This window comes from Pseudomonas sessilinigenes (genome assembly GCF_003850565.1).
Taxonomy (GTDB): domain Bacteria; phylum Pseudomonadota; class Gammaproteobacteria; order Pseudomonadales; family Pseudomonadaceae; genus Aquipseudomonas; species Aquipseudomonas sessilinigenes.
Genome location: NZ_CP027706.1, coordinates 2,153,157 through 2,209,869, shown reverse-complemented (window position 1 = coordinate 2,209,869; position 56,713 = coordinate 2,153,157). Strand labels below are relative to the sequence as shown.

Below are 56,713 nucleotides of genomic sequence, written 5' to 3'. Positions count from 1 at the left end.
GATGTGATCGAGCGCAGCGTCGCCCCCAAGCAAGCGCAACTGCTGGGGCAGATGGCGTTCGAGGGGGGCAAGATCATTCGCGAACGCATCGCCAAGCACAAGATCCAGTGCGACCTGAAAGACGGCGGCGTGTTCGCAGCCCTGACTGGCAAGCAGATGGCTCACCTGGAGTCACAGAAGCGCCTGTGGGAGCGTTACGGCCACACTCAACTGGAACTGCTGGATGAGCGCCGGATTCGCGAAGTCGTGGCCAGTGACCAGTACCAGGGCGGCATGCTCGATATGAGCGGCGGCCACATCCATCCGCTGAACCTGGCTTTGGGCGAAGCGGCCGCCGTCGAGTCCCTGGGCGGCATCATCCACGAACAATCCCCTGCCGTGCGCATCGAGCGTGGAGCCTCTCCCGTGGTGCACACCCCCCAGGGCAGGGTCCGCGCCAAGTTCGTGATCGTTGCTGGCAATGCCTACCTGGGCAACCTGATTCCGGAGCTCGCAGCCAAGTCCATGCCTTGCGGCACCCAGGTGGTCACCACCGAGCCCCTGGGCGACGAACTGGCAGCCAGCCTGCTGCCTCAGGACTATTGCGTCGAGGACTGCAATTACCTGCTCGATTACTATCGCCTCTCCGGCGACAAGCGCCTGATCTTCGGCGGCGGCGTGGTGTATGGCGCCCGGGACCCAGCGAACATCGAGGCGATCATCCGCCCGAAGATGCTCAAGGCCTTCCCGCAGCTCAAGGATGTGAAGATCGACTATGCCTGGACCGGCAACTTCCTGCTGACCCTCTCGCGCCTGCCGCAAGTTGGTCGCCTGGGAGACAACATCTACTACTCCCAGGGCTGCAGCGGCCATGGCGTGACCTATACCCACCTGGCCGGCAAGGTCCTGGCAGAGGCCCTGAGAGGCCAGGCAGAGCGCTTTGACGCCTTCGCCAACCTGCGTCACTACCCCTTCCCTGGCGGGCACGCACTACGCGTCCCATTCAGCGCCCTGGGAGCCTGGTACTACAGCCTGCGGGACAAGCTCGGTTTCTGACGAGGCTGTTCTTCACCCACAAAAAAACCGCCAGCCAGGCGGTTTTTTTTGTGGGCAAACCATAACGATAGAAACTACAGAGGCGAAAAACAAAAAAACCCGGTCTTGCGACCAGGGTCTTTGCTGTTTCGTTGCATCAAGGCGTTCAGTGGTCCTTGAGGCATATATGGCGCAGCGGACGGGACTCGAACCCGCGACCCCCGGCGTGACAGGCCGGTATTCTAACCGACTGAACTACCGCTGCGTATCGCTTGGACTTACATCCAGGTGAAACTTTTAAATCGTCTGACCAAGACCCTAAGGCTTTCGATCTCAAACCAGGCGAACCTGATCTGGAAAATATGGCGCAGCGGACGGGACTCGAACCCGCGACCCCCGGCGTGACAGGCCGGTATTCTAACCGACTGAACTACCGCTGCGCGTCGGTTGGAGGCTTCCTTGGAAGCTTCCGCCTTTCTTTCGAAAGGTACTCAGGAAGTGGTGGGTGATGACGGGATCGAACCGCCGACCCTCTGCTTGTAAGGCAGATGCTCTCCCGGCTGAGCTAATCACCCTTTGCTTCGCTGAGGCCGCGAAATTTACGCACGTATCGAAGCTAAGTCAATAGCAGGATTGAAGTTTTTTCAAAAAACAACTTCAAGCACCAAGCTGCATGCCCAAGGAAAAACGCGAACGGTGCGCCAAGGCATCACCGCTCCAACCTCCTTACCTGCAGAAAACTTCAGCCCTGGTAAATCATCTTCTTGGACATACCACCGTCCACCACGAATTCCTGGCCGGTGACGAACCCTGAATTACGCGACAACAGCCAAGCCACCATCGCCGCCACATCCTCCACGGTCCCGACCCTACCAGCCGGGTGCTGGGCATGATCGGCCTCCGACAATGGCTCCAGGCGCCGCACTGCTGGATCACGGGCATCGATCCAGCCCGGGCTCACCGCATTGACACGGATCTCAGGCCCCAGGCTGACAGCCAAGGCATGGGTCAAGGCCAGCAAGCCGCCCTTGCTCGCCGCGTAGGCCTCGCAATCCGACTCGGATTGACGGGCACGGGTGGAAGCTAGGTTGACGATCACACCACCATGGGCTCGAAGATAAGGCGCACAGTGCTTGGCCAGCAGCATCGGCCCGCCAAGATTCACCGCCAACACGCGATTCCAATGCCCCAGGTCCAGGCTTTCCAGGGTCATGTTGTGCGGATCAGCCATAGCGGCATTACACACCAGGGCATCCAGGCGCCCGAAACGCCCCAAAACCTCGGCAACCCCCTCGGCCACCTGCTCTTCGTCGGCGACATCCATGGCAATGAACAAGGCATTTTCGCCCAGTACCTGTGCCACTTTTGGACCGCGCTCTCGATCAAGATCGGCAAGGACCACCTGCCAGCCATCACACAGCAGCCAGGTCGCGATACCCAGGCCAATCCCACGGGCCGCACCGGTAACCAGTGCGACGCGACCGTTGCCGCCCCCCTGGGGTGCTGACAACTCGATCACAAGGCAGCCAGGCCGCGAGCCAGGTCGGCCTGCAGGTCGGCAACGTCTTCCAGGCCAACGGCAATACGGATCAAGCTATCGCGAATGCCCGCAGCCTCACGTTCCTGAGGCGCCAGGCGCCCATGGGAAGTAGTACTCGGATGGGTAATGGTGGTCTTGCTATCACCCAGGTTGGCGGTGATGGAGACCAAGCGAGTAGCATCGATGAAGCGCCACGCCCCCTCCTTGCCTCCCTTGACCTCGAAGCTCACCACGGCACCGAAACCGCGCTGCTGGCGCTTGGCCAATTCATGCTGCGGATGACTGGCAAGCCCTGCGTAATGCACTTTCTCCACGCCAGGCTGCTGCTCCAGCCACTGCGCCAGGGCCAAGGCATTGGCACAATGGGCACGCATACGCAAACTGAGAGTCTCCAACCCCTTGAGAAAGACCCAAGCATTGAAGGGACTCAGGGTCGGCCCTGCGGTACGCAGAAAACCCACCACCTCTTTCATCTGTTCGCTGCGACCAGCGACAACACCGCCCATGCAGCGGCCCTGGCCGTCGATGAACTTCGTAGCCGAATGCACCACCACATCAGCCCCAAGCATCAAGGGTTGCTGCAACGCAGGCGTGCAGAAACAGTTGTCCACCACCAGCATCGCCCCCTTGGCGTGGGCCACCTCGGCGAGCGCGGCGATATCCACCAGTTCAGCCAGCGGATTGGATGGCGACTCGACGAACAACAATTTGGTATTGCTCTTGATCGCCGCATCCCAGCCAGACAGGTCTGCCAAAGGCACGTAGTCGACCTGCACACCAAAGCGCTTGAAGTACTTTTCGAACAGACTGATGGTGGAGCCGAACACGCTGCGCGAGACCAGTACATGGTCACCAGCGCTGCACAGGCTCATGACCACGGAAAGAATGGCAGCCATGCCAGTGGCCGTAGCCACGGCCTGCTCGGCCCCCTCGAGGGCCGCGATGCGCTCCTCGAAAGAACGCACGGTGGGATTGGTATAGCGCGAATAGACGTTGCCTGGCACCTCGCCCGCGAAGCGCGCGGCCGCGTCGGCGGCCGTACGGAACACATAGCTGGAGGTGAAGAACATCGGGTCACCATGCTCGCTCTCCGGCGAGCGGTGCTGGCCGGCACGCACCGCCAGGGTATCGAACGCTACACCTTCAAGGTCGCTGTCGAGCCGACCCGCATCCCAATCCTGACTCATGCCACCTACTCCTAATCTCTTCGTGAATACTCTGGATCAGTTGTTGTACAGATCGATGATCGCACTGACCGCCTGGGTCTTGGCTTTCGAGGCATCGTTGCGGGCGTTCTCGATCTTGTTCAGATACGCCTCGTCGACATCGCCGGTGACGTATTTGCCATCGAAGACCGCGCAATCGAAGTTCTCGATCTTGATCTTGCCACCACCGACAGCCTCGATCAGGTCCGGCAGGTCCTGGTAGATCAGCCAGTCGGCACCGATCAGATCGGCCACGTCCTGGGTGGAACGATTGTGGGCGATCAGCTCGTGGGCGCTCGGCATGTCGATACCGTACACGTTCGGATAACGCACGGCTGGGGCCGCGGAGCAGAAGTAGACGTTCTTCGCGCCAGCCTCACGGGCCATCTGGATGATCTGCTTGCAGGTGGTGCCACGCACGATGGAGTCGTCCACCAGCATCACGTTCTTGCCGCGGAACTCCAGCTCGATGGCATTGAGCTTCTGGCGTACGGACTTCTTGCGCGCCGCCTGGCCCGGCATGATGAAGGTCCGGCCGATGTAGCGATTCTTCACAAAACCTTCGCGGAACTTGACCCCCAGGTGGTTGGCCAATTCCAGGGCCGCGGTACGGCTGGTATCCGGGATCGGGATCACCACATCGATGTCATGCTCGGGGCGCTCGCGCAGGATCTTCTCGGCCAGCTTCTCGCCCATGCGCAGGCGCGCCTTGTAGACCGAGACGCCGTCGATGATCGAATCAGGACGAGCCAGGTACACGTGCTCGAAGATGCACGGGGTGAGCTGCGGGTTGGTGGCGCATTGGCGAGTGTAGAGCTTGCCTTCCTCGGTGATGTAGACCGCCTCGCCCGGCGCCAGATCGCGGATCAGGGTGAAGCCCAGCACATCCAGGGACACGCTTTCGGAGGCGATCATGTACTCCACGCCTTCATCGGTATGGCGCTGGCCGAACACGATCGGACGGATGCCATGGGGGTCGCGAAAGCCAACGATGCCGTAGCCGGTGATCATTGCCACCACCGCATAACCACCCACGCAGCGGTTGTGTACATCGGTCACCGCGGCAAACACATCTTCCTCGGTGGGCTGCAGCTTGCCGCGCTGGGCCAGCTCGTGAGCGAACACGTTGAGCAGCACCTCAGAGTCGGAGCTGGTGTTGACATGGCGAAGATCGGACTCGTAGATCTCCTTGGCCAACTGCTCGACATTGGTCAGGTTGCCGTTGTGCGCCAAGGTGATGCCGTAGGGCGAGTTGACATAGAACGGCTGGGCCTCGGCAGAGGTAGAGCTGCCTGCGGTCGGGTAACGCACATGACCAATGCCCATGTGACCAACCAGGCGCTGCATATGCCGTTGCTGGAACACATCACGGACCAGGCCATTGTCCTTGCGCAGGAACAGCCGGCCATCATGACTGGTCACGATACCGGCAGCGTCCTGGCCGCGGTGCTGGAGGACGGTTAGCGCGTCATACAGCGCCTGATTGACGTTCGACTTACCGACGATACCGACGATGCCACACATGCGACGCAACCCCTACTTAATGAAACTGAACTGAACCCATCTTACTGAGGCGTTTTGGCCGGTAAGAGGTGCTCCTTGAACGGTATTTCAGCGGGTACGCTGATACCGCTGGCCAGCCACTGACTGCTCCAACCCAGGATCAGGTTCTTGGACCAGTCTGCAACCAATAGAAATTGTGGCACCAGCCGAGACTGTTGCCACCAGGAATCCTGTTGTACCGGCCCGAGACTCAGAAGCCCGACCGCAACAACCACCAGCAACGCGCCACGGGCCGCGCCGAAGGCCATGCCCAGGAATCGATCGGTACCGGAAAGACCAGTGACGCGAATCAATTCGCCGATGAGATAATTGACCATTGCGCCCACCAGCAAGGTGGCGACAAACATGATTGCGCAGCCCGCGATCACGCGAGCCGAAGGAGTTTCGATATAGGCGCCGAGGTACTCGGACAGTGAGCCACCGAACATCCAGGCGACGACTCCTGCGATGATCCAGGTAAGCAACGACAAGGCTTCTTTGACGAAACCGCGGCTCAAGCTGATCAAAGCGGAAATGGCGATTATCGCAACAATCGCCCAGTCGACCCAGGTAAATGGCACAGTGCAGCCTACAGACAGATAAGGCGGCGCATTTTAACAGAGCGCTTGGCTGTCGGTAAGCTGCGATTCACTATGCTTTCAAAATCAGGCAGATAGCCTCAACCACGCTCGGGCTGGAAACGCACCACGAACCCCTTGAGGTTCTGCTGACGTCCCAATAGGTCACGCAGGCGATCAGCCTCGGCCCGCTCGATCAATGGCCCGACGAATACCCGGTTCTTGCCCTCGGCAGAGCGGATATAAGCGTTATAACCCTGGCTACGCAGGGTTTTCTGCAGGTTTTCTGCACCCTCCCGGCTCGACAGGCTGGCCAACTGAATCGACCAACTGACGGACAAGCCATTGGCATCGACCCGGCTTTGAGTGGTGTCGGGCTTGGCTGCTACCACCGGCTGCGCAGGTGCAGGCGCGGGGGTCGGAGCAGGTTTCGGCGCTGGCGCTGGCTTGCTCGCCACCGGAGCTGGTGCAACTACCGGTGCACTCGGTGCGATTGGCGTAGAGGGCGCCGGCTGCTGTACCGCCACCTCATCGGCGGGGACCGAACCTTCAGGCAGCGGCTGCGGCTCCGGAACCACCACCGGCTCGACCTGGACTTGAGGCATGGCCGAAGGCTGTGGCGCGGCTGGCGCCTCGACCACGACATGACGCTGCTCGTCCTCTCGCGAGAACAGCATTGGCAGGAAGATCACTGCCAATGCCACCAGCACCAGGGCCCCAACCATGCGCTGCTTGTAGACGTTATCCAACATAGCCATGTGCAGCTTCCTCCGTGGAGCGCCGGGCAAGCCACTCGAGCGCCTCGGCAACACAATAAAAAGACCCGAACAACAAGATTTCGTCACCGGCATCGGCCTGCGCACATTGCGCCTCCAACGCTGCAGCCACGCTGGCATAAGACGCCACCGCGACCCCAAGGTTCTCTAGCGCAGCCTGCAGATCAGCCACCGGACGGGCTCGCGGCGAATCCAGAGGGGCCACGGCCCAGTGCTGGACCGACGACGCCAAGCACTCGATCACACCCGACAGGTCCTTGTCGGCCAGCAAGCCGAACACCGACAACCGCCTGCCAGCCACTGGCCGACGAGCCAGGCGCTCGGCCAAGTACTGCGCAGCGTGTGGGTTATGCCCAACATCCAGCAGCAAATCGACGGACTTCCCTTGCCACTGCACACGGCGGCGATCCAGGCGCCCGGTCACTCGGGTCTGCTGCAAAGCAACGCCAATCCGCTCCGGCGACCAAGGCAACCCCGTCAGCAGATAGGCCTGCAAAGCCAAGGCTGCGTTTTCCATGGGCAAGTCCAGCAACGGCAAGTCCTGCAACTCCACCTGGTTGCCCTGGGCGTCCAGGCCCCGCCATTGCCAATGGGTATCCGTCAGGCCCAGGTCGAAATCGCGCCCCCGGAGAAAGAACGGGCAACCCAGCTCCCGAGCCTTGTCCAACAACGGCTGCGGTGGATTCAAGTCACCACACAAGGCCGGCGCACCAGCACGGAAGATCCCCGCCTTCTCAAAAGCCACCGACTCCCGAGTGTCTCCAAGGTATTCCACATGGTCGACGCCAATGCTTGTTACCAGGGCGATGTCGGCATCCACCAGGTTCACCGCATCCAGGCGCCCACCCAGACCGACCTCCAGCACCACCGCATCCAGGGACGCATTCTGGAACAACCAGAACGCCGCCAGGGTCCCCATCTCGAAATAGGTCAGGGAGATATCGCCGCGCCCAGCTTCCACCGCAGCAAAGGCTTCGCACAGCTGCTCATCGCTAGCCTCGACGCCATTGATCTGCACCCGCTCGTTGTAACGCAGCAGGTGCGGCGAGCTGTAGACCCCCACCTGCAAGCCCTGGGCCCGCAACAAAGAGGCGATAAAAGCGCAGGTGGAGCCCTTGCCGTTGGTACCGGTGACAGTGATCACCCGGGGCGCCGGCTTGCCCAACCCCATGCGGGATACTACCTGCTGCGAGCGCCCAAGCCCCATGTCGATGGCCGAAGGGTGCAACTGCTCGAGGTAGGCGAGCCAATCGCCCAGGGTGCGCTGGGTCATAGGTTTGCAGGAGCCGGTGGAACCACGATCGGCTCAACAGGCACCGCCACGAACTCAGGCGTCGGCAACCCCATCAGCTGGGCCAGCAAACTGCCCAGACGCGGACGCAGGTCCTGGCGGGAAATGATCATGTCGATCGCGCCATGCTCCAGCAGGAACTCACTGCGTTGGAAGCCTTCAGGCAGCTTCTCGCGCACGGTCTGCTCGATCACTCGAGGACCGGCGAAACCCACCAGCGCCTTGGGCTCGGCGACGATCACATCGCCCAGCATCGCCAGGCTGGCAGACACACCGCCATAGACCGGATCGGTCAGCACGGAAATGAAGGGAATCCCCTCTTCACGCAGGCGAGCCAGCACGGCCGAAGTCTTGGCCATCTGCATCAAGGAGATCAGCGCCTCCTGCATCCGCGCGCCACCGGAGGCGGAGAAGCACACCATTGGGCAGCGATTTTCCAGGGCATAGTTGGCCGCTCGCACGAAGCGCTCACCGACGATAGCGCCCATGGAGCCACCCATGAAGGAGAACTCGAAAGCAGAAACCACCACCGGCATGCCCAGCAAGGTACCGCTCACGGAGACCAGGGCGTCTTTCTCGCCGGTCTGCTTTTGCGCCGCACTCAGGCGGTCCTTGTACTTCTTGCCGTCGCGAAACTTCAAGCGATCGACCGGCTCCAGGTCAGCGCCCAGCTCGGTACGCCCCTCGACATCAAGGAAGATATCGATGCGCGCACGCGCGCCAATCCGCATGTGGTGGTTGCACTTGGGGCAAACGTCCAGGGTCTTTTCCAGCTCTGGACGATAGAGCACAGCCTCGCAGGATGGGCACTTGTGCCAAAGGCCTTCGGGCACCGAGCTTTTCTTCACCTCGGAGCGCATGATCGAAGGGATCAGTTTGTCTACTAACCAGTTGCTCATGCTTTCTTTCTCCAGTACCGGCGGCCCGAACGCTCTGGTTCAAGGCCCCGCGTATGCCCTTGAGCTAAATTCATGTGTACGGCGACGATCGATTCGCTACCGCGGTCAGCACCTGGCTCGACCTGCCCGCAGCGAACTTTTCCTCAACCATCCCGGCAACCTGCAATAGAGCGGTTGCCACTCGATTCCGACCCCGCCCGAAGGCAGGGCCTACCTGTTTTGTACAGTGGAGTTATGGACGGCGGCAGACTGCCAGCCGTCACATCGGCTCACTGTTGTGACGCACTGCCTGCAAGAACGCCTGGATCTTTGCGTGATCCTTGATCCCCTTGCTCCGCTCCACCCCTCCACTGACGTCCACCGCATAAGGACGGACCTGGGCGATCGCCGACGCGACATTCTGGGCCGACAGGCCGCCAGCAAGGATGATCGGCTTGCTCAACCCCTGAGGAACCAGAGACCAGTCGAAGGCCTCGCCGGTTCCACCCGGGACGCCCTCGACATAGGTATCCAGCAGAATGCCACTGGCACGCGGATAGGCCAGACAGGCCGCGGCGATGTCGTCTCCGGCCTTGACCCGCAGAGCCTTGATGTAAGGGCGGTGATAACCTTCGCAATCGGCTGCCGACTCATCGCCGTGGAACTGCAAGAGATCCAGCGGCACGGCATCGAGGATTTCCCCCAGCTCACAACGACTGGCATTGACGAACAGCCCGACAGTGGTCACGAAAGGTGGCAAGGCGCCGATGATCGCCCGGGCCTGTTGCACGCTCACCGCTCTCGGGCTCTTGGCATAGAACACCAGCCCTATGGCGTCAGCCCCTGCCTCCACGGCTGCCAGCGCATCCTCTATGCGGGTAATCCCACAAATTTTGCTGCGAACGGCTGGCATATCGTTTGAACCCCTGGGCTAAACCGAGAAAGTTTCGGATGGTAGCAAATGCTTTTCCAAGCGTCAGCCGTCAAGTTCCGGGAACCCGCTGAGGAAGTGTGGCCCGATGTATCGCTCGGGCAACTGGAACTCCTCGTTGTATTCGACCTGCACCAGATACAGGCCAAATGGGTGGGCCGTAACGCCACCAGCGCGTCGAGCCCGGCTCTCCAGCACCTCCCTCGCCCACTCCACCGGGCGCTCCCCGGCCCCGATAGTCATCAAGACCCCAGCAATGTTGCGCACCATATGATGAAGAAACGCACTGGCACGAATATCCAGCACGATCATCTTGCCGTGCCGGATAACACGCAGGTGGTGAATCTCCTTGATCGGCGATTTCGCCTGGCACTGGCCAGCGCGAAACGCACTGAAATCATGGGTACCCACCAGGAATGCCGCTGCCTCGGCCATCCGCTCGATATCCAGCGGGCGATGATTCCAGGTGACTTCCTCATTCAGGTGAGCCGGGCGGATCTGGTCGTTGTAGATCACATAGCGGTAGCGCCGGGCAATCGCCTTGAATCGCGCATGAAAGTGCGCCGGCATTTCCTGGGCCCAGGCGACACTGATGTCATGGGGCAAGTTGATATTGGCCCCCATGACCCAGGCCTTCATTGGGCGAATGGCCTGGGTATCGAAATGCACCACCTGCCCACAGGCATGCACACCGGCATCGGTACGCCCCGCACAAGACAGAAGGATGGGGGAATCCGCCACCCGGGACAGGGCTTTCTCCAGGGTTTCCTGGACACTGGCCACACCCGAAGACTGGCGCTGCCAGCCGTGGTAGCGCGACCCCTTGTATTCAACACCCAGAGCGATTCGAGAAAAGCCTGCGGCGGCCATTTCGGCAGCCGCGTTATCAATATTTGCCAAGAATTTACAGCCTGCTGATGTACGCAAAGGCGCACATTATACGGGCAGCGGAAACAGACGCCATGCGCCACCGGGGTTTAGTTGGCGATCCTCCCCAAGACAGAAGATTGCGCCGGCCATCGAGCAGGCGTTATATATAAATGTATATAGCGATTAATAATAAACACACCCTGATCGAGACCCGAACAATGAACACGAGCAATAAAGAGGCCGTCGGCCTGGCCTACAGCCTGGAAGGCATGCTCCATGCCAAACGCATGACCTGGGAAGCGGTCGCACAGATGGCCAAGCGCATCCAGCCAGGCATGCTCGAGTCGGCTGCCAGGGAAATGGGCCTCGAAGTCCTGCAGGACCTGGGCATGGAGCGCATATGGCACCCGCTACTGATCCGCTTCGGTAGCAACACGCTGAAAACCTTCAAGCAACGTTCCGAAGGCGATCCACAACTGGGCGAAAACGATCTGTTCTTCATCGATCTAGGGGTCGTCTGGGATCGCCACGAAGGCGACTGTGGAGCCACCTTCGTCGTGGGTGACGATGCCGAGATGCACGCCTGCGCCGCTGGCGCCAAAAACCTGTTCGACCAGGTTTACGATCATTGGAAAACCCATCGGGTAGCCGGCCCAGAACTGTACCGCTATGCCGAGGAACAGGCCCGCGCCGCTGGCTGGGTGCTGAACCTGGAGATCAAGGGCCATCGGGTCAGCGATTTTCCCCATGCGATCTATCGCGCCGGAGACCTGGGTAATTTCGCCGACTGCCCGCAGGTGGGGCTGTGGATCCTGGAAATCCAGATCGCCCACCCTACCCGCCCCTTCGGCGCCTTCTACGAAGACCTGCTGGCCTGATGCCAGGCAGTCGCCACCAACAAAAACGGCAGCCTCATTGGCTGCCGTTCTGTTTTACCCCAGGCCTTATCAGGCCAGGCGAGCAAGCATTTCCTGCGCCTCGCTCTTCTGCCCCTCGCTCCCCTCGCTCAACACCTCACCCAGGATATCCCGGGCACCGTCGTTGTCGCCCATATCGATGTAGGCCTGGGCCAGATCGAGCTTGGTGGCCACCTCATCGCTCCCGGAAAGGAAGTCGAAATCGGCTTCATCAGGTACAGCAGCGGCATCTTCAGCGGTAAAGGTCGGCATTTGTGGCTGGTCGAGGCTCTGGGCCAGCCGATCCAGTTCAGCGTTGACGTCGTCCAGCTCGGAAGCGAAGGCATCCTTGGGCTCGGCGACATCCATCTCATCAGCCAGGGACAGATCGAAGTCCGCCGACAAATCCAGATCATCCAGCGCCGACTCGGTAACCGTCGGCACATCATCAGCCGGCAGGTCCTTGAGGTCATCCTCAAGACTCATCAGGAACTCGTCATCACTTTGACTGGCGGCAGGCAGGTCCGCCCCCAGATCCAGATCGAAGTCTCCCAGATCATCCAGGCTTTCCTCTGGTACAGCCGGCGCAATCTGCTGTTCGAGCACCGAACCGAAGCTCAGGTCATCATCCAGGGGGAAATCCTCCAGCTCCACGTCCGCCTCTGGCTCTGGCTCTGGCTCTGGCTCTGGCGTCAAGGCTGCCGGCGAAGCGGCTTCCAGATCATCCAGGCTCAAATCGAAATCCGCATCCAGCCCTTCCACCGGAGCAGCCGGTTCAGGAGCCGCTGGCTCGTCCTGCAGCAGCTCCTTGACATACTCGGCGTCCAGCTCGGCTGCGGCTGCCGCCGTAGCCAGCCCTACGGCCGCAGCTACAGCAACCATTGCCGGAAAGCGGCTCTTGAGCTGCTCGACCTGGGCATGATTATCACCATTGGCAACCAACTGCCGCTCCTGGGTGACGAAGGCGCTGCGGTCGCCCTGGCGAGCATAGACTTCCATGAGTTTCAGACGCAGTTCACTGCGCTGAGGCTCCAGCTTGACCGCCTCCTCAAGGATCGCCGCCGCCTGGTTCAGACGGCCGCCATCGATGTGATTTTGTGCCTGCCCCAACACATCGGTTGCCCGCTCCAGCGGCGCCGCCGGTACTGGCGCAACCACAGGCTCCGGTTTCGGCTCTGGAGCTGGAGCTGGAGCTGGAGCCAGCTTCACGCTAGGCGGCGGAACCTCAAGACCCTCGAAACTCCCCTCGGGCAAATCCATTTCTTGCGCAAAATCGCTTTCCTCGGACAACGCCCGCGCCATGCGCAAGTGCTTTTCTGCTTCCTGCTGAGCCTTGCGACGGCGGGCCAGCAACAGCAACAGCAGCAACAACGCAGCGACCGCTCCACCACCTACCAAACCCAAAAGGATCGGATTGCTCAGCAGATCAGCATATTTGTCTTCATCCGTCTTGACCGCCTGGGCATCGACCGCCGGGCTCGCAGCCGGCTCACTGACGGGTGCCACCGGAGCGACCGGAGCTGCTGGGACCTCGGGCTTGGCCACCAACTCCGCAGGCATTGGCGGGGCCACTGGCGCTGCAGGCGCGGCAGGTGCCGCACCTTCAGCCTGGAGCTTGGCCAATTGGCTGTTCTTCAGATCGATCAGGCGCTGCAACTTGTCCAACTGGCTTTGCAGATCAGCCATACGATCTTTCAGCTCGGCATTGTCGCGACGGGTCGCGTCCAGGCTTTCCTGGGTCACTGCCAGCTTGTTGTTCAATGCCTTGCTGTCACCTGCGGCACCTTTGCCGCGCGCCTTGCCGGACTCGGCAGAGACCAGGCTCAAGTTGTCCTTGGTGTTGACCTGCTTGGGCAACTTGTCGGTACCGCTACGGCGAGTCGCATCCACTTGCTGCTGGCCACGGGTACCCGCGCGCCGCCCCTGACGCCAGGCAGCATTCTGCGCAGCAACCTCGGCAATGGCCTTGGGCTGCGGCAATGCCGTGCTCTGGACAACGTCAGGCAAGCGCAATACTCGTCCGGTTTTCAGCCGGTTGATGTTGCCATCGATAAAGGCGTCCGGGTTCAAGGCCTGGATCGCCAGCATGGTTTGCTGGATGGAAGCACCGTTACGGTTCTTTGCAGCAATCTCCCACAGCGTGTCACGGGCCGAGGTGGTGTATTGCTCCGGCTTGCTGACCTTGTTGGCAGCGGTGACCGGGGCATTGACCGAAGCACCTGCGAGCGGCGCCTGGGCCGCTGCCGCCGCTTGTGGAGAAAACTTCGAAGGATCCAGCAATACGCTGTAGTCGCGCAGCAGGCGACCATTGGGCCACATGACCTGCACCAGGAACTTGACCATCGGCTCCGACAGCGGTTGGCTCGACGTGACGCGCAACACGCTCTTGCCACCGGGGTTGAGGATCGGAGTGAAACTCAGGTCATTGAGAAAGGCTTGGCGATCGACGCCCGCCTTGGCGAACTCTTCCGCCGGGGCCAGGCTCGGCACCACTTCGGCGGCAGTAAGATCCTTGATATCAAGCAGTTCGATTTCTGCTACCAGAGGCTGGTTCAGACTCGACTTCAGGGTCAGTTCCCCAAGCCCAAGCGCCTGCGCCATACCGGAGGACAGCGCCGAGGCGGCCGCTATTGCTAACACCAGTTTGCGAACTTGAACCATAGCCTCATCCTTTGTTTGAACGTTCCTCGGCCAGCGAGAAGGTTTTGTAGCGGCTGCCATCAGGCATTGCGCGGGACCGGGATGGTCACGACGCGCGATTAATTCTTGCATGCCCCGGGAGCACCTGACGGCCACTCACCTCCAGCAACTTGCCAAGCATAGCGCTCAGCTAGATTCATTCTGCAAATTGTTGCCAAGTATCTTTTACAGCAGGTCTTTTATCAACAATTCAGCCAGCTGTACCGCGTTCAAAGCCGCACCTTTGCGGACATTGTCCGAGGTCAACCACAGGTTCAATTGCGCAGGATCATCGACCCCGGTACGAACCCGCCCAACATAGACCACATCCTGGCCCACTGCGTCACCCACGGCCGTCGGATAATCCCCGGCGTCCACCAGCTCCAGGCCCGGGCCCGAATCCAGCGCAGCATTCACTGCGGCCAGATCGACGTCAGCTGCTGACTGCAAAGTCACGCTATAGCTATCGCCAAAAAATACCGGCGCTTGAATGCATGTGACAGAAATCTTCAATAAAGGTAGACCCAGGACCTCACGCAACTCCCTGACCAGGCGTTTTTCCAGCAATGCGTGCCCCTGCGCATCCACCGTGCCTACCTGGGCCAGCAGGTTGAAGGCCACCTGCCGATCGAAGAAGCGCGGCTCCATGGGACGCACGTTCAGCAGCTCGGCAGTCTGGCGAGCCAGTTCACTGACCGCCTCGCGACCCTGGCTGGAAATCGCCAGGCAAGCCGTCAGGTTGACCTGCTGGATATCCAGCAGCTCCTGCAATGGCGCCAACGCTACTGCCAGCGCCGTGGCCGAAGCACTCGGACTGCTCAATTGCACGGGCTTGCGCAAACCAGCCAGGACCTTGGCATTGGCCTCAGGCACTACGCTGGGCGCCTGGGTCGACGGCAAGGCTCCCGACAGATCGATCACCGCGCAGTTGGCGGCAGTGGCGCGAGGCGCAAAACTCAGGGTCACCGCCGGACCGGCGGCAAAGAACGCCAGCTGGGCCTTGGCAAAATCGAACTCGTCGACTTCACGCACACGGATGTTCTTGCCACGAAACGGCACCGAATGCCCCGCCGACTCGCTGCTGGCCAGCAGGTACAGGTTGGCGATGGGGAAATCGCGTTCTTCGAGAATCTGCACCAGGGTTTCACCGACTGTGCCGGTGGCGCCGATCACGGCGATATCAAAGGACGGAGTCATGGTGCTACCTCAGGCAAAACGGGGAGCGGCACTTTACCCGGCGGGCGATGACGAGGCAATTCGCCGGCCAGCCGCAGCCGATCAAGGCATAAAAAAACCCGCGCCCAGGATGGGCGCGGGTCGTTTCAAGCCAATCGCGCAATCAGCGCTCCAGCAAGATCCGCAGCATGCGGCGCAGCGGCTCGGCCGCGCCCCACAGCAATTGGTCACCCACGGTGAAGGCACCGAGGAACTGCGACCCCATGTTCAGCTTGCGCAGACGGCCCACCGGAATGTTCAGGGTACCGGTGACCTTGGTCGGGCTCAGCTCCTGCATGCTGATCTCACGCTGGTTCGGCACCAGCTTGACCCAGGGGTTGTGCTGGCTGATCAGCCCTTCGATGTCGGCGATCGGCACATCCTTGTTGAGCTTGATGGTCAGCGCCTGGCTGTGGCAGCGCATGGCGCCGATACGCACGCAGATACCATCCACCGGGATCGGGTTCTTGAAGCGGCCGAGAATCTTGTTGGTCTCGGCTTGGGCCTTCCACTCTTCGCGGCTCTGGCCGTTGGGCAGTTCCTTGTCGATCCACGGAATCAGGCTGCCGGCCAGCGGCACGCCGAAGTTCTCGGTTGGATAGGCATCGCTGCGCATGGCCTCGGCCACCTTGCGGTCGATGTCGAGGATGGCGCTGGCCGGGTTGGCCAGGTCATCGGCGACCGCGGCATGGGTGGCGCCCATCTGCTTGATCAGCTCGCGCATGTTCTGCGCGCCGGCGCCAGAGGCCGCCTGGTAGGTCATGGCGCTCATCCACTCCACCAGGCCGGCTTCGAACAGGCCACCCAGGCCCATCAGCATCAGGCTGACGGTGCAGTTGCCGCCGACGTAGTTCTTGGTCCCGGCGTCCAGTTGCTGGTCGATGACCCTGCGGTTCACCGGATCGAGGATGATCACTGCGTCGTCCTGCATGCGCAGGCTGGAAGCAGCGTCGATCCAGTAGCCCTGCCAGCCGGCTTCGCGCAATTTGGGGAAGACTTCGCTGGTGTAGTCGCCACCCTGGCAGGTCAGGATCACGTCGAGGGTTTTCAGCTCTTCAATGCTGTAGGCGTCCTTGAGCGGGGCAATATCCTTGCCTACCGACGGACCCTGGCCACCGACATTGGAAGTGGTGAAAAACACCGGTTCAATAAGATCGAAGTCCTGCTCTTCAAGCATCCGCTGCATGAGCACGGAACCGACCATACCGCGCCAACCGATCAGACCTACACGTTTCATCGCAACTACACCTATACAAAAGTGGGCCACTGTCTGTGCAGTGGGCCCGAAAGATTACAGATTCCGCAGCGCCGCGACTACTGCATCGCCCATTTCCTGCGTACCGACCCGAGTGCAGCCGGCCGACCAGATGTCACCGGTGCGCAAGCCCTGGTCCAATACCCGGCTCACAGCCTGCTCGATGGCGTCCGCCGCTGCGGTCAGGTTGAAGCTGTAGCGCAGCATCATCGACACCGAGAGGATGGTCGCCAGCGGGTTGGCGATGCCCTGCCCGGCAATGTCCGGCGCCGAACCGTGGCAAGGCTCGTACATGCCCTTGTTGTTGGCGTCCAGGGATGCCGAAGGCAGCATGCCGATGGAACCGGTGAGCATCGAGGCCTCGTCGGAGAGGATATCGCCAAACATGTTGTCGGTAACGATCACGTCGAACTGCTTGGGCGCGCGCACCAGCTGCATGGCCGCGTTGTCGACGTACATGTGGCTGAGCTCGACGTCCGGATAGTCCTTGGCCACCTGCTCGACCACTTCACGCCACAGCTGGCTGGACGCCAGGACGTTGGCCTTGTCCACCGAGCAGAGCTTCTTGCCGCGCACCCGCGCCATGTCGAAGCCGACCCGGGCGATCCGCCGGATCTCGCTCTCGCTGTAGGGCAAGGTGTCGTAGGACTGGCGCTCGCCGTTCTCCAGCTCGCGGGTGCCGCGGGGAGCACCGAAATAGATACCGCCGGTCAGCTCGCGGACGATGAGGATGTCCAGGCCCGAGACGATTTCCGGCTTCAGGCTGGAGGCATCGGCCAGTTGCGGATAGAGGATCGCCGGCCGCAGGTTGCCGAACAGCCCCAATTGCGCGCGGATCTTCAACAGCCCGCGTTCCGGACGAATGTCACGCTCGATCTTGTCCCACTTCGGGCCGCCCACCGCGCCCAGCAGCACCGCATCGGCAGCACGGGCCCGGTCCAGGGTCTCATCGGCCAGGGGCACGCCGTGCTTGTCGATGGCCGCGCCGCCGATCACATCGTGGCTCAGCTCGAAACCCAGGCCGTACTTGTCATTGGCCAACTCCAGGACCTTGACCGCTTCGGCCATGATTTCCGGGCCAATACCGTCACCAGGGAGAATCAGAATCTGCTTGCTCATGCATTCCTCGTTCGTTCTGTCGGCACGCCCTTGGGCGCACCCGGAAAAATTCTATCGTTCGGCCCACAGTACCAGTACATCTGTACTGAACGAACCATCGGCCTCAATCTGAAAATATTCGCGCACTTCATTGCCCATCGCCTGCTGCAACTGGCGAATAGCCACCCTCAGCGGCTCCGGGGTGCGCATGCGCTCGACCCAGGAACTGAACTCCAAGCGCAGGCGCTGCCGGGCGCTGCTGCGGGCCTGCAACCCGGCCTCGTTGAGCTGGTGCAGCCATTCCCCGGCCGAATAGTCGCGGACATGGCTGGTGTCGCGCAGCACTTCGACGCTCTGCAGGTAGGTATCCAGCAACGGACTGCCTGGCGACAAGACATCGATGAGCGCCGCCACGCCACCGGGCTTCAAGACCCGGCGCACCTCGCGCAGGGCCAGGCCCAGGTCGCTCCAGTGGTGGGCCGAGTAGCGACTGAAGACGAAGTCGAACTCACCATCGGCGAACGGCAAGCGCTCTGCTGCACCGGCTACCGTACGGACGTTACCCAGCTTACGCTCCTGGGCCGCCGCTGCCACCACGTCCAGCATCTGCTGGGAAAGGTCGTAGGCCACCACCTCCCTGACCAGCGGCGCGACATGGAAACTGACATGCCCGGCACCGCACCCAAGATCCAGCACCCGGGCCTCGCCCTTGCCCGCCACCTCGGCCTGCAACAGCGCGAACTCGGCGCCCTGGGCGTGCACGGCACTGCTCAGGTAGGCCGCAGCCTGCTCACCGAATTGCTTCTGTACCACCTGACTATGGGCATTGCTGGTCATGATTGGGTCCTTGTGATCAGGGAGAAACCGCACTCATTGGCCTGCTCCAGCAGGAGCCGGCCGGTCGGCGCTCAAGCGTCGCGGAACAACCAGGGTTGGCGCTGTTTGTAGCCGACTTCGAAACTACGGATGGCGTCGGCGTCCCGCAGGGTCAGGCCGATGTCGTCCAGGCCATTGAGCAAGCAGTGCTTGCGGAACGCGTCCACTTCGAAGCTGTACTGCTTGCCATCCGGGCGGGTCACGGTCTGCGCGGCGAGATCGACCGTCAGTTGGTAACCCTCGGTGGCTTCGCTCTGCTGGAACAGTTCGTCGACTTCTTCATCCTTGAGGATGATCGGCAACAAGCCGTTCTTGAAGCTGTTGTTGAAGAAGATGTCGGCGAAGCTCGGCGCGATCACCGTACGGAAACCGTACTCATCCAGCGCCCACGGCGCGTGCTCGCGGGAGGAGCCGCAGCCGAAGTTCTCGCGGGCCAGCAGCACGCTGGCACCCTGATAGCGCGGAAAGTTGAGCACGAAGTCCTGGTTCACCGGGCGCTTGGAATTGTCCTGGTTGGGCTGGCCCACATCGAGGTAACGCCACTCGTCGAACAGGTTCGGACCGAAGCCGGTGCGCTTGATCGACTTGAGGAATTGCTTGGGAATGATCTGGTCGGTGTCGACGTTGGCACGGTCGAGCGGTGCGACGAGGCCTGTGTGCTGGGTGAATGCTTTCATCTCTGGTCTCCTCAGGCCTGCATCAATTCACGTACATCGATGAAACGACCGGTCACCGCGGCAGCCGCGGCCATGGCCGGGCTCACCAGGTGGGTACGTCCGCCGGCGCCCTGGCGGCCTTCGAAGTTGCGGTTGGAAGTGGACGCGCAATGCTCGCCGCTCTCCAGGCGATCAGGGTTCATCGCCAGGCACATGGAGCAGCCCGGCTCACGCCACTCGAAGCCAGCCTCGAGGAAAATCTTGTCCAAACCTTCCTGCTCGGCCTGGGCCTTCACCAGGCCCGAGCCCGGCACCACCAGCGCCTGCTTCACGGTGGAGGCAACCTTGCGCCCCTTGGCCACGGCCGCGGCGGCGCGCAAGTCTTCGATGCGCGAGTTGGTGCAGGAGCCGATGAATACCCGGTCCAGCTGGATATCGGTGATCGCCTGGTTGGCGTTCAAGCCCATGTACTTCAACGCCCGGACGATGGAGTCGCGCTTGACCGCATCGGCCTCGACAGCCGGATCCGGTACGTTCTGGTCCACCGCGAGCACCATCTCCGGGGAAGTACCCCAGCTGACCTGCGGCTTGATGTCCTCGGCACGCAGCTCGATGACGGTGTCGAAATGCGCGTCGGCATCGGACACCAGGTCGCTCCAGGCCTCTACGGCCTTGTCCCAGTCGCTGCCTTGCGGCGAGAACGGGCGACCCTTCACGTAGTCGATGGTCTTGTCATCGCAAGCCACCATGCCGACGCGGGCACCCGCCTCGATGGACATGTTGCAGATGGTCATGCGGCCTTCCATGGACAGATCGCGAATGGCGCTGCCAGCGAACTCCAGGGCGTGGCCGTTGCCGCCCGCGGTACCGATCCTGCCGATCACTGCGAGGACGATGTCCTTGGCGGTCACGCCGAACGGCAACTGGCCCTCGACGCGCACCTGCATGTTCTTCATCTTCTTGGCCACCAGGCACTGGGTGGCGAGCACGTGCTCCACCTCGGAAGTGCCGATACCGTGGGCCAACGCGCCGAAGGCGCCGTGGGTCGAGGTGTGCGAGTCGCCACAGACCACGGTCATGCCCGGCAAGGTGGCCCCCTGCTCCGGACCGACCACGTGGACGATGCCTTGGCGGATGTCGTTCATCTTGAATTCGAGGATGCCGAAGTCGTCGCAGTTCTCATCCAGGGTCTTGACCTGGATGCGCGACACTTCGTCGGCAATGGCGTCGAGGCCACCTTTGCGCTCGGCCTGGGTGGTCGGCACGTTGTGGTCCGGGGTGGCGATGTTGGCATCGATGCGCCATGGCTGGCGACCCGCCAGGCGCAGGCCTTCGAAAGCCTGTGGCGAGGTCACCTCATGGAGAATGTGGCGATCGATGTAGATGAGCGACGAACCATCGTCACGGCGCTTCACCTCGTGCATTTCCCAGAGCTTGTCGTAGAGCGTCTTGCCAGCCATCGGACTCTTCCTCATCAGCTTGTTTCTATGCCCCAGGCCCTGATCGTGCATCGATCAATAACCCCTTGGCTTGTGAGGCTGATGCTATGGCGTTAGATTAAATAACTCAAATTCATATTTTTCATGCTTTGGATAACCAACTGGAATGTCATGATGGACCTGGCCAACCTCAACGCTTTCATCGCCATCGCCGAAACCGGCAGCTTCTCCGGCGCCGGCGAACGCCTGCACTTGACCCAGCCCGCCATCAGCAAGCGCATTGCCGGGCTGGAGCAACAGCTCAATGTGCGACTGTTCGATCGCCTGGGTCGCGAGATCGGCCTAACCGAAGCCGGACGCGCCTTGCTGCCACGGGCCTACCAAATCATCAATGTGCTGGATGACACCCGCCGGGCGCTGACCAACCTCACCGGAGAAGTCAGCGGCCGCCTGACCCTGGCCACCAGCCATCACATCGGCCTGCATCGCCTGCCGCCCCTGCTGCGGGCCTATACCCGGCGCTACCCACAAGTGGCCCTGGACATCCAGTTCCTCGATTCGGAGGTGGCCTATGAGGAAATCCTCCACGGTCGCGCCGAACTGGCCGTCATCACCCTGGCTCCCGAGCCCCACGGCCTGGTCAAGGCCACCGCGGTCTGGGACGACCCGCTGGACTTCGTCGCCGCCCCGGAACACCCGTTGGTCAGCAATGGCCAGGTCAGCCTGGCGGATATCGCCCTGCATCCGGCGGTTTTTCCCGGCGGCAACACTTTTACCCACCACATCGTGCAGCGCTTGTTCGAGGCCCAGGGCCTGACGCCGAACATCGCCATGAGCACTAACTATCTGGAAACCATAAAGATGATGGTCTCCATCGGCCTGGCCTGGAGTGTGCTGCCGCGCACAATGCTCGACGAACAAGTGGCGCGCATCCCTTTACCGGGCATACAACTACACCGCCAGCTAGGCTATATCCTGCATACCGAACGGACGCTGTCGAATGCTGCGCGGGCTTTCATGGCCTTATTGGACGCACAGGTCGATTGGCCAGGGAACCCGGCATAAGTATTCCGGGTTTTGCCCGTGCCCTGTCGCCTCCCGCCATGAGCCCTCGCGCCAAACGAACTACTCAGCACAAGGCCTGATCACCATGCCCAAACCCGCTGACCGCATTCCGCCCATGCCGCGCATCCACGCCGTCGACCCCAGGGAGTCGGAACAGAGCTGGGAAAGCGCACCGCAGCTGCTCGCCGCCTTGAACGGCGCGCGCCTGGGCGCTTGGTATTGGGATATCGAAAGCGGGCAAATCAGCTGGTCCCGGGGCACCCAGGCACTCTTTGGCTTCGATCCACGCCAACCCCTGCCGGAAAACCTCGAATACCTCGACCTGCTACCCATCGAAGACCGCGCCAGGACAGTGCGCGCCTTCCACTCGGTACTGGCCGGGGCTCCCCTCGAGCATGCCATGCACCACCGTATTCGCTGGCCTGATGGCAGCCTGCACTGGCTGGAGATCAACGGCAGCGTGCTGCCCGACAAGCACGGCAAGCCCAGGATGATCGGGGTCATCCGCGAAATCACCCACCAGCGCCAGCGCGAAGAAGCCCTCAGCAGCTCGGAAAAGCGCTTCGCCACCTTGTTTCATCTGTGCCCCAACATGGTGCTGCTGACCCGCCTGGAAGACGGCCTGATCAGCGAAGCCAACCAGTACTTCGAGAGCCAATTCGGCTGGCCTGCCGAACACGTGATCGGGCGCACCACCCTGGAAATCGGCCTATGGGTCAATCCCGAACAACGCGCCCAGCTGATCAAGGCTGTGCAACACAAGGGCCAGGCCGCCAGCCTGGAAGTGCAGCTGCGCTCCAGCAACGGCCAGATCCATGACGGCATTCTCAGCGCACAGAAGGTCGAACTGGAGGGCAAGGCCTTCCTGCTCAGCACCTTTCTCGATACCAGCGAGCGCAAGCGAGCCGAGCAGGCGCTCAAGGACAGCCAGGAGCGCCTGGACCTGGCCCTGGACTCGGCACAGCTGGGCACCTGGGACTGGCACATCCCCAGCGGCATGCTCTACGGCTCGGCCAGGGCGGCACAACTGCACGGCCTGGAGCCCGCCCCTTTCCACGAGTCCTTCGATGCCTTCTTCGAGGGCGTGCCCACCGAAGAGCGCAACTCCATGCGTGACGCCTATCGCAGCCTGCGCGAGGGTCCGGCGGGCAACTACCAACTGACCTATCGCGTGCAACTGGCCGACGGCAGCTCTCGCTACCTGGAAAGCCGCGCCCGCCTGTATCGTGATGAACAAGGCAATCCGTTGCGCATGGCCGGCACCCTGCTGGACATCACCGAGCAAGTGGAGCGCGAACAACGCCTGATCACCTCCGAGGAGAAGTTCGCCAGCCTGTTCCAGGTGAGCCCGGATCCGATTTGCGTGACCCTGCTGGAAACCGGCCAGTTCATCGAGATCAACTCCAGCTTCACCCAGACCTTTGGCTGGACCCTGGATGAAGTGCGCGACCGCAGCGCCGAGCAGATCGGCCTCTGGGAAGACTCGGCCCCACGCCTGCGGCGTATCGAACAGGTGATCCGCGAACAGGCATTGAACAACGTGGCGGTGGTGGTCAATCACAAGGACGGCCAACCGCTGACCTGTATCATTTCCAGTCGCCAGATCATCGTCGACAAGCAGCCCTGCATCGTCACCACCTTGCGCGACATTACCCAGCAGCAACGCTCGGAGGCGGCCCTCAAGGCCAGCGAGGAGAGGTTCGCCAAGGCTTTCCACTCCAGCCCCGACGCTATCACCATCACGGAACACGACACCGGCCGCTACCTGGAGGTCAATGACGGTTTCTGCCGGCTGACGGGCTACCGTACCGACGAGGTACTCGGCCACTCCATGCACGAGATCGGCATCTGGGCCGAAGAACTCCAGCTATCCGCGCTGATGAGTGAGCTCAAGCTCAAGGGCCGGGTGCATCACCTGGAAATGCTCGGGCGCAACAAACGCGGGGAAATCCTCACCCTGGAAGTCTCGGTGGAGCCGATCACGCTCAATGAAATCCCCTGCCTGCTACTGACCGCGCGGGATGTCAGCCTGCTGAAGAATGCCCAGGCCCAGATCCGCCACCTGGCCTACCACGACCCCTTGACCAACCTGCCCAACCGCGCCCTGCTGATGGACCGCCTGAGCCAACAGATCGCCCTGCTCAAGCGCCATAACCTGCGAGGCGCCTTGCTGTTTCTCGACCTGGACCACTTCAAGCACATCAACGACTCCCTCGGGCATCCGGTGGGCGATACGGTACTGAAGATCATCACGGCACGCCTGGAGGCCAGCGTACGCATGGAAGACACCGTGGCGCGCCTGGGCGGCGATGAATTCGTGGTCCTGCTCAGCGGCCTGGAAGGCTCGCGCAACGAGGTCAGCGAACAAGTCCGGCAACTGGCCGGCACCTTGCGCGAGCTGCTCTCCGAGCCGATGTTCCTCGATGGCCAGCGCCTGCAGGTCACCCCCAGCATCGGCGTGGCCTTGATCCCCGACCACGGCTCGACCCCCACCGACCTGCTCAAGCGAGCGGACATCGCTCTTTATCGCGCCAAGGATTCAGGACGCAACACCACGCAGATGTACCACAACACCATGCAAAAGGCCGCCAGCGAGCGCCTGCGCATGGAGACCGACCTGCGCCTGGCACTGTCCCGCGGCGAATTCAGCGTGCATTTCCAACCCCAGGTCAATGCCCGCGACAACCGCATCATCGGGGCCGAAGCGTTAGTGCGCTGGCAGCACCCGGAGCTCGGCGCACAATCGCCAACGGAGTTCATCAAGGTACTGGAAGATAGCGGCCTGATCCTTGAGGTAGGAACCTGGATCCTCGACGAATCCTGCCTGGCCTTCAGCCAGTTGATCGAGCAGGGCCTGGTGAATCCATACCAGTTCAGCCTGTGCGTGAACATCAGCCCGCGACAGTTCCGCCAGAACGACTTCGTGGAGAGAATCGAGCACAGTCTGGCGGCCTATGCCCTGCCCTCGTCACTGCTGAAACTGGAAATCACCGAAGGCATCGTGATCCAGAACCTGGAGGACACCATCAGCAAGATGCGTCGCCTGAAGAAGCTGGGTGTCAGTTTCGCGATGGACGATTTCGGCACGGGATATTCCTCCCTGACCTACCTCAAGCGCCTGCCGGTGGATACGCTGAAAATCGATCAATCCTTCGTTCGCGACGCCACCCACGACCCCAACGATGCGGAAATCATCCGGGCCATTGTCGCCATGGCTCGCAGCCTGGAGCTGAAAGTGATCGCCGAAGGCGTAGAGACCCAGCAGCAACTGGATTTCCTGCAGGGGCTGGACTGCCATTTCTACCAGGGCTACCTGCACAGTCGGCCATTGCCCCTGGAGGAGTTCAAGAAGCTGCTCAAATGACCGGCACGAAAAAGGGCGCCACCTGGGCGCCCTTTTCTTGCAATGCCTTGCTTAGTGCTGCAAAGCCGGTTGCTGCGCACCATTGATCGGAATGCGCTTGGGCTTGGCCTCTTCCGGCACGACCCGCAGCAGATCGATGTTCAGCAGGCCGTTGTTCAAGGCCGCTGCCTTGACTTCGATGTGGTCGGCAAGACGGAAGGACAGCTTGAACGCGCGCTGGGCGATGCCCTGGTGCAGGTAGGTGACACTCTCGTTGGCGTCACGCTTGCCGCCGCTCACGGTCAACACGCCTTTCTCCACTTGCAACTCCAGGTCCTGCTCCTGGAAGCCGGCGGCCGCAATGACGATGCGATACTGGTCGTCGCCGTGCTTTTCGACGTTGTAGGGTGGATAGCTGCTACCCGGCTCGTTGCGCAATGCCGATTCGAACAGGTCATTGAAACGGTCAAAACCGACCGAGGAGCGAAACAGGGGTGCCAGGGAAAATGCAGTACTCATGGGTAAATCTCCTGATATTCAGCGAGTGATTGTCTCCGCGACCCGAATTCGGCATCGCGTACCCAAGAGATATGGACCACCCAAGGCATTTCAAGAGCGGCCACGCAAATTTCGTCAGGCTGCCACGCTGCATGGCACGCCCAGCAGCCTGCCAACCTGCTCCAGCTCGGTTTCCCGGCGCAACGCGGTGAACAACTCGACCGCCTCGGGGTAGTTGCGGGTCAACATCGCCAGCCATTGCTTGAGCCGCCCCGGGGCCGAACGCGGCGTCAACTGCTCCACCACCTGGGCCCAGAAGTCATGGATCAATGGCAGTAACTCGGCCCAGGACATCTCCACCACCTCTTCACCAGCTCGCGCTGCAGCGATCTGCCGGGCCAGGTCCGGACGCGAGACCAGCCCGCGCCCCAGCATGATGTCCTCGACCCCGCTGATTTCCCGGCAGCGCCGCCAGTCCTCGACACTCCAGATATCGCCATTGGCGAACACCGGCACCTTGACCACTTCCTGCACCCGAGGGATCCACTCCCAGTGGGCCGGCGGCTTGTAACCATCGACCTTGGTCCGCGCATGCACCACGATATGCTCGGCGCCGCCTTCGGCCAGCGCGGTAGCGCATACCAGTGCGCCATCCGGGCTATCGAACCCCAAGCGCATTTTCGCCGTGACCGGGATATGCGCCGGCACCGCACGCCGTACATGCTCGACGATCTGGTTCAGCAGTTCGGGCTCCTTGAGCAGCACCGCCCCACCCCGCGACTTGTTGACGGTCTTGGCTGGGCAGCCGAAGTTCAGATCGATGACCTCACTCCCCAGCTCACAGGCCAAGGCTGCGTTCTCGGCCAGGCAGACCGGGTCGGAGCCCAGCAGCTGCACGCGCAGCGGCACACCAGCCGCAGTCTGTGCGCCCTGCAACAACTCGGGAGCGAGCTTGTGGAAATAGGCAGGCGTCAGCAGACGGTCGTTGACACGGATGAACTCGGTGACACACCAGTCGATCCCGCCAACACGAGTCAGTACATCCCGCAGGATGTTGTCGACCAACCCCTCCATGGGCGCCAGGGCAATTTGCATGAAACACACTCGACGAAAACAGGCGAAAAAACGGGCGCCAGTTTACTGGGTTTCACCCGCGAGCAGTACTTTGCCGTAGCGCCCCATCGCAGTGACCAACCAAGGCAGGCCTATAGGAAAGCGCTCAAGACGATTGCAATGCCGGTCCGTAGCCATCGAGAAACTCGACAGGCATGCGCTTGGGCTTGCCGCTGGATAGCTCAATGCAGACGAAGGTGGTCTGGGCCCGCAACAAGGTGCTGCCGTCACTCGGACGAACCAGCTGGAAGCGCCGGGTCATCTTCAGGCGCTGGTCCCAATCGACGATCCAGGTGGCCAATTGCAGCTCATCGCCCTCATAGGCCGCCGCCAGGTAATCGATTTCATGCCGCACCACAGCCATGGCCCGGTCCAGCCGGCGATATTCGGCCAGGTCCAGCCCCAGGCGCTGGGAATGGCGCCAGGCGCAACGCTCCAGCCAGGTGACATAGACCGCATTATTGGCATGCCCCAAGCCATCGATATCCTCGGCCGCCACCTGCAAATCGATGATGAATGGCGTTGCCAGATCCCAACTCATGCTCAACTCCCGGTGAGTTTTTTGACCGGGGCAGTGTACCGGATGCCCAGGTGCATTGGCGCACCCATAAATATCACCTCATAACCGAGCCACAGGGTGAAACGCCCTCCCCGCAGCGCAGACGAAGTCATAGCACTGCGGATTTGGCTGCTCGCAACAAGCGGTCGGACAATTCGCCAGGCCCCAGGGCGCGGGCCAGGGACAGGCCACCCACCATCAATGCCAGATCGGCCAGGGCCTTGTCGGTATCTTCCGGGCAGTCGGCCAATTGCGCGACCATCAGCTCCATATGCTCACTCAAGGCCTGCCGAAAGCCCTCGGGCAAGCGCCCAAGCTCTCCGATCGACGCCGGAATCGGGCAGGCCAACTCACTGGAGTCGCGATGCTTGCGTGACAGGTAGAATGCCGCAGCCAGGGCTCGCCGCTCCTCGCCAGAAAGGCCGGCGTCCATTTCCTCGAGCAAGCCGCGCCGATAGGCGAGCAACTGGCTGAATGCCTCGAGCATCAGCGCATCCTTGCTCTCGAAATGCGCATAGAAACCACCCACCGTCAGCCCGGCAGCCCCCATTACCTCACCCACACTGGGCTCGGCCGGGCCACGTCGAATCAGTGCCGAGCTGGCAGCCTGGAGAATGCGTTCACGGGTCTGAGCTTTTTTATCGTTCATCGTTGCCTCCCAATACTGCGGAGAAATATTATTCACATAATAATTCTCCGCAAGTCACTAGCATGACCATCGGTCAGAGTTACGGGCTGGGGAAAGAATTGGCTGGACGCCAGAAAAACAAAAGGGTCATTCAATAATCGAATGACCCTTTAAATCCCGCATAGCGGGCAAACCTGGCGTCCCCTAGGGGACTCGAACCCCTGTTACCGCCGTGAAAGGGCGGTGTCCTAGGCCACTAGACGAAGGGGACACAAACCTTCTGACAATTGATCAGTGCTGAGTACTGATCGGCTCAAGGTCGGTGTGGCCAAACCTTGAACTGCAAATTGGTGGAGCTAGACGGGATCGAACCGTCGACCTCTTGCATGCCATGCAAGCGCTCTCCCAGCTGAGCTATAGCCCCGGATTTTTCGCCTCGCGGCGCAGCGACATCTTGCAACATCGCTTGTGTGATACTGGCGTCCCCTAGGGGACTCGAACCCCTGTTACCGCCGTGAAAGGGCGGTGTCCTAGGCCACTAGACGAAGGGGACGCAAACCCTTCTAACAACTGACCAGTGCTGAGTACCGGTCGATTCAAGGTCGGTGTGGCCAAACCTTGAACTGTAAATTTGGTGGAGCTAGACGGGATCGAACCGTCGACCTCTTGCATGCCATGCAAGCGCTCTCCCAGCTGAGCTATAGCCCCTCGTCGGTGAGGACGGGGCGAATCTTAAGGGGCGTTCTCAAGGCTGTCAATTTTTTTTCAGCTTTTTGACAAAAAATTTGCCGGGATAACAATCACTTACCGCCCTGCCCAGAAAAACCGGGCTTTTGCGCCCTTCCCGGCCCGAATCGGCTCCGACAAAAGAGCCGATGCAGGCCGGAAAGAACCCAGGCCAAGGCGACCGATCGACCCACCACTCAAGACTCAAGCGTAGCCGAAAAGATCGCCACTCCCACCGGTCGTCACCTCAAGCAGAAGCTCAGGCGATGGCGCCCAGCAGCTTCTCCCATTCCTTGTTTTCTTTCTTCGACACACCGCCCAGCAGGTCGATGGCCTGGCGCAAACGGTAACGAGTCAGGTCCGGACCGAGGATTTCCATGGCATCGAGCACCGACACCGAACTGGCCTGACCCGTGATGGCGGCGAACATCAGTGGCATGGCATCGCGCAGCTTCAACTCCAGGGACTCCACCACAGCCTGAATGGTCGCGGTGATCGTGTCCTTCTCCCACTGGCGCAGGCTTTCGAGCTTCCACAGGATCAGTTGCATCAGTTGACGCACCTGGTCACCGGACAGTTTCTTGGACTCGAACAGCTTGGCATCCGGCGCGACCCCACCGGCAAAAAAGAAGCCACCCAACGGCGCGATCTGGCTGAAGGTTTCTACCCGCCCCTGCACATGGGGAGCGATCTTCATCATGTAGTCGCTGTTGAACGCCCACTTCTGCACCCGCGCGGCGAACTCCTGCACCGGCAAGTCACGCAGCCACTGGCCGTTGAGCCAGGACAATTTCTCGATATCGAAGATCGGGCCGCCCAGGGACACCCGCGACAAGTCGAAGTTATCGACCATTTCCTGCAGCGAGAACTTCTCGCGCTCGTCCGGCATCGACCAGCCCATGCGCCCCAGGTAGTTGAGCATCGCCTCGGGCATGAAGCCCATGCGCTCGTAGAACGTCACCGAAGTCGGGTTCTTGCGCTTGGACAGTTTGCTCTTGTCCGGGTTGCGCAGCAGTGGCATGTAGCACAACTGCGGCTGCTCCCAACCAAAATACTCGTACAGCAGGATCAGCTTCGGTGCCGACGGCAGCCATTCCTCACCACGCAGCACGTGGGTGATGCCCATCAGGTGGTCATCCACCACGTTGGCCAGGAAGTAGGTCGGCAAGCCATCGGTCTTCATCAGCACCTGCATGTCCATGCGATCCCACGGGATCTCGACATCGCCACGCAGCATGTCGGGCACCACGCAGACGCCTTCGGTGGGCACCTTCATGCGGATCACGTGGGGTTCGCCGGCAGCCAGGCGCCGGGCCACTTCTTCCTTGGACAGCAACAAGGCACGGCCGTCATAGCGCGGGGTCTCGCCGCGCGCCATTTGCTCGGCGCGCATCTGGTCCAGCTCTTCAGCGGTGCAGAAGCACGGGAAGGCGTGACCCAGGTCCACCAGTTGCTGGGCGTACTTCTGATAGATCTCACCGCGCTCGCTCTGGCGATACGGGCCGTGAGGGCCGCCAACATCCGGGCCTTCGCTCCAGTTGATACCCAGCCAGCGCAAGGCATCGAAGATCTGCTGCTCGGACTCGCGGGTCGAGCGCAACTGGTCGGTGTCTTCGATACGCAGGATGAACTCACCGCCATGCTGCTTGGCGAAGCAGTAGTTGAACAAAGCGATATAAGCAGTACCTACGTGGGGATCCCCGGTAGGCGATGGCGCGATGCGCGTACGGACGGTGGTCATGGCATGTCTCGAAAAGAATAGAAAAAGCGAGGAACAAACAGGGGGCGAATGGTAACAGGCGACACCAGCCGGGCTCCAGTAAGGAGGGCATTTAAGCCAAGGTTGCGACTACAGGCCACTGCGACCGCCAGAAACCGCCAATAATCTGCAAGCGGCATTTACCACCTGCCGGCTATATGCCAGATTCATTCTTAGAAAAATTTACTTACATTTGATTGCGTCCCGCCCATGCCTGCCCAACTCAAGCGTCGCCTGTTCATCTTCCTGTTCGTGATCCTGCTGGTAGCCCTGGGTTTCCTCGGTCATTGGTGGTTCCACGGACGTTTTTACGAAGTGACCGACAATGCTTATGTCCAAGGCGAAATAACCCGGGTCTCCAGCCAGCTCAGTGCACGCATCGATGAAGTACTGGTGCAAGACAACCAGCATGTGGAACAGGGTCAACTGCTGGCACGCCTGGAGCGCGCCGACTTCCAACTGGCCGTTGATCGTGCCCTGGCCGCCCTGGCTACCCGCGAGGCCGAACGCCTGCAGGCCCAGAGCAAGCTGACCCAACAAGGCAGCCTTATCGCCGCCAGCGAGGCCCAGGTTGCATCGAGCCAGGCCACCCTGGGCCGTTCGCAAATCGACCTGTCCCGGGCCCAGACCCTGCGCAAGCCTGGCTACGTATCTGAAGAGCGGGTCACCACGCTCTCCGCCGACAACCATATTGCCCGCTCCCAGGTCGCCAGGGCCCAGGCCGACCTGCAGGGCCAACGCCAGCAAGTCAGCGCCCTGAGTGCCGATATCAAGCGCTTGGACGCCCTGATCGCCAACGCCCGGGCCGACCTGGCCCAAGCGCAGTTGAACCTGAGCCGCAGCGAGATCCATGCCCCCATCAGCGGCATCATCGGCCAGCGCGCCGCCCGCAATGGCCAAGTGGTTCAGGCCGGCGCCTACCTGCTGTCGATCGTTCCGGACCAGGACATCTGGGTCCAGGCCAACTTCAAGGAAACCCAGATCGGCCACATGCGCCCGGGACAGCCAGCCGAGCTGACCTTCGATGCCTATGGCGACACCCCGATCCAAGCCCGGGTCGAGAGTTTGTTCGCCGCTTCGGGCGCGCAGTTCAGCCTGCTGCCACCGGACAACGCCACCGGCAACTTCACCAAGGTGGTACAACGCATCCCGGTGAAATTGACCTTCGCCAGCGACAACCCGCTGCAAGGCAAGATCCGCCCGGGCATGTCCGTGACCGTCAAAGTGAACATCAAAGACCCAGCCGATGGCCGGTGACGCTTTACTGCGCCCGGTCGGAGAGCCCAGCCGGCGCGACTGGATCGCGGTCATGAGCGCCATGCTCGGTGCCTTCATGGCGGTCCTGGACATCCAGATCACCAACTCTTCGCTCAAGGACATCCAGGGCGCCCTCTCCGCGACCCTGGAGGAAGGCTCATGGATCTCCACCTCCTACCTGGTGGCGGAAATCATCATGATTCCTCTCACCGCCTGGCTGGTGCAGTTGCTCTCGGCACGCCGGCTGGCGGTCTGGGTGTCGGTGGGATTCCTTATCGCCTCCCTGCTCTGCTCCATGGCCTGGAGCCTGGAAAGCATGATCGTGTTCCGCGCCCTGCAGGGCTTCACCGGCGGCGCACTGATTCCCCTGGCATTCACCCTGACCCTGATCAAGCTCCCCGAGCACCACCGGGCCAAGGGCATGGCCATGTTCGCCATGACCGCCACCTTCGCCCCCTCCATTGGCCCGACCCTCGGTGGCTGGCTGACAGAGAACTGGGGCTGGGAATACATCTTCTATATCAACGTCCCCCCGGGGCTGCTGATGATTGCCGGCCTGCTGTACGGCCTGGAGAAGAAACCTGCCCATTGGGAGCTGCTCAAGAGCACCGACTACACCGGCATCCTCACCCTGGGGCTGGGACTGGGATGCCTGCAGGTGTTCCTCGAGGAAGGCCATCGCAAGGACTGGCTGGAATCGAGCCTGATCGTCACCCTGGGCAGCATCGCCTTGATCAGCCTGAGCGCGTTCGTCATTGTCCAACTGTCCAAGCCCAATCCACTGATCAACCTGGGAATTCTGGGCAATCGCAACTTCGGCCTGTCGAGCATCTCCAGCCTGGGCATGGGGGTCGGCCTTTACGGCTCGATCTACCTGCTGCCGCTGTACCTGGCGCAGATCCAGAACTACAACGCCCTGCAGATCGGCGAGGTGATCATGTGGATGGGCGTTCCGCAGCTGTTCCTGATCCCGCTGGTTCCCAAGCTGATGCGCTATGTCTCGCCCAAATGGCTGTGCGCCCTGGGTTTTGGCCTGTTCGGCCTGGCAAGCTTCTCATCAGGCGTACTCAACCCGGATTTCGCTGGCCCGCAGTTCAACCAGATCCAGATCATCCGCGCCCTGGGCCAGCCATTGATCATGGTGACCATCTCGCTGATCGCCACGGTCTACATACAGCCACAGGATGCCGGCTCGGCCTCCAGCCTGTTCAACATACTGCGCAACCTGGGCGGTGCGATCGGCATCGCCTTGCTGGCAACCCTGCTGGATGCCAGGACCAAGACTTACTTCGACTATCTGCGCGAAGCCGTTGTGCCAGGCAACCCACAAGTCGCGGAACGCCTGGCCAACCTCACGGAGAAGCTCGGCAACGATACCGCGGCCCTGGGCAAGCTGAGCGAAATCACCCATCAACAAGCGCTGATCATGGCTTACAACGATGCATTCCATTTTGTCGGCATCGCCCTGGGCATCAGCATGCTGGCCATCCTCCTGACCAAGGCCCTGCCCCAGGGAGCCAAGGCCGGTGAAGCTCACTGAATACAGCCTGCAACAAGCGCAGCAGGCTGGACGCGGCCATCAGACGTTGAGCAACCGCTCGCGCAACTTGCTGATTTCGTCGCGTGTTTGCGCCGCCGCCTCGAACTCGAGGTCGCGGGCCAGTTGATACATTTTCTCTTCGAGCTGGCGGATGCGCTTGGTGATCTCGCTCGGTGAGCGCAGTTCGTTTTCGTAGCGCGCGTTCTCCTCGGCAGCCTTGGCCATGCCCTTGCGCTTCTTGCTGCGCGAGCCCGGCACACTGGCGCCTTCCATGATGTCGGTGATGTCCTTGACCACGCCCTTTGGCGTAATGCCGTTAGCCAGGTTGAAAGCCAGCTGCTTGTCACGACGACGCTCGGTCTCACCGATAGCACGCTGCATGGAGCCGGTGATGTTGTCGGCGTAGAGGATCGCCTTGCCGTTGAGGTTACGCGCGGCGCGACCGATGGTCTGGATCAGCGAACGCTCGGAACGCAGGAAGCCTTCCTTGTCGGCATCGAGAATCGCCACCAGGGACACTTCCGGCATGTCCAGGCCTTCGCGCAGCAGGTTGATCCCCACCAGCACGTCGAAGGTCCCCAGGCGCAAGTCGCGAATGATCTCCACACGCTCCACGGTATCGATATCCGAGTGCAGGTAGCGCACGCGGACGCCGTGATCGGCCAGGTAATCGGTAAGGTCCTCGGCCATGCGCTTGGTCAAGGTGGTCACCAGGACACGCTCCTGAAGGGCTACGCGCTTGGTGATTTCCGACAGCAAGTCATCCACCTGGGTCAGCGCCGGACGCACTTCCACCTGGGGGTCGACCAGACCCGTGGGACGCACCACCTGCTCCACCACCCGGCCGGCATGTTCCGCCTCATAGTTGCCAGGAGTGGCCGAGACGAAGATGGTCTGCGGGCTGATGCCCTCCCACTCGTCGAAACGCATCGGTCGGTTATCCAGGGCCGACGGCAAGCGGAAGCCATACTCCACCAGGGTTTCCTTGCGCGAACGGTCACCTTTATACATGGCGCCGACCTGGGGCACGCTCACATGGGATTCATCGATCACCAGCAAGGCATCGGCTGGCAGGTAGTCATACAGGGTTGGCGGCGGCGCACCGGCGGGACGCCCAGACAGATAGCGCGAGTAGTTCTCGATACCGTTGCAATAACCCAGCTCCAGGATCATCTCCAGGTCAAAACGGGTGCGCTGCTCCAGGCGCTGGGCTTCCACCAGCTTGTTGTTGGAGCGCAGGTACTCCAGGCGTTCCTGCAGCTCTTCCTTGATCCCGTCGATGGCCTCCAGCAGGGTTTCCCGCGGGGTCACGTAGTGGCTCTTGGGATAGAAGGTGAAGCGCGGCAGCTTGCGGATGACCTCGCCGGTCAGCGGGTCGAAGGCACTGATGCTTTCCACTTCGTCATCGAACAGCTCGATGCGGATCGCCTCCAGATCGGATTCCGCCGGGTAGATATCGATCACATCGCCACGCACCCGGAAAGTGGCCCGGGCGAAATCCATGTCGTTGCGGGTGTATTGCAGGTCCGCCAGGCGTCGCAACAAGGCCCGCTGGTCAAGCTTGTCACCGCGATCGACGTGCAAGACCATCTTCAGGTAGGTCTCAGGGCTGCCCAAGCCGTAGATGCAGGACACCGTGGTGACGATGATCGCGTCCTTGCGCTCCAGCAGGGCCTTGGTCGCGGACAAGCGCATCTGCTCGATATGGTCGTTGATCGAGGCGTCCTTCTCGATGAAGGTATCGGAGGACGGCACGTAGGCTTCGGGCTGGTAGTAGTCGTAGTAGGAAACGAAATATTCCACTGCGTTATTCGGGAAGAACGCCTTGAACTCGCCATACAACTGCGCGGCCAGGGTCTTGTTCGGCGCCAGTACCAGGGTCGGGCGCTGCACTTGCTGGATGACGTTGGCAATGCTGAAGGTCTTGCCCGAACCGGTCACACCGAGCAGGGTCTGGTGCGCCAGGCCGGCCTCGATGCCTTCGACCATCAGGCGGATGGCCTCCGGCTGGTCGCCGGCAGGTTGGAAACGGGTAACGAGCTGGAACTCAGACATAACCTACCTCTGGAATCATCCTGCGCGGCACGACCGGACAGCAATGGGAAAGACCACGTACGACCCAGGTCGCCGGGGAAAGAAAACGGGAATATTCAGAATGTGGAGTCAAATCCCACAGCTTTCAAGGTAAAGGTCCTACACCCGCTAACACGCCGAATGTTGCAATAAGACTAACGGTCAGAAAATAACCCGAAAAACTTGTCGCAAAAGGCGAATAGCCTGTCGCCCGCCGCGATGATGGCCTCTATACTAGCTCCCCGTTTGTGCACCGCTCTAGTGCATTCGGCTGGAGCGCGACACGTCCCTCCACACTCCATTCAGAGCCGCCGTAAAATGAGCCTGTTCTCCGCTGTCGAAATGGCACCACGCGATCCAATCCTGGGCCTCAACGAAGCATTCAACGCCGACACCCGTACCGACAAGGTCAACCTTGGGGTGGGCGTGTACTGCAATGAGGAGGGACGCATTCCACTCCTGCGCGCCGTTGTCGAAGCCGAGACGATCCGCGCGGCCCAGCACGCTTCCCGTGGCTACCTGCCGATCGACGGCATCGCCGCCTACGACCAGGCGGTACAGAAGCTGCTGTTCGGTGCCGACTCGCCCCTCCTGGCGGCCGGCCGTGTGGTCACCACCCAGGCCGTCGGCGGCACTGGCGCCCTGAAGATCGGTGCCGACTTCCTCAAGCAACTGCTGCCCAACGCCGTAGTCGCCATCAGCGACCCGAGCTGGGAGAACCATCGCGCGCTGTTCGAGACCGCCGGCTTCCCGGTACGCAACTACCGCTACTACGATGCCGCCACCCATGACGTGAACCGCGCCGGCCTGCTGGAGGATCTCAACGCCCTGCCAGAGCAGTCGATCGTGATCCTGCACGCCTGCTGCCACAACCCGACCGGCGTCGACCTGAGCCCTGCGGACTGGAAGAACGTCCTGGAAGTGGTCAAGGCCAAGAACCTCGTGCCGTTCCTGGACATGGCCTACCAGGGCTTCGGTGACGGTATCGATGAAGACGCCGCCGCCGTGCGCCTGTTCGCCGAGTCGGGCCTGACCTTCTTCGTGTCCAGCTCCTTCTCCAAATCGTTCTCGCTGTACGGCGAGCGTGTCGGCGCACTGTCCATCATCAGCAGCTCGAAGGAAGAAAGCGCCCGCGTGCTGTCCCAGGTCAAGCGCGTGATCCGCACCAACTACTCCAACCCACCGACCCATGGCGCCACCATCGTCGCCGCGGTGCTCAACAACCCGGAACTGCGCGCCCAATGGGAGCAGGAACTGGCAGAAATGCGCCTGCGGATTCGCGGCATGCGCACCCAGATGGTCGACCTGCTGGCCAAGGGCGCACCACATCGCGACTTCAGCTTCGTTGGCCGCCAGCGTGGCATGTTCTCCTACTCCGGCCTGACCGCCGAACAAGTGGGTCGCCTGCGCAGCGAGTTCGGTATCTACGCCCTGGATACCGGCCGCATCTGCGTCGCAGCGCTGAACCAAAGCAACATCGATGTCGTGACCAAGGCCATCCTCCAGGTGATCTGATCATCCTGGACAAGCAAAAAAGGGGAAGCCATCGTGCTTCCCCTTTTTCATGGGCGCATGCGAACTATGTGTTCGGAAAAACGCCGCACGCTCTAGACTCTAGCCATACCCGCCTAGCGAGAATCCCAATGAAAGATGATGACCTGCGAGCCGAGCGCGACGAACCGGAACGCTATCCGTCCCATTCACAAAAACGGCAGAAGAACCTGGTCCTGCAGATAGCCCTGGGGGTGTTCCTCGGTGGCCTGGCGCTATGGCTGGTGCAACTGGCAGCCACATCGCTGATGACCAAACTGATGCTGGGCAGCCTCACCTTCGGCGGCTGAGGCACATAAGGCGCGCCGCGTAAAAAATTATTCTTTTCACCCGCCGCCCTTGACTTCCCTTTTTGAATCAGTAAGATACGGCGCATTCCGCGATAGCTCAGTTGGTAGAGCAAGTGACTGTTAATCACTGGGTCCCTGGTTCGAGTCCAGGTCGTGGAGCCATCTTCCAGACTGTTTGCTAAACACCATAAAGGGCGCCCTGCTCTTTTTAGCAAACCAGCTCAAGCTATCTCCTTATCTGTTGTCCAATCCGTGCACCAAGCTGGGTGTGCGGATACGGGCTCTTGCCCAAAACCCACGCCTGCGTTCGACGGGTTGCTTTGCCGCAAAAGCCTGGCGTAGGCTGTGCGCCTCTTTTTCCGGTCAGTAAGACGATGATGTTCCTGTCAGCACAGTCACCGTGCAGCTCTCCCTCGATATCCTCTTCGGCCAAAGTGGTCGTTGCCCAGCATGACTGCGCGATCAATCGTCGACGCCGCAGCGTGCTGTTCGCCTTCACGTTTTCCCCTCCCCAGCACAGCCGCTGATCGCGACTGGCTGCGACTCCTAGCTGCAAACCGGCTCGCGCGCGCTAGCGCAGGGTCAGGACAACCAGCGTCCCGGCCGCCAGCCGACCCTGAATCTGCCGGCCGGTAGCCACCGCCAGCGATCGAGCTAACCACCCAGCAATTGCCTGCACGCCGGCCCGCGCCATGACGCAGCCGGTCTCTCTTATTTTTGGCGCCTGAATCTTCAGGTGCAGGTCCTGAGCCATGAACAAAGCTTTGTTAGCCGCCCTGATCCTGGGCATCTCCATCGTTGGCCTGAGCATTGGCTCCACGGTGCCGATCCTCGCCCTGCGCCTTTACCAGGCCGGTGCGTCCAACAACCAGATAGGCCTCATGTCAGCCCTGCCGGCAGCCGGCATGATGCTGTCGGCGTTCCTGGTCAATACGCTGTGCCAACGCTTCACCCGTCGCCAGATCTATCTGCTGTGCTTCAGCCTCTGCGCCCTGAGCGTCGCAGCCCTGGAGGTGCCTGGTACCGGCCTCTATAGCCTGGGCCTGGCCCGCATCAGCATGGGCCTGGGCGCCGGGCTGATCATCATTCTCGGCGAAACCTGGGTCAATGAAATGGCCGAAGATGCCACCCGCGGGCGACTGGTCGCGGTCTATACCACCTGCTTCACCTTCTTTCAGTTGCTGGGCCCGGGCCTGGTCTCCCTACTGGGCACCGAGGGACCGGCCGTGCTGGCCATCGTCAGCATCGGCTACGCCGTAGCGATTGCCGTGGTCTGGCTGATCCTGCCCCAGGAGGATGCGCCGAGCCCCCATGCCGAGAGCCGGACATTCTCCGTGCTGGGCTTCATTCGGATTGCCCCGGCGCTATGCGTGGGCATCCTGTTCTTCGCCTTCTTCGACAGCATGGTGCTGTCGCTGTTTCCGGTCTACGCCGCCGGCCACGGCTACAGCATCAAGCTTGCAGCACTGATGGTGACCATCATTCTATTGGGCGACACGGCATTCCAGTTTCCCCTGGGCTGGCTCTCGGACAAGCTCGGACGTCCGGGCATCTACCTGGGCTGCGGCATCATCTCGCTGCTGATCGGTCTTGGCCTGCCGATGCTGATGCAAACCCCAGGCCTGCTATGGCCGAGCCTGGTGATCCTGGGTGCGGTGGCCGGCGGCATCTATACCCTGGCGATCGTGCTGATCGGGGAATCCTTCAGCGGCCCGGACCTGGTCACCGCCAACGCCAGTGCCGGCCTGCTCTGGGGCATTGGCAGCCTGCTGGGACCACTGCTCAGTGGCGCAGCCATGAGCAGTGGTAGCTATGGCCTGCCACTGACCCTGTCGGCCGCCGCCGCCATCGTGGTGGTATTCGCCCTGTCCCTGGTGCGCCAGGGACAGTTCAAAGCCGCACAGTAACGCGCCGAAGCGCAAGACGCGGCCGCCGATCATTCACAGGCCGCGTCTTTGTCATTACCATCGCGCCCTTCAACCCGCCTTCATGGACACCTTGCGATGGACCGACCCCTGCGCCTCTTGCCCCTGTGCGGCATGCTCTTGCTATTGCCGCTACCCGCCCTGGCCAACCCAGCGATAGATTGCGCCGCCCTGGGCGAAAGCGCCTCCCAGGAAGCTGGCGACTACCGCCCTCCCCTGGAGGCCAAGGTTACCGGCACGGGCCGCCTGCACTTTCACAGCGCTCCGAACCCCGCCTGCGTGGACAAGAAACTCTTCGTGATCCCTGGCGATGGCCTGACGGTGTACGCCTCCACTGACAACGGCTGGGCCCAGGTCATGTACATCGCCAAGGGTGGTGAAGACTACACCGGCTGGGTCGAGGAGCAGCGCCTGCAATTCGCCGGTCACTATGGGCGCGCTCAGCTGCCAGCCGAGGTCACGACCTTTCTGCAGCGCCATGAAGAATGCTTGCACTTCGCCGGAGAGGAGCCCTACGACGCCGAGCGCCGCGCGGAGCTGGAAAAAGCCACCAAGACCTGCATCGGCCTGGATCGCCAACTCGCCAGCTTGCGCGAGCAGTACAAAAACGACGCCGAGGTCATCCAGGCACTGGCCCCGCTGGAAAACCTGGAATAACCAGGCCCTGATGCAAAACCGGCGCCCCAAGGCGCCGGTTGCTTACGACAGCCACTCACGTCAGTGAGTCGCCTCTACGCTGCTCCTCGCATGGCTGGGCGTCGCGCCCTCTGCCTGCACATCGCCCACCAAGCCATCAGCCACCAAGGGCACCTCATTGCCCTCGGCATCGTGCAGCTTGCCACCACTGAAATAGTCTCCCTCACGCAGTACCGCGATGTCCTGGAAACGCAGGCTGCGCTCGGTACCGGCGACGAACACCGACTGCTGGTCGGAGTTGCCGGTGGTGAAATGGTTGAAGGCCAGGTTCAGCAGGATCGCCATGATCGCCGAGGAACTGATACCGGAATGGAAGATCGTCGCGAACCAACTGGGGAAATGATCGTAGAAGCTGGGTGCGGCAATCGGGATCATGCCGAAACCGATGGAAGTGGCAACGATGATCAGGTTCATGTTGTTGCGATAGTCGACCTTGGACAAGGTGCGGATACCGCTGGCCGCCACGGTGCCGAACAATACGATCCCGGCCCCACCGAGCACGGAGGTCGGTACTGCGGCGATTACACGCCCCATGAATGGCAACAGGCCAAGGATCACCAGGAACAATCCGCCGGTGGCGACCACGAAGCGGCTCTTGATTCCGGTAACCGCCACCAACCCGACGTTCTGGGCAAAGGCGCTTTGGGTAAAGGAACCGAAGATCGGCGCGATCATGCTCGATAGCATATCGGCCCGTAGGCCATTACCCAGGCGCTTGGAGTCGACCTTGGTATGGATGATCTCCCCCACTGCCAGGATGTCCGCGGAAGTCTCCACCAAGGTCACCATGACCACGATGCACATCGACAGGATCGCCGCGACATGGAAAGTCGGCATGCCGAAGTGGAACGGCGTGGGCAGGCCGAACATCGGCCCCTGGGCGACACCAGAGAAATCGGCCATGCCCAGGAATACGGCGATCACGGTACCGATGATCATGGCGAGCAGGATCGACAGCCGGGAAATCGCCGCACTGCCGATCTTGCTCAACATCAGCACCAGCACCAGGGTGACGGCGGCCAGGCCGATGTTCGACATGCTGCCGAAATCCGGCGACCGGCTGTTGCCGCCCATGGCCCAGCGCGCCGCCACGGGCATCAGCGTCAGGCCGATCGTGGTGATCACAATGCCAGTGACCAAGGGCGGGAAGAATTTGGTGATACGGGAAAACACCGGGGTGATCAACAAGCCGATCAACGACGCGGCGATCACCGCCCCCAGCACCGATTGAAAACCGCCTTCACCACCACTGGTGACGATCGCCACCATGGTCGACACACCCGCGAAGGACACGCCCTGTACCAGCGGCAGCCGGCAACCGAAGAACGGTACGCCAAGAGTCTGCAACAGAGTGGCCAGCCCTCCGGCAAACAGCGAGGCCGCGACCAGCAAACCGATCTCTGCCGAGGACAGGCCGGCTGCCTGGCCGACAATCAGAGGCACAGCGACGATACCGCCATACATGGTCAGAACATGCTGCAGGCCATAGGCCATGTTTGCGCCAACACCCAAATTTTCGTCTTCGGGCCGCTGCGGTGAAACCTGGGGCGTAGTCATGGTGTGAGGGCTTCCTGTTTTTGTTATGGACACACTGTATGCAACATCAAAGACAACTGTCCATATGATTGTATACAGTTTATCTGCCAAGTCCCGGGCCACTTTGGTGCATCCCTGCCAACTCGGAGCCGCCCGCGCTATCTGGATGCTCAGGCGAAAAAGCCGTTCCAGAGCCTCTGCCAAGTCCTGTACTCCATGGCCCCGCCCACCACGGCAGCGACACTTCGGAGCTTAAAAAAACATCATAAAAAAAGGCCGACTCGATGAACGAGTCGGCCCTTGCAAGAAAAGGTCCCAAGCAGCCTTGCGATCATCCGGCCTCGAGCAATTGCTGGAGCGTACGCTGCAGGTCGGGATGATCCGGCAAGCGCAAGGCGAACTCGTCCTGCAGTAGTCGCATGAACTCCCCGACGTCGGAGATCTGCCGCCGCTCGCTGGGTTGCCCCATCCGATGGATCGCATAGCTGGCGTTGTTCAGCGTATGGCGCACACCCGCTCCGATTCGCGCCACCTTCAACTGGCCGAGAAACGGCGAGTCCGGATGGGTCGAGACGTACCAGTTGCCCATTTCGTAGTCCACGTCCCCCTGCACCTGCAGGTCGAACACATACATCGCTCGCCATTCGTCCGCGACCTTGGCTCGCAGGGTATAGCTGCCCTCACGCTCGGTGATGCGATAAGGCTCATGGGGCGTTGCCTGTTCCTGCTCGGTGTCCAGCAACAGCGGCGCGGTGGGCACCATGCCGCCGAAACCGACATCGACGATATAGCGCTGGCCGTCCAGGTGCAGCAGCGTCAAGCGATGGCTACGGGCGGTGAGCTCATCCTCCGGCCCTCCCATCACCACCCGGCCGGTGATGCCCCGGACCTCATAGCCCAGGTACTGCAGCAGCACCAGGAAGACCTGGTTGAGCTCGTAACAGTAGCCTCCGCGCCCCTGGTGAAGGATCTTGCGTTCCACCGATGCCAGGTCGATAGGCACCGCCACCTGCAGCAACGTCGAAAGACTCTCGAAGGTGAACCGGCAGACATGACGCAGCTGCAGCTCCCGCAATGTCTCCAGGGTTGGCGGCGGCGGGCTGTCATACCCGAGGCGATGCAGGTAGAGATCGAAATTCATCTGGTTCGGCTGGCTCATGTACAAGTCCTTGAAATGAGTGTCGCGCCGGGCCCCGGCAATCCGCATACCGATCCATTCGAGCAACGCCAGGCCCTGGCATACCCGGCTGATGTATAAGCCAGAAAGCACGAGCCGCGACAATCGATTCGCCTGATATTTTTTATTGAATTGGCACTCGATTGGCTCTTGCCAAGAGGCAGCGACGATCCTGTAATGCCCCCCTCGCCTCGCTCTGGAGAAGCCGTGCCATGTACCCGCTGGAAGGCCCCCGCATCGTTCTGCGCCCCCTACAAGCCAGCGATGCCGATGCCCTGGTCGCTGCCGCCCGGGATGGCGAGCTATGGAACCTGCCCTTCACCGTGGTGCCCTCCCCGGACACCATCGACCGCTACCTGGCCGCCGCCCTCGATGGCCGCGCCAACGGCACCGTGCAGCCCTTCGTCACGTGTTTGCGATCCACCGGCGAGGTCATCGGCTGCACACGCTTCTGGAAGATCGATCAACACAATCGAAAACTGGAGATTGGCAGCACCTGGATTGCCAGTCGCTGGCAACGCAGCTTCGTCAATACCGAGGCCAAGTACCTGATGCTGTGCCATGCCTTCGAGAAGATGGCTTGCGTGCGAGTGCAGTTCACCACGGATGAAATCAACCACAAATCTCGCGCCGCGATCCTGCGCCTGGGCGCACAGCAAGAAGGCATAGTGCGCCATGAGCGCATCATGCCCGATGGCCGCAAACGCAATTCCGTGCGCTTCAGCATCATCGACGACGAGTGGCCCGAGGTGCGCCGGCACCTGGAGCAGCTGCTCGAACACACCTCCCATTGAGCAAGTCTTTGCCGACAAGGATGCAGTCATGTCCACCCCCGTTGTCTTTCGTCACGCACAAGTCGAGGACGCCCTGTGCATCAGCGGCCTGGCCACCCAGGTCTTCCTCGATACCTACGCCACCGACGGCATGCGCGCAGACCTGGCCGAGGAAGCCTTGAGCACCTATGCACCGCAGCAATTTCGCCAGCGCCTGGCAGATCCGCGCAAGGTCTTGCTACTGGCCGAGCGCGCGGGACACCTGCTGGGATTTGCCGAGCTCGGCGACAACATCCGGCCGCCGCTGGCACAACTCTCTCAGGGCATGGAACTGGTACGCCTGTATGTGCAGCGCCATGCTCATCGCCAGGGAATTGGCCAAGCCTTGCTAGATAGGGCCGAGAGCCTGGCACAAGCGCGCCAGGCCAGTTGCCTGTGGCTCACCGCCTGGGATGGCAATCATCCGGCGCTTGCCTTCTACCTGGCCCAGGGATACGACGCCGTCGGCACCACCCACTATGAATTCGGCGGCAACCGCTATGGCAATCAGGTGTTCTGCAAGACCTGGTAGCACTCAACGATCAGAACGCTGCAACTGCTCCGGCAGCGTTTCCATCGCTAACGCCGCCACCCGATTGCGCCCCGTGGCCTTGGCCTGGTACAGGGCTGCGTCCGCTCGCTCGATGAACACTTCGATGCTGTCGCGGCCACTGGGCACGAAGGAGTAGCAGCCCAGACTGACCGTCACGCAGCCGACCGGAGAACCGGAGTGGGTGATGTTGCGTGCCATGACGCTCTGGCGCACCTGCTCAGCCATGGCCAGCACGCCATGGATATCGGTATCGGGCAACAGCAGTGCGAACTCCTCACCGCCATAGCGCACCGCCAGGTCGGCCTTGCGCTGGCAACACTGCTGCAGGGCCTGGGCCACCTGACTCAGGCAATGGTCGCCCGCGACATGGCCATAGGTATCGTTGTAGCTCTTGAAGAAGTCGATGTCGGCCATGATCAGCCCCAGCGGGCTGCCTTGCCGGGCACCGCGACTGAACTCGATCGCCAAGGAGCGCTCGAACAGCCGCCGGTTGGCCAGGCCGGTCAGGCTGTCATGGGTGGCGATCACCTCCAGCGCCTCCTGCGCCTCGCGCAGGTCAGCCTCGATCCGCTCGTTATTGCGTACCTGGTGCACGAACACCCAGCCGAACAAGCCGACGCCCAGCAACACCAGGGCCACGATGGCGCTGGACTGGTAGGCCGAGGAGTACCAACCCTTGAGAATCGCATCCTTGGAGTTGGCCGCAGCCACCACCAGCGGATAAGCCTGCAACTGGCGGTAGCCATACAGGCGCGGTATGCCGTCCACGATCGAGGTGATCATGGCATTGCCGGCAGTGGCCTCAGGCAGGTACTTGCTGAAGATCTCACCACGGGCCAACGACGCCCCGACCTGGCGCTCCTCGAATGGCCGCCGCGCCAGGAGCGTACCGTCGGACAGGGCCAGGAACATTGTCCCCTGATCGTCGATATTGAAGCTTTTGAAGTACTGGTCGAAATACGCCAGCTTGATGCCGGCCATCAGTACCCCCTGGAAATCCCCATTCTGGTCGTTGATCCGCCGGGAAATCGGAATGATCCACTCGCCATTGGCACGGCTGCGAATCGCCGGGCTGATGTGCACCTGCAACGAGGCATTCTGCTGGTGGAAGCGAAAGTAATCGCGATCCGCTACCTCCTCGCCATGGGGCGAGTCGTTGAAGGAGCTGACCATCCACTGCCCCTGCTTGTCGTAGAGAAAGACCCCGCTGAGCTGGTTCAGGGCCAATACGCGCCGCGCGAAGATTTTCTGCAGGCGCAATCTCTGCTCTGGCCCCTCGCCCAGGGTTTCGATCCACTCGGAAAGGCTCATCAGTACCAGGTCGGCCTCCATGAAGGTGTCCTCGGCCTGCTGGGCCATGGCCTGGGTGAGGTTGATGGAGTTGACCTCGGCCTGGGCCAAGTCATGCCGCCAGGACTGTTCGAGCTGCAGATACAGCAAGCCGCACAGGCAGAGAAAGACCATGGCGATGAAGGCCACTGCCGCCTTGAGCAAAGGCAGGCGCTTCAGGGTGCCGCCGGGGGCATGATGTGCATCGTAAATGGGAACGGGCAAAAGGGTCGTCCTGACGGGAAAAGGCGTGATTTGCAACGCAAATCCCTTGTTGTTTTTCGCCGGCTCATCCGCCAGCGTCTGGCGCAGCATCAGCTCCATGCTTATTGGGCCCACTATTCTGGCAAGCAGGTCCATGGGCCGTTATCGGCTGCACGAGGCAATGCCTGAAGCATAGATCGCCGGTGCGGCAGAGTATTCGTCCATGACCTGAGAATTTCTCTCAACAATGATCAGGCCGGTGCGAACCATGGAAACCGCAACAGTGGCTCCGAGCCAATTTTCAGGTAGTACAGAGCACCTTGCAAAAGGCTTTTCCAGGATTGCTGCATGCTGCCCACCGGGTATTCACAAAAACTTTTCAGGTGATCGCTACAGGCGTTTCCCCCTGGCACCCTTCAAAGATGCGCGCCACACCCACTCGGCCTGATTTGCGACAATGCCCGGCATGACATTCCGGACTTGTGCAGCGCCCTCTGCCGAGCCGAGCCAGTTGCTGGCTACCGCCGCCAACGACGAAGCCCGCACGAGGATCTGGCTCCGGACCGGAGCGTGGGCAGCGCAACCTACGCCAGCCGCTCGAACGATGCTACGCACAGGCTGGCGTATCGAGAAAAACAGTCAGGAAGCCACTACGCTGCTCGCCGGCATGCAGCACGCCTACGACGGTACTTTCCGTACCATACCTAGCGCCGCTGGCGATCCTGGCAATCGATTACGCTGGCGTTGGTGATGATGTTCTTGCTGTCGGTATACAGAGTGATGCTGCAGAAATAATCCAGCACGGTCTGGTTCTCGTAATAACCGGTCTTGCGATAGACCGCCTCGCTGCTCACCGGCATCGCGCCAGCCACACCCTGGCCACCGACCCCAACCCATGTTTCGCGCTGGCCGACATATTCGCTGCCAGTCTGCACGAACACCTTGTCGGGCCCCAGATGGGTCTGCACCCGGTTCCAGGCATAGAAACCACCACTGCCATAGGACGAAGGCCCCATCCCCTGGTCGGGCTTGCCGAACAATTCGAAGGCTTTCTTGGCTGGCTGGCCAATCAGCCGTTGCGCGGCGATATTGATCTCATTGTCCTGGCTGCTGCTTTTACCAGGCACGGCGCAGGCCGTGAGAGCCAGAACGGCCATGGTCAGCGCGGCGAGCTTGATCGAAGGCATGACATTCACTCCTTGTGCATGTGGCGTAGGGAAAACCACGAAACTCTGGCTCAGCTGAAACACGGCGTCCATGCTAGCCAAGTGCCGCCAGCCCACATCGAGGATGGGCCCAATACCTTGCTCGCTGCCAGGACCATGGCTGGATAGCGGATTCGAGCCAATGGGAATCAATGGAGGTATCTTGTAGAACCGCTCAATACCCAGGAACCCCATGCTCAGTTCGCTCATCTCGAATGGTAAGCCTGCAACGCCTGATCGCTCAGATCTGATCGCACCTTGGTGGAGTTTCACGAAAACAGTTCTAGCGGCGACAGCCCTGTCACTGGTGCGTGATGGATTGCTGGAGCTGGACGCCCCTATTGCCGGTCACGCTTTCACCTTGCGCCAGCTACTGCGACATGAGGCCGGCCTCGCCGACTATGGCGAGCTGGTGGAGTATCACGCCGCTGTTGCCAACAATGAATCACCTTGGCCAGCAACTGAAATGATGCAACGCCTTGATGGTCTGCGACTTCGATATGCCCCCGGAACCCATTGGAGATACTCGAATGTTGGCTATCTGCTGGTTGGCAGGTTGATTGAACGCATGACTGACCTGGAACTGGATGATGCCGTCACTCAACGCGCCCTGGCGCCTCTGGGGCTGTCGAATGTTCGGTTCGCCAAGACACCCGCAGACCTACAGGCAACGGCTTCGGGGAGCACATCGAACTATGACCCCGCCTGGGTTTATCACGGCCTGCTGGTCGGCCCGATTTCGCAAGCGGCGCTCTTCTTGGATCGCTTGCTTTGCGAGTACCTTTTCTCCGCGGATCTGCTTAAGGAAATGCAGGCCACTCGAGCACTCGGCGGTCCGATTCCAGGGCGACCATGGATCGAGCCTGGCTATGGCCTGGGGGTTATGCAGGGTTCGATTGAAGGCGGCTTTTCCCTTAGTGGGCACACAGGCTGCGGACCTGGCAGCGTGATCGCGGTCTATCGAGTCCGCGATGGCGCCACATCGGCCTGCTGTGCGGCCTTTGCAACAGGCACCAGCGAAGGCGCGGTAGAAACCTTCGTGGCTGGACAGCTGATACAAGCCCTGGGGCAAGCTTGCTGAATCGTTCATCCCTGCACCCTACCCACTTGAGCGCGCACCAGGGCTGGGCCATCTGTTTTCGGGCGAAGCTGCGGCTCTCTTGGTAAACTTGCCGTCCATTTCGTTTGATGCGGACCTGAGCCGTGCAGCTCGCAGCCCATCTGCCAGCTTTCCTGCCCAGAAAGTCGCCCTATCGAAAGTGCTACATGCCAGTTCCTTAGGTGGTGTGTCGTACCACCAACACCTAAAGAACACCTGAAAACGCCCCAGAACACGCCTTAAACACGTAGAGCAAAATGGTCCAGAATTCAGCTACAGCCCCAGTAAACTCAAGCCCTACGCTGTCCCGGCGGTTTAGCGTTGCGCCGATGATGGATTGGACGGACCGCCATTGCCGTCACTTCCTGCGCCTTCTCTCCAAGCACACCCTGCTCTACACCGAAATGGTCACCACGGGGGCCTTGCTCAACGGCGATCATGAGCGCTTCCTGCGCTACCACCAGTCGGAGCATCCCCTGGCCTTGCAGCTGGGGGGCAGTACGCCTTCGGACCTGGCCGCCTGCGCGCGCATGGCCCAGGAGCACGGGTATGACGAGGTCAACCTCAATGTGGGCTGCCCCAGCGACCGGGTGCAGAACAACATGATCGGTGCGTGCCTGATGGGGCATCCGGCCCTGGTGGCCGATTGCGTGAAGGCGATGCGCGATGCGGTATCGATCCCGGTGACGGTCAAGCACCGGATCGGCATCAACGGGCGAGACAGCTATGAGCAATTGCGTGATTTCGTAGGGCAGGTCCACGAAGCGGGCTGTACCAGTTTTACCGTGCATGCCCGGATCGCGATCCTCGAAGGCCTGTCACCCAAGGAAAATCGGGAAATCCCGCCCCTGCGCTATGACGTGGCGGCGCAATTGAAGGCTGACTTTGAGCAGTTGGAGATCATCCTCAACGGTGGCATCAAGACCCTCGAGTCCTGCCATGAGCATCTGCGGACCTTCGATGGGGTGATGTTGGGCCGTGAGGCGTACCACAACCCCTATCTGCTGGCCGAAGTGGACCAACAGCTGTTCAACAGCACAGCACCGGTGATTTCCCGCGCCGAAGCGTTGGCGCAACTGCGACCTTACATTGCCGAGCATTTGGCCAGCGGTGGCGCCATGCATCACATCACCCGCCATATCCTGGGGCTGGGCACCGGTTTTCCAGGGGCACGCAAGTTTCGTCAGCTATTGTCAGTGGACATCCACAAGAGCAAAGATCCGCTTGCCCTGCTGGACCAGGCCGGCCAACTGCTCGAAGGACGCTAGGTATCGGTTCAATTGAACCTGATCCAGCTTTTGGCATCGTATTTATCTGGATAGCGCCCCAACCTTCAAACGGCCATGTTCCGGCCGTAGCCTTTGGGGCTTCTGCAAGTATTTCGCGCCCTTGAGCGCTCGTCGGCGCTCGGGTAATGTCATCGGACCCATAGGACAGAGCACGCTCATGACTTCCAAGCTGGAACAACTGAAGAAAATCACCACCGTCGTGGCCGATACCGGAGACTTCGACGCAATTGCCCGAGTCAAGCCAGTAGACGCCACCACCAACCCATCGCTGCTGCTCAAGGCTGCGGCTATTCCAGGCTATGCCGAACTGCTCAACGCCAGCGTCAGTGATTGCAAAGGCGATGTTGGCCTGGCCAGCGATCGTTTCGGTGTGGCCGTCGGCCAAGAAATCCTCAAGGTCATCCCGGGCCGTATTTCCACCGAAGTCGATGCTCGCCTGTCTTTCGACACCACGGCCATGCTCAAACGCGCTCATCGCTTGATCGACCTGTACGAAACAGCCGGTGTGGGCCGCGATCGAGTGCTGATCAAGATCGCTTCTACCTGGGAAGGTATCCGTACTGCCGAGCAACTGGAGCGCGAAGGCATCCAAACCAACCTGACCCTGCTGTTCTCCTTTGCCCAGGCCGTGGCTTGCGCCGATGCCGGGGTGTTCCTGATTTCGCCGTTCGTGGGCCGGATCTACGATTGGTACAAGAAGGCGACTGGAAACGACTACACCAACGCGGACGACCCAGGCGTGCAGTCGGTGACTCGAATCTACAACTACTACAAGGCCAATGACTACAAGACAGTGGTCATGGGCGCCAGCTTCCGCAACCTGAATCAGATCGAGCAACTGGCAGGCTGCGACCGCCTGACCATCAGCCCGGACCTGATCGAAAAACTAGCGGCCGATACTGGCAAGCTGGAGCGCAAGCTGAGCCCGAGCAAGACCGGCGAAGCACGCCAGAGCCTCAACGAAGCGCAGTTCCGCTGGGCGTCGAACGAGGATGCGATGGCCACCGAGAAACTGGCGGAAGGCATCCGTCAATTCGCTCGCGACCAGGAAAAACTCGAGGCCCTGCTCAGCGCCAAGCTCTGATCGGGCAGCACGTATAAAAAAGGGCGAACCTTGATGGTTCGCCCTTTTTTTATACCCGGCATTTCTATCGATCAGTGGCGCTCCAGGGCGTTCACCAGATCATGGAAGGCTTCACGATTGGAGTCATTGAGCCCCATCAGAATCTTGTGGGCCTCCAGGACCTTGATCCGCACTACCTCCTCCGATTGATCCTGGGACGGTAGGTCGGTCAGGCACTCAGGACAGGGGATCGGGCGATCAACGATATTGAACACCTGATCGAAACCCATGGACTGCAAGAGCCGGGTAATGTCTTCGTGGGTGGTGACGACGGTGGGCAGCAGGCCGACCTTCTGCCGAGAAAGAATCGACAACTTGGCCAGCAAGCCCAGCGTGGTGCTGTCGATACTGCGGGTTTCCGTCAGATCGATCACGATCGCCGAGAAGTTCAGCGCAGTGAAGATCCGCTCAATAGTCGCATCCAGCGCCGAACAGAGGGTCAGGCGCACTTCACCGACGAATTTCAGGACAAAGGTGCCGTCCTGCTCGGCGAACTGGATTCTACCGGTACTCATCAAAGGTTCCTGCTCAACACTAACAGGGCGATATCATCCGGCATCTCCCCTAGCGTGGCCAATCCAAAAACTTGCCGCAGGCCATCCAGGCTGCCGCCCGCTGCCTTCACCCGTTCAGGCAAGGCTGCTTCTTTCTCTTTGAGTGTAGGCTCGGACAAAAGGTCCAGGATGCCATCGGACATCAACGTCAGGCTGAACACCGGCGGCAACTCCAGGACGTGGTCCTCGTAGGTTGCCTCGTTGAACAGCCCTACAGGCAAGCCACGTCCTTCCAGGTAACGCACGCTGCTTGGTGTATACAACACCGGCAACGGCAAATGCCCGCCAATGCTATAGGTCAACAAACCTGTCTCCTCGTCGATGACTCCACCGACCATCGTGACGTGTTTACCCAGCTTACAGCTGATAAGGCCGCGGTTGATATGGCCCAGGACTTCCGAGGGCTTGAACTCCGGTAGCGTGCCATTGCGCTTGGATTCGAACAACAGGCGCGTGGTCATGAACTTCAGCAGTACCGTGACGAAAGCCGAAGATGCGCCATGACCAGAAACATCTGCCAGATAGAACGCCACCCGACGTTCGTCGACACGGAAGTAATCGACGAAATCCCCCGACAGGTACAGCGACGGGATGATCTGGTGTGCGAAATGGAAGGCATCGATCGACCAGGGGCTGGTGGGCAGCATGTTCATCTGCACCTGGCGACCTGCGTTCTGGTCCTCCTGGAGCAGATTGAGACTCGCCTCCAGCTCCCGGTTGGCCGCTTCGAGTTTTTCCCGGTAACGCTGGTTCTCCAGGAGCAAGCGCGCACGGTCCAGGGCGCGACGTACCGAATGCTCAAGTACCGCCAAGTCTTCCAAGGGCTTGATCAGGTAGTCGGCAGCACCTAGGCGCAAGGCCTCGACCGCGTCGTTCATCACGCCCGCGCCCGACACCACGATCACCGGGGTTTGCGGCGACAGCTCGGTCACTTGACGGATAAGCTCGAGACCGCCCATCTGCGGCATGCGCAGATCGCAGATCACCAGATCGGGTTTGTCACGCTCGAATACCTGGAGACCCTGCTGGCCATTGGCGGCCTGCAGTACGCTGAAGCCACTGTCTTCCAAATAGGCCGCGAGACTCGCGCGTACTACTTCGTCGTCATCGATTATCAGCAGCGTGGCACTGGTTTTTTGCATGTGGGCAAACGGCGCCAGAATTAGGTTGGCGTAGGTGGCATGGCCCAAGGCCCGACGCACGCTACTGGATTCGCTTTCTAGCCACTCCGAACAGGGCCAGGACCTTGAGTCCTGCACGCCCGAGCATCAGAGGTGCCCTTCTAAGGCGCAGACGGTACTCCCATCCGCGGGGCGTTTCAAGCTCATGCCGATGGTCGCTTGACGTCTTTACACGGCAAATCACCGAGAGTTATAAAAACCCCTGGAACCGCAACTCAATCGTAGGATGGAGCCATGAATCAGAACCAGCGTGACTACAGTGAAAAGCGCGATTACATCCGGATGCGGGTGGATGCCGAAATCACGCTGATTCACCAAGGGCAGGTGATCGAAGCCGTTTGCATCGATCTTTCCAGCGGCGGCATGCAGGTCCAGGCGCCTCGCTCGTTCCAGGTCGGCGATCAATTAAGCGTACGCATCGATTCGGAGCATGCGGCGCTCAGCGGCCTTGAAGCGGACACCGAAGTGGTATGGGTCAAGCCATCTGAGAGCGGCCAGAAACTTGGCCTTACAATCCTTAAAATGAAGTGAACCTCTGCTCAATGAAAAAGGCGGCCCAATGGCCGCCTTTTTTGTTTCCAGCAAGAACTACGCAGACTTAAAAATCGTCTTCGACCTTGCCGTCCTTGACCTTGAATTCGCGGTTCTGCAGATACGCATTGCGAATGAAGGTGTACTTGTCGCCACGAATCAACTTGTCCGCCGCCAGCAGGCTGGCACGGGTATCGACCACATTCACGCCCATGGTGATGTTACGGGCCGGGATATCGTTGATGTAGCGATAAGGAGCGGTGTAGCTGTCGACATACTTGGCCGGCGCATCGCGCAAGGTGCTAGGCCCCAGCAACGGCAGCATCACGTAGGGGCCACTGCCGACCCCCCAATGGCCGAGCGTCTGGCCGAAATCTTCATCATTGCGCTGCAGGCCCATCTTGGTACCCACATCGAAGAAGCCGGCCACACCCAGGGTGGTGTTCATCAACAGCCGTGCGGTGTCGACACCCGCGGCATTGGGCTTGGCCTGGAGGATATCGTTGACCAGGTTGCCGACATCACCAATGTTGCGAAACATGTTGTGGATGCCATCTTCCAGAAACTGTGGCGTAACGGCCTGGTAGCCCTGGGCCAATGGCTTCAAGGCATAGGTATCCACGGTATCGTTGAACGTGAAGATGGGGCGGTTGACGCTTTCCCACGGATCTTCCTCGGCTGCCTGGGCGACCAGGGGAGCCAGTGTCACACCGGCACTCATACATAGTGGAACTAGATAACGGCTCCAGCGCATCGCGGGAAACTCCTTGGCTTGTTCTCTCGTGGGGCATGCCCAGAGGTTAGGCTCAGGAGTATAAAGCGGAAGAAGCCGTTTAGGCAGTACCGACGCAAGCGACCCGAGCAAATCGGCCGGGGCGTTCACCTCCCTGTAACCTGCATGTCATGTTCTCCAACTAGTTTTGGAGAGTATTTCAAGGACGCTGCCATGCCCCACGCCGAGCCTTCGGGCCTCCCCCATCGCCCCCTGACAGCAGTGCTTTTCGGGCTCAGCGGCTGCCTGGTGGACTTCGGCGCCCGCCTGCGCCTGCAATCCTCCATGCAACCTACAGCCGAACAAGCCCTGGCCACCCCTGGCGCGCTGGACACCCTGCACCACCTGCGCCAGCGAGGCATTCCCTGCGCCTGGCTCGAGCAGCTCTCCCCGGCCCAGGCCCGCCACCTGAGCGCCTCCCTGCCGGAATGGATCCACCCAGCGCCGAACGCCTGTAATCCCTGGCCCGCCCCGGATGCTTGCTGGCAAGCACTGATGGCACTCAAGGTCAAAGGCCTGGACGGTTGCGTCCTGGTCAGCGGTGAACCACACCTGCTGCAATCGGGGCTCAATGCCGGGCTCTGGACCATCGGCCTGGCATCCTGCGGCTCCCTGTGCGGCATGACGCCCAGTGAATGGCAGGCACTGGACCAGCAGGAGCGCGAGCTCAAGCGGGGCAAGGCGACGATGCAACTCTTCGGTTTGGGCGTGCACTCGGTGATCGATCACCTGGGCGACCTGAATACTTGCCTGGCGGATATCGAGCTGCGCCGGCTCAAGGGTGAAAAACCCTGACATAAGCCCGTTGATCAGGATCATGCACGGCGTTGGCGAGTGGATTACTCTAAATCCTGGGGGCATGGACCTTTGACCCTGGCTCGCGGTCCATCCCTGTGCCTATCAATGAAGGGAGAACGCCATGCCTGCCCGCGAACTGCAAGAACAACTCGACACCCTGCGCGAGCAATTGGAACAGAACCCACCGCTTTCGCCCGCCGAACGCGAGAACCTGCAGGAGCTGATGCAACAGATCGAAGTGCAGCTCAAGCTGGAGAGCAGCACCCATGACGCCAGCCTCGCCGATGGTGTCAACCTGGCTGTGGAGCGGTTCGAACTGGAACATCCCGCCATTGCCGGAACCCTGCGCAACATCGTCCAGACCCTGGGCAACATCGGCATCTGATCGACCAACGATCAAGCTCAAGCGAAAGCCCCGCCATGATGGCGGGGCTTTTCGTTTACTGGCGTACCAGGCGCTGGTTGGTGAAATCCATCGTTTCGGTACTGCGGTAAGGGTTGATATCCAACCCGCCGCGGCGCACGTAGCGCGCATAGACAGTGAGCTTCTGCGGCTTGAGCAGGCGCTGCAGGTCGAGGAAGATCCGCTCCACGCACTGCTCATGGAAGTCCGAGTGCTGGCGGAAACTCACCAGATAGGCCAGCAGGCTGGCGTGATCCAGGGCCGCACCACGGTATTGCACCACCACGCTGCCCCAATCCGGCTGGCTGGTCACCGGGCAGTTGGACTTGAGCAGATGGCTGTGCAAGCTTTCCTCCACCACCTGCGAGCTGTCGCAGCGCAGCAGCTCGGGACGCGGATGCTCATAGCTGTCGACACTGATATCCAGGTCGTCGATGCACACGCCCGGCAGCGCCACCAACCCCTGCGCCTCGACCTCACCCAAGCTGCGGACCCGCACGCCCACCGGCTTGCCCGCGGCAGCCGAAAGATCCTTGCCCAGGGTCGCTTCGAGCGTGGCCCGGTCGGCGAACGGCGTCTGGTTCAGCGAGTTGAGGTACAGCTTGAAGGACTTGGACTCGATGATGTTCGGCGAGTCGGCGGGAATACTGAACTCGGCGATGGCCACCACCGGCTTGCCCGAGGGCAACAGCCAGGACAGCTCGAAGCAATTCCAGAAATCCACCCCCTTGTAAGGCAAGGTCTCGGCGCTCAAGCCCAGCTCGGCCCATTTCGCTGCCCGAGGAATCGGGAACAGCAACGAGGGTGTGTAGGTGGAGATGTATTCACTGGATTTGCCCAGCGGCGAATGTTCGGCTGCGGGATGCATGGCGGAAACCTGACTGAAGAATCAGCGGATTCTAACAGCCTTTGCTCCGCCATTGAGCCCCAGGAGCCTACGGACTGACCGTCAACTTGCCCACCATCCCGGCCTGGTAGTGCCCTGGGATATTGCAGGCGAACTCCAGGCTACCGCTCTTGCTGAAGGTCCAGGTCAGCTCGGCCTGCTTGCCCGGCTCCACCAGCACGCTATTGGGATCGTCGTGCTGCATGCCCGGGGCCATCCCGGGCATGGCGCCATGCCCCATCGAGGCATGATCCATCGAGCCGTGCTCCATGGCCTTCATACCGGTGGGAGTCAGCATGCCACTCTGCTGCATCTGCAGCATTTCCTGCTGGTGCCGGGCATGCATCGCCGAATCGCCCAGGTTGAACTCATGCAGCAACTGCCCCTTGTTCACCAGTACGAATCGCACCGTCTCGCCAGCCTTGACCTCCAGCGCCTTGGGGGTGAACGACATGTCCCCCATCACCACTTCGATGCTGCGAGTGGCCTTGTTCGCCGGAGCCGGCTGGCCAAAGTCATAGGACGCCGCTGGCGACGCCCACAGCGGCGTAGCCAACAACATCAGGCAGCCGCCAAGAAAGGAACGGCTTTGCAACAACACACTTTGCATACTCATTATCAAACCCCAACAAGAACGGAATCGAGCTTGTGTCAAACTTTAGGGCCCCGCTGCTGCCGGCTGGCTGACAGCTAGATTACAACTTTGTCAGCTTTACCTGTGCAACGCCCCTGCAAGGTATAAAGCCGGGGTTCCATATGCCAAGAGTCCTGCCATGAAGCTACTGATCGTCGAAGACCAACCCAAGACCGGCCAATACCTGCGCCAGGGCCTGAGCGAAGCCGGCTTCAATACCGAACTGGTGGCGGACGGCACCACCGGCCAGCATCTGGCCCTGACCGGCGACTATGCACTGCTGATCCTTGATGTGATGCTCCCCGGCCGCAGTGGTTGGCAGATACTGCAAGCGGTGCGCAGCGCCGGCCTGGAGATACCGGTGCTGTTCCTCACCGCCCGGGATGCCGTTGAGGACCGCGTGCACGGATTGGAGCTGGGCGCCGACGACTACCTGGTCAAGCCCTTCGCCTTCTCCGAGTTGCTGGCCCGGGTGCGCAGCCTGCTGCGTCGTGGTGGTAGCGCCACCCAGGAAACCAGCCTGCAACTGGCCGACCTGCGCCTGGACCTGATCCGCCGCCGGGTGGAACGTGGCAACCAGCGCATCGACCTCACGGCCAAGGAGTTCGCCCTGCTGGAGATGCTCCTGCGACGCCAGGGCGAGGTCTTGCCCAAGTCGTTGATCGCCTCCCAGGTCTGGGACATGAACTTCGACAGCGACACCAACGTCATCGAAGTCGCGATCCGCCGCCTGCGCCTGAAGATCGATGACGATTACCCCAACAAGCTGATCCATACCGTGCGCGGCATGGGTTATGTGCTCGAAGAGCGCCAGGCCTGATGCGCCGCCTGTCCTTGAGCGGGCGCCTGGCGCTGCTGTTCGCGG

The 56,713-nt window shown here is 61.1% G+C and carries 52 protein-coding genes and 8 tRNA genes (2 of these 60 only partly in view); 21 read left to right on the top strand and 39 right to left on the bottom strand.

The genetic code is table 11. From position 1 onward, the window contains the following. On the top strand, positions 1-1,035 hold the 3' portion of the coding sequence (locus C4K39_RS10455; RefSeq protein WP_124346295.1) for an NAD(P)/FAD-dependent oxidoreductase. The gene continues 249 nt to the left of window position 1, outside the view; the window shows 1,035 of its 1,284 coding nt (coding positions 250-1,284); its start codon lies beyond the left edge, outside the window; the stop codon is at positions 1,033-1,035. Between the two features lie 167 nt (positions 1,036-1,202). Here the strand turns inward: C4K39_RS10455 and C4K39_RS10450 are convergent. The 12 genes from C4K39_RS10450 to truA form a co-directional block, all read right to left on the bottom strand. Continuing rightward, positions 1,203-1,279: transfer RNA gene (locus C4K39_RS10450), tRNA-Asp, on the bottom strand. A gap of 98 nt (positions 1,280-1,377) precedes the next feature. After that, a tRNA-Asp gene (locus tag C4K39_RS10445) sits at positions 1,378-1,454 on the bottom strand. Positions 1,455-1,513: 59 nt separating this feature from the next. Further along, positions 1,514-1,589: transfer RNA gene (locus C4K39_RS10440), tRNA-Val, on the bottom strand. Positions 1,590-1,756: 167 nt separating this feature from the next. Then, positions 1,757-2,533: an SDR family oxidoreductase gene (locus tag C4K39_RS10435; RefSeq protein WP_068585831.1), complete on the bottom strand. Its 777-nt coding sequence runs from the start codon at positions 2,531-2,533 to the stop codon at positions 1,757-1,759. Continuing rightward, positions 2,530-3,741, bottom strand: coding sequence for an O-succinylhomoserine sulfhydrylase (locus C4K39_RS10430; protein WP_068585828.1), 1,212 nt, complete (start codon positions 3,739-3,741; stop codon positions 2,530-2,532). Before C4K39_RS10430 ends, C4K39_RS10435 begins: the two co-directional genes overlap by 4 nt. Positions 3,742-3,777: 36 nt before the next feature. Beyond that, positions 3,778-5,283, bottom strand: a complete 1,506-nt coding sequence (gene purF, locus C4K39_RS10425; RefSeq protein ID WP_068585825.1) for an amidophosphoribosyltransferase — start codon at positions 5,281-5,283, stop codon at positions 3,778-3,780. 41 nt (positions 5,284-5,324) lie between these two features. Beyond that, positions 5,325-5,882, bottom strand: coding sequence for a CvpA family protein (locus tag C4K39_RS10420; RefSeq protein WP_068585822.1), 558 nt, complete (start codon positions 5,880-5,882; stop codon positions 5,325-5,327). A gap of 98 nt (positions 5,883-5,980) precedes the next feature. Continuing rightward, a complete protein-coding gene (locus tag C4K39_RS10415) occupies positions 5,981-6,637 on the bottom strand; it encodes an SPOR domain-containing protein (RefSeq protein ID WP_124346294.1) in 657 nt (218 codons plus the stop codon). Then, complete coding sequence (folC, locus tag C4K39_RS10410) at positions 6,621-7,928, bottom strand: bifunctional tetrahydrofolate synthase/dihydrofolate synthase (RefSeq protein WP_124346293.1); 1,308 nt, start codon at positions 7,926-7,928, stop codon at positions 6,621-6,623. The genes C4K39_RS10415 and folC overlap by 17 nt, the downstream gene beginning before the upstream one ends. Beyond that, positions 7,925-8,845, bottom strand: coding sequence for an acetyl-CoA carboxylase, carboxyltransferase subunit beta (gene accD / locus C4K39_RS10405; RefSeq protein ID WP_068585812.1), 921 nt, complete (start codon positions 8,843-8,845; stop codon positions 7,925-7,927). Before accD ends, folC begins: the two co-directional genes overlap by 4 nt. A 259-nt stretch (positions 8,846-9,104) precedes the next feature. Next, a complete protein-coding gene (locus C4K39_RS10400) occupies positions 9,105-9,737 on the bottom strand; it encodes a phosphoribosylanthranilate isomerase (RefSeq protein WP_124346292.1) in 633 nt (210 codons plus the stop codon). Between the two features lie 63 nt (positions 9,738-9,800). Then, positions 9,801-10,625: a tRNA pseudouridine(38-40) synthase TruA gene (truA, locus tag C4K39_RS10395; protein ID WP_068585806.1), complete on the bottom strand. Its 825-nt coding sequence runs from the start codon at positions 10,623-10,625 to the stop codon at positions 9,801-9,803. A 218-nt stretch (positions 10,626-10,843) separates the two neighbouring features. On the opposite strand from truA, the gene C4K39_RS10390 reads away from it, so the two are divergent. Continuing rightward, positions 10,844-11,503 carry a M24 family metallopeptidase gene (locus tag C4K39_RS10390; RefSeq protein WP_124346290.1) on the top strand — a complete coding sequence of 220 codons (660 nt, stop codon included), beginning with the start codon at positions 10,844-10,846 and terminating at the stop codon, positions 11,501-11,503. A gap of 69 nt (positions 11,504-11,572) precedes the next feature. On the opposite strand, the gene C4K39_RS10385 is transcribed toward C4K39_RS10390, so the two are convergent. The 7 genes from C4K39_RS10385 to leuC all read right to left on the bottom strand — a co-directional run bounded on the left by C4K39_RS10385 (position 11,573) and on the right by leuC (position 20,760). Then, positions 11,573-14,182 (bottom strand): motility hub landmark protein FimV, encoded by a 2,610-nt coding sequence (locus tag C4K39_RS10385; protein ID WP_124346289.1) that lies wholly within the window; start codon positions 14,180-14,182, stop codon positions 11,573-11,575. Between the two features lie 204 nt (positions 14,183-14,386). After that, positions 14,387-15,397 carry an aspartate-semialdehyde dehydrogenase gene (locus C4K39_RS10380; RefSeq protein ID WP_068586262.1) on the bottom strand — a complete coding sequence of 337 codons (1,011 nt, stop codon included), beginning with the start codon at positions 15,395-15,397 and terminating at the stop codon, positions 14,387-14,389. A 142-nt stretch (positions 15,398-15,539) separates the two neighbouring features. Then, the gene (asd, locus tag C4K39_RS10375; RefSeq protein ID WP_068586258.1) at positions 15,540-16,652 is read right to left on the bottom strand and encodes an aspartate-semialdehyde dehydrogenase; all 1,113 of its coding nucleotides are present in this window, start codon (positions 16,650-16,652) and stop codon (positions 15,540-15,542) included. Positions 16,653-16,706: 54 nt separating this feature from the next. Then, a complete protein-coding gene (leuB, locus tag C4K39_RS10370; protein WP_053138888.1) occupies positions 16,707-17,789 on the bottom strand; it encodes a 3-isopropylmalate dehydrogenase in 1,083 nt (360 codons plus the stop codon). Positions 17,790-17,840: 51 nt separating this feature from the next. After that, the gene (locus tag C4K39_RS10365; RefSeq protein WP_124346288.1) at positions 17,841-18,605 is read right to left on the bottom strand and encodes a class I SAM-dependent methyltransferase; all 765 of its coding nucleotides are present in this window, start codon (positions 18,603-18,605) and stop codon (positions 17,841-17,843) included. A gap of 71 nt (positions 18,606-18,676) precedes the next feature. Then, positions 18,677-19,321 carry a 3-isopropylmalate dehydratase small subunit gene (gene leuD, locus C4K39_RS10360; RefSeq protein ID WP_068586252.1) on the bottom strand — a complete coding sequence of 215 codons (645 nt, stop codon included), beginning with the start codon at positions 19,319-19,321 and terminating at the stop codon, positions 18,677-18,679. 11 nt (positions 19,322-19,332) lie between these two features. Beyond that, on the bottom strand, positions 19,333-20,760 hold the full coding sequence (gene leuC / locus C4K39_RS10355) for a 3-isopropylmalate dehydratase large subunit (protein ID WP_068586250.1): 1,428 nt from the start codon (positions 20,758-20,760) through the stop codon (positions 19,333-19,335). A gap of 153 nt (positions 20,761-20,913) precedes the next feature. Here leuC and C4K39_RS10350 point away from each other — a divergent pair, with 153 nt between their 5' ends. Both C4K39_RS10350 and C4K39_RS10345 read left to right on the top strand, forming a co-directional pair. Then, a complete protein-coding gene (locus C4K39_RS10350; RefSeq protein ID WP_068586248.1) occupies positions 20,914-21,804 on the top strand; it encodes a LysR family transcriptional regulator in 891 nt (296 codons plus the stop codon). 85 nt (positions 21,805-21,889) lie between these two features. Next, positions 21,890-25,168 (top strand): EAL domain-containing protein, encoded by a 3,279-nt coding sequence (locus tag C4K39_RS10345; protein ID WP_068586245.1) that lies wholly within the window; start codon positions 21,890-21,892, stop codon positions 25,166-25,168. A 51-nt stretch (positions 25,169-25,219) separates the two neighbouring features. Here the strand turns inward: C4K39_RS10345 and C4K39_RS10340 are convergent, their stop codons facing one another. The 9 genes from C4K39_RS10340 to gltX all read right to left on the bottom strand — a co-directional run bounded on the left by C4K39_RS10340 (position 25,220) and on the right by gltX (position 30,412). Continuing rightward, positions 25,220-25,666 carry an Hsp20 family protein gene (locus C4K39_RS10340; protein ID WP_068586242.1) on the bottom strand — a complete coding sequence of 149 codons (447 nt, stop codon included), beginning with the start codon at positions 25,664-25,666 and terminating at the stop codon, positions 25,220-25,222. Between the two features lie 114 nt (positions 25,667-25,780). Then, positions 25,781-26,740, bottom strand: a complete 960-nt coding sequence (locus tag C4K39_RS10335) for a tRNA dihydrouridine synthase (protein ID WP_124346287.1) — start codon at positions 26,738-26,740, stop codon at positions 25,781-25,783. Between the two features lie 124 nt (positions 26,741-26,864). Further along, positions 26,865-27,299: an acyl-CoA thioesterase gene (locus C4K39_RS10330; RefSeq protein WP_124346286.1), complete on the bottom strand. Its 435-nt coding sequence runs from the start codon at positions 27,297-27,299 to the stop codon at positions 26,865-26,867. A gap of 127 nt (positions 27,300-27,426) precedes the next feature. Next, positions 27,427-27,966, bottom strand: a complete 540-nt coding sequence (locus tag C4K39_RS10325; protein ID WP_068586232.1) for a TetR/AcrR family transcriptional regulator — start codon at positions 27,964-27,966, stop codon at positions 27,427-27,429. A gap of 174 nt (positions 27,967-28,140) precedes the next feature. Continuing rightward, positions 28,141-28,216 (bottom strand) — tRNA-Glu (locus C4K39_RS10320). A gap of 77 nt (positions 28,217-28,293) precedes the next feature. Then, positions 28,294-28,369: transfer RNA gene (locus tag C4K39_RS10315), tRNA-Ala, on the bottom strand. Positions 28,370-28,422: 53 nt separating this feature from the next. Beyond that, positions 28,423-28,498, bottom strand: a tRNA-Glu gene (locus C4K39_RS10310). A 79-nt stretch (positions 28,499-28,577) separates the two neighbouring features. Then, positions 28,578-28,653 (bottom strand) — tRNA-Ala (locus C4K39_RS10305). Between the two features lie 277 nt (positions 28,654-28,930). Next, a complete protein-coding gene (gene gltX, locus C4K39_RS10300; RefSeq protein WP_068576798.1) occupies positions 28,931-30,412 on the bottom strand; it encodes a glutamate--tRNA ligase in 1,482 nt (493 codons plus the stop codon). A 228-nt stretch (positions 30,413-30,640) separates the two neighbouring features. Here gltX and C4K39_RS10295 point away from each other — a divergent pair, with 228 nt between their 5' ends. Both C4K39_RS10295 and C4K39_RS10290 read left to right on the top strand, forming a co-directional pair. Beyond that, positions 30,641-31,687: an HlyD family secretion protein gene (locus C4K39_RS10295; protein ID WP_124346285.1), complete on the top strand. Its 1,047-nt coding sequence runs from the start codon at positions 30,641-30,643 to the stop codon at positions 31,685-31,687. Beyond that, positions 31,677-33,227, top strand: a complete 1,551-nt coding sequence (locus tag C4K39_RS10290; RefSeq protein WP_124346284.1) for an MDR family MFS transporter — start codon at positions 31,677-31,679, stop codon at positions 33,225-33,227. The genes C4K39_RS10295 and C4K39_RS10290 overlap by 11 nt, the downstream gene beginning before the upstream one ends. Positions 33,228-33,266: 39 nt before the next feature. Here the strand turns inward: C4K39_RS10290 and uvrB are convergent, their stop codons facing one another. Continuing rightward, complete coding sequence (gene uvrB / locus C4K39_RS10285; RefSeq protein ID WP_068576804.1) at positions 33,267-35,282, bottom strand: excinuclease ABC subunit UvrB; 2,016 nt, start codon at positions 35,280-35,282, stop codon at positions 33,267-33,269. Positions 35,283-35,618: 336 nt separating this feature from the next. Between uvrB and C4K39_RS10280 the strand changes: the two genes are divergently transcribed. The 3 genes from C4K39_RS10280 to C4K39_RS10270 all read left to right on the top strand — a co-directional run bounded on the left by C4K39_RS10280 (position 35,619) and on the right by C4K39_RS10270 (position 37,303). Continuing rightward, on the top strand, positions 35,619-36,815 hold the full coding sequence (locus C4K39_RS10280; protein ID WP_068576806.1) for an amino acid aminotransferase: 1,197 nt from the start codon (positions 35,619-35,621) through the stop codon (positions 36,813-36,815). Between the two features lie 128 nt (positions 36,816-36,943). Beyond that, positions 36,944-37,141 carry a hypothetical protein gene (locus C4K39_RS10275; protein WP_068576808.1) on the top strand — a complete coding sequence of 66 codons (198 nt, stop codon included), beginning with the start codon at positions 36,944-36,946 and terminating at the stop codon, positions 37,139-37,141. Positions 37,142-37,227: 86 nt separating this feature from the next. Next, positions 37,228-37,303: transfer RNA gene (locus C4K39_RS10270), tRNA-Asn, on the top strand. Between the two features lie 409 nt (positions 37,304-37,712). On the opposite strand, the gene C4K39_RS10265 is transcribed toward C4K39_RS10270, so the two are convergent. Then, positions 37,713-37,895, bottom strand: coding sequence for a hypothetical protein (locus tag C4K39_RS10265; RefSeq protein ID WP_124346283.1), 183 nt, complete (start codon positions 37,893-37,895; stop codon positions 37,713-37,715). Here C4K39_RS10265 and C4K39_RS10260 point away from each other — a divergent pair. Both C4K39_RS10260 and C4K39_RS10255 read left to right on the top strand, forming a co-directional pair. Beyond that, complete coding sequence (locus tag C4K39_RS10260) at positions 37,894-39,048, top strand: MFS transporter (protein WP_124346282.1); 1,155 nt, start codon at positions 37,894-37,896, stop codon at positions 39,046-39,048. The two genes, C4K39_RS10265 and C4K39_RS10260, sit on opposite strands and share 2 nt — an antisense overlap. A 96-nt stretch (positions 39,049-39,144) precedes the next feature. After that, entirely contained in the window at positions 39,145-39,723 is a 579-nt protein-coding gene (locus C4K39_RS10255) for an SH3 domain-containing protein (protein ID WP_124346281.1), read from the top strand. A 60-nt stretch (positions 39,724-39,783) separates the two neighbouring features. On the opposite strand, the gene C4K39_RS10250 is transcribed toward C4K39_RS10255, so the two are convergent. Then, positions 39,784-41,319, bottom strand: a complete 1,536-nt coding sequence (locus tag C4K39_RS10250; protein ID WP_068589234.1) for a nucleobase:cation symporter-2 family protein — start codon at positions 41,317-41,319, stop codon at positions 39,784-39,786. Between the two features lie 310 nt (positions 41,320-41,629). Further along, positions 41,630-42,457 (bottom strand): arylamine N-acetyltransferase family protein, encoded by an 828-nt coding sequence (locus C4K39_RS10245; protein ID WP_068589254.1) that lies wholly within the window; start codon positions 42,455-42,457, stop codon positions 41,630-41,632. A 230-nt stretch (positions 42,458-42,687) separates the two neighbouring features. On the opposite strand from C4K39_RS10245, the gene C4K39_RS10240 reads away from it, so the two are divergent. Together C4K39_RS10240 and C4K39_RS10235 are read left to right on the top strand one after the other, a co-directional pair. Further along, positions 42,688-43,269, top strand: a complete 582-nt coding sequence (locus tag C4K39_RS10240; protein WP_068589237.1) for a GNAT family N-acetyltransferase — start codon at positions 42,688-42,690, stop codon at positions 43,267-43,269. 28 nt (positions 43,270-43,297) lie between these two features. After that, complete coding sequence (locus tag C4K39_RS10235) at positions 43,298-43,819, top strand: GNAT family N-acetyltransferase (protein ID WP_068589240.1); 522 nt, start codon at positions 43,298-43,300, stop codon at positions 43,817-43,819. Positions 43,820-43,822: 3 nt separating this feature from the next. Here C4K39_RS10235 and C4K39_RS10230 read toward each other — a convergent pair whose 3' ends face one another. Continuing rightward, positions 43,823-45,394: a sensor domain-containing diguanylate cyclase gene (locus C4K39_RS10230; protein WP_124346280.1), complete on the bottom strand. Its 1,572-nt coding sequence runs from the start codon at positions 45,392-45,394 to the stop codon at positions 43,823-43,825. Positions 45,395-46,077: 683 nt separating this feature from the next. After that, complete coding sequence (locus C4K39_RS10225) at positions 46,078-46,560, bottom strand: hypothetical protein (RefSeq protein WP_068589243.1); 483 nt, start codon at positions 46,558-46,560, stop codon at positions 46,078-46,080. A gap of 211 nt (positions 46,561-46,771) precedes the next feature. On the opposite strand from C4K39_RS10225, the gene C4K39_RS10220 reads away from it, so the two are divergent. The 3 genes from C4K39_RS10220 to tal all read left to right on the top strand — a co-directional run bounded on the left by C4K39_RS10220 (position 46,772) and on the right by tal (position 50,050). After that, entirely contained in the window at positions 46,772-47,659 is an 888-nt protein-coding gene (locus tag C4K39_RS10220; RefSeq protein WP_124346279.1) for a serine hydrolase domain-containing protein, read from the top strand. Between the two features lie 275 nt (positions 47,660-47,934). Further along, entirely contained in the window at positions 47,935-48,945 is a 1,011-nt protein-coding gene (gene dusA, locus C4K39_RS10215) for a tRNA dihydrouridine(20/20a) synthase DusA (RefSeq protein ID WP_124346278.1), read from the top strand. A 178-nt stretch (positions 48,946-49,123) separates the two neighbouring features. Beyond that, positions 49,124-50,050, top strand: coding sequence for a transaldolase (gene tal, locus C4K39_RS10210; RefSeq protein WP_124346277.1), 927 nt, complete (start codon positions 49,124-49,126; stop codon positions 50,048-50,050). Between the two features lie 71 nt (positions 50,051-50,121). Here the strand turns inward: tal and rssC are convergent, their stop codons facing one another. Further along, positions 50,122-50,604 carry an anti-sigma factor antagonist RssC gene (gene rssC / locus C4K39_RS10205; RefSeq protein ID WP_068587814.1) on the bottom strand — a complete coding sequence of 161 codons (483 nt, stop codon included), beginning with the start codon at positions 50,602-50,604 and terminating at the stop codon, positions 50,122-50,124. After that, a complete protein-coding gene (gene rssB, locus C4K39_RS10200; RefSeq protein ID WP_068587897.1) occupies positions 50,604-51,785 on the bottom strand; it encodes a two-component system response regulator RssB in 1,182 nt (393 codons plus the stop codon). The genes rssC and rssB overlap by 1 nt, the downstream gene beginning before the upstream one ends. 273 nt (positions 51,786-52,058) lie before the next feature. Here rssB and C4K39_RS10195 point away from each other — a divergent pair, with 273 nt between their 5' ends. Further along, positions 52,059-52,355, top strand: a complete 297-nt coding sequence (locus C4K39_RS10195) for a PilZ domain-containing protein (protein ID WP_068587816.1) — start codon at positions 52,059-52,061, stop codon at positions 52,353-52,355. 67 nt (positions 52,356-52,422) lie between these two features. On the opposite strand, the gene C4K39_RS10190 is transcribed toward C4K39_RS10195, so the two are convergent. After that, positions 52,423-53,109: an MlaA family lipoprotein gene (locus C4K39_RS10190; RefSeq protein WP_068587818.1), complete on the bottom strand. Its 687-nt coding sequence runs from the start codon at positions 53,107-53,109 to the stop codon at positions 52,423-52,425. A gap of 192 nt (positions 53,110-53,301) precedes the next feature. Between C4K39_RS10190 and pcrP the strand changes: the two genes are divergently transcribed. Beyond that, positions 53,302-53,922 carry an HAD superfamily inactivated hydrolase PcrP gene (gene pcrP / locus C4K39_RS10185; protein ID WP_068587820.1) on the top strand — a complete coding sequence of 207 codons (621 nt, stop codon included), beginning with the start codon at positions 53,302-53,304 and terminating at the stop codon, positions 53,920-53,922. A 124-nt stretch (positions 53,923-54,046) separates the two neighbouring features. After that, on the top strand, positions 54,047-54,310 hold the full coding sequence (locus C4K39_RS10180) for a DUF4404 family protein (protein WP_068587822.1): 264 nt from the start codon (positions 54,047-54,049) through the stop codon (positions 54,308-54,310). A gap of 55 nt (positions 54,311-54,365) precedes the next feature. Here C4K39_RS10180 and queF read toward each other — a convergent pair whose 3' ends face one another. Then, positions 54,366-55,196: an NADPH-dependent 7-cyano-7-deazaguanine reductase QueF gene (gene queF / locus C4K39_RS10175; RefSeq protein ID WP_124346276.1), complete on the bottom strand. Its 831-nt coding sequence runs from the start codon at positions 55,194-55,196 to the stop codon at positions 54,366-54,368. A gap of 67 nt (positions 55,197-55,263) precedes the next feature. Continuing rightward, entirely contained in the window at positions 55,264-55,830 is a 567-nt protein-coding gene (copI, locus tag C4K39_RS10170) for a copper-resistant cuproprotein CopI (protein ID WP_124346275.1), read from the bottom strand. Between the two features lie 157 nt (positions 55,831-55,987). On the opposite strand from copI, the gene C4K39_RS10165 reads away from it, so the two are divergent. Next, positions 55,988-56,668 carry a heavy metal response regulator transcription factor gene (locus tag C4K39_RS10165; protein WP_068587827.1) on the top strand — a complete coding sequence of 227 codons (681 nt, stop codon included), beginning with the start codon at positions 55,988-55,990 and terminating at the stop codon, positions 56,666-56,668. Then, positions 56,668-56,713, top strand: partial view of a heavy metal sensor histidine kinase gene (locus C4K39_RS10160; protein ID WP_124346274.1) — the 5' portion only. 1,316 nt of this gene lie beyond the right edge of the window; only the first 46 of its 1,362 coding nucleotides appear in the window; it begins with the start codon at positions 56,668-56,670; its stop codon lies off the right edge, out of view. Before C4K39_RS10165 ends, C4K39_RS10160 begins: the two co-directional genes overlap by 1 nt.

Bases quoted from the DNA above. Each gene is read 5' to 3' on its own strand.
- uvrB (WP_068576804.1), bottom strand. From the start codon at position 35,282: ATGTCTGAGTTCCAGCTCGTTACCCGTTTCCAACCTGCCGGCGACCAG.
- C4K39_RS10415 (WP_124346294.1), bottom strand. From the start codon at position 6,637: ATGGCTATGTTGGATAACGTCTACAAGCAGCGCATGGTTGGGGCCCTG.
- C4K39_RS10250 (WP_068589234.1), bottom strand. From the start codon at position 41,319: ATGACTACGCCCCAGGTTTCACCGCAGCGGCCCGAAGACGAAAATTTG.
- C4K39_RS10390 (WP_124346290.1), top strand. From the start codon at position 10,844: ATGAACACGAGCAATAAAGAGGCCGTCGGCCTGGCCTACAGCCTGGAA.
- C4K39_RS10220 (WP_124346279.1), top strand. From the start codon at position 46,772: ATGCTCAGTTCGCTCATCTCGAATGGTAAGCCTGCAACGCCTGATCGC.
- C4K39_RS10190 (WP_068587818.1), bottom strand. From the start codon at position 53,109: ATGCGCTGGAGCCGTTATCTAGTTCCACTATGTATGAGTGCCGGTGTG.
- C4K39_RS10235 (WP_068589240.1), top strand. From the start codon at position 43,298: ATGTCCACCCCCGTTGTCTTTCGTCACGCACAAGTCGAGGACGCCCTG.
- C4K39_RS10265 (WP_124346283.1), bottom strand. From the start codon at position 37,895: ATGGCTCAGGACCTGCACCTGAAGATTCAGGCGCCAAAAATAAGAGAG.
- rssC (WP_068587814.1), bottom strand. From the start codon at position 50,604: ATGAGTACCGGTAGAATCCAGTTCGCCGAGCAGGACGGCACCTTTGTC.
- tal (WP_124346277.1), top strand. From the start codon at position 49,124: ATGACTTCCAAGCTGGAACAACTGAAGAAAATCACCACCGTCGTGGCC.
- C4K39_RS10340 (WP_068586242.1), bottom strand. From the start codon at position 25,666: ATGAGTACTGCATTTTCCCTGGCACCCCTGTTTCGCTCCTCGGTCGGT.
- C4K39_RS10290 (WP_124346284.1), top strand. From the start codon at position 31,677: ATGGCCGGTGACGCTTTACTGCGCCCGGTCGGAGAGCCCAGCCGGCGC.
- gltX (WP_068576798.1), bottom strand. From the start codon at position 30,412: ATGACCACCGTCCGTACGCGCATCGCGCCATCGCCTACCGGGGATCCC.
- C4K39_RS10280 (WP_068576806.1), top strand. From the start codon at position 35,619: ATGAGCCTGTTCTCCGCTGTCGAAATGGCACCACGCGATCCAATCCTG.
- purF (WP_068585825.1), bottom strand. From the start codon at position 5,283: ATGTGTGGCATCGTCGGTATCGTCGGTAAGTCGAACGTCAATCAGGCG.
- C4K39_RS10330 (WP_124346286.1), bottom strand. From the start codon at position 27,299: ATGAGTTGGGATCTGGCAACGCCATTCATCATCGATTTGCAGGTGGCG.
- copI (WP_124346275.1), bottom strand. From the start codon at position 55,830: ATGAGTATGCAAAGTGTGTTGTTGCAAAGCCGTTCCTTTCTTGGCGGC.
- C4K39_RS10255 (WP_124346281.1), top strand. From the start codon at position 39,145: ATGGACCGACCCCTGCGCCTCTTGCCCCTGTGCGGCATGCTCTTGCTA.
- queF (WP_124346276.1), bottom strand. From the start codon at position 55,196: ATGCATCCCGCAGCCGAACATTCGCCGCTGGGCAAATCCAGTGAATAC.
- pcrP (WP_068587820.1), top strand. From the start codon at position 53,302: ATGCCCCACGCCGAGCCTTCGGGCCTCCCCCATCGCCCCCTGACAGCA.
- C4K39_RS10335 (WP_124346287.1), bottom strand. From the start codon at position 26,740: ATGCAAATTGCCCTGGCGCCCATGGAGGGGTTGGTCGACAACATCCTG.
- C4K39_RS10350 (WP_068586248.1), top strand. From the start codon at position 20,914: ATGGACCTGGCCAACCTCAACGCTTTCATCGCCATCGCCGAAACCGGC.
- C4K39_RS10325 (WP_068586232.1), bottom strand. From the start codon at position 27,966: ATGAACGATAAAAAAGCTCAGACCCGTGAACGCATTCTCCAGGCTGCC.
- folC (WP_124346293.1), bottom strand. From the start codon at position 7,928: ATGACCCAGCGCACCCTGGGCGATTGGCTCGCCTACCTCGAGCAGTTG.
- leuD (WP_068586252.1), bottom strand. From the start codon at position 19,321: ATGAAAGCATTCACCCAGCACACAGGCCTCGTCGCACCGCTCGACCGT.
- accD (WP_068585812.1), bottom strand. From the start codon at position 8,845: ATGAGCAACTGGTTAGTAGACAAACTGATCCCTTCGATCATGCGCTCC.
- C4K39_RS10245 (WP_068589254.1), bottom strand. From the start codon at position 42,457: ATGAGCCAGCCGAACCAGATGAATTTCGATCTCTACCTGCATCGCCTC.
- C4K39_RS10260 (WP_124346282.1), top strand. From the start codon at position 37,894: ATGAACAAAGCTTTGTTAGCCGCCCTGATCCTGGGCATCTCCATCGTT.
- C4K39_RS10380 (WP_068586262.1), bottom strand. From the start codon at position 15,397: ATGACTCCGTCCTTTGATATCGCCGTGATCGGCGCCACCGGCACAGTC.
- C4K39_RS10240 (WP_068589237.1), top strand. From the start codon at position 42,688: ATGTACCCGCTGGAAGGCCCCCGCATCGTTCTGCGCCCCCTACAAGCC.
- truA (WP_068585806.1), bottom strand. From the start codon at position 10,625: ATGGCCGCCGCAGGCTTTTCTCGAATCGCTCTGGGTGTTGAATACAAG.
- C4K39_RS10180 (WP_068587822.1), top strand. From the start codon at position 54,047: ATGCCTGCCCGCGAACTGCAAGAACAACTCGACACCCTGCGCGAGCAA.
- C4K39_RS10400 (WP_124346292.1), bottom strand. From the start codon at position 9,737: ATGCCAGCCGTTCGCAGCAAAATTTGTGGGATTACCCGCATAGAGGAT.
- dusA (WP_124346278.1), top strand. From the start codon at position 47,935: ATGGTCCAGAATTCAGCTACAGCCCCAGTAAACTCAAGCCCTACGCTG.
- leuC (WP_068586250.1), bottom strand. From the start codon at position 20,760: ATGGCTGGCAAGACGCTCTACGACAAGCTCTGGGAAATGCACGAGGTG.
- rssB (WP_068587897.1), bottom strand. From the start codon at position 51,785: ATGCAAAAAACCAGTGCCACGCTGCTGATAATCGATGACGACGAAGTA.
- C4K39_RS10345 (WP_068586245.1), top strand. From the start codon at position 21,890: ATGCCCAAACCCGCTGACCGCATTCCGCCCATGCCGCGCATCCACGCC.
- asd (WP_068586258.1), bottom strand. From the start codon at position 16,652: ATGAAACGTGTAGGTCTGATCGGTTGGCGCGGTATGGTCGGTTCCGTG.
- C4K39_RS10275 (WP_068576808.1), top strand. From the start codon at position 36,944: ATGAAAGATGATGACCTGCGAGCCGAGCGCGACGAACCGGAACGCTAT.
- C4K39_RS10430 (WP_068585828.1), bottom strand. From the start codon at position 3,741: ATGAGTCAGGATTGGGATGCGGGTCGGCTCGACAGCGACCTTGAAGGT.
- C4K39_RS10295 (WP_124346285.1), top strand. From the start codon at position 30,641: ATGCCTGCCCAACTCAAGCGTCGCCTGTTCATCTTCCTGTTCGTGATC.
- C4K39_RS10195 (WP_068587816.1), top strand. From the start codon at position 52,059: ATGAATCAGAACCAGCGTGACTACAGTGAAAAGCGCGATTACATCCGG.
- C4K39_RS10165 (WP_068587827.1), top strand. From the start codon at position 55,988: ATGAAGCTACTGATCGTCGAAGACCAACCCAAGACCGGCCAATACCTG.
- C4K39_RS10225 (WP_068589243.1), bottom strand. From the start codon at position 46,560: ATGCCTTCGATCAAGCTCGCCGCGCTGACCATGGCCGTTCTGGCTCTC.
- C4K39_RS10365 (WP_124346288.1), bottom strand. From the start codon at position 18,605: ATGACCAGCAATGCCCATAGTCAGGTGGTACAGAAGCAATTCGGTGAG.
- C4K39_RS10385 (WP_124346289.1), bottom strand. From the start codon at position 14,182: ATGGTTCAAGTTCGCAAACTGGTGTTAGCAATAGCGGCCGCCTCGGCG.
- leuB (WP_053138888.1), bottom strand. From the start codon at position 17,789: ATGAGCAAGCAGATTCTGATTCTCCCTGGTGACGGTATTGGCCCGGAA.